A 57,671-nucleotide genomic window follows, 5' to 3' on the forward strand; every position below is an offset into this window, starting at 1 on the left:
TAGATGATCCATTGTTTTCTTTTTTCTTTTGTTTTCGAGGGCAGTTAAGCCGCAATTGCTAAGTACAAAGCGTGGTGTTAGCTAGAGCTTTTTCAGGGCCTCTGCGCCATGGAAGGCGCGGGGCAGCTCCAGGGATGGATTTACGCGTCCAGAAAAAGCTCTAGCTAACAGCGCGCGTATCGAAGCTGCCGCCCGATGTTATGGCTCAAAGTCATCGCTCGAAGTTACAGCTCAAAGCTACAGCTTTGTATTCGATACATAGTTTTAATAATGCAAACAAAAACGGCCCAATTAAGGGCCGCTTTACTTTAAGTGTTCAGATTGAGGCTGGCAATTAAGTCAGTTCAATTTTCTGAATGGTGCCGTCTTCGAGAACCTCAGTCATATGGCCTTCTGGCTCATCGAGGAACTGAACAATAGCAAAGACTGCCAGAGCACAGCCGCCAATAATCATAAAGAAGGTCGAGGCGTCTACAAAGCTGTAGATGGTCAGGAAGGTTACCGCACCAACGTTGCCGTAAGCACCGGCCATACCGGCGATCTGGCCAGTCATACGACGCTTAACCAGGGGAACAATCGCAAATACCGCACCTTCACCAGCCTGTACAAAGAAAGAACAGAACATAACAGCAACAACAGCCAAAGCGATGGGCCAGCTACCGTCAACCTGTGACAGAGTGAAATAACCGATGGTCAGGCCGATGATAAACACAGACATAGACTTGCGACGGCCGAACTTGTCAGACAGGTAACCACCGCCAGGGCGGGCGATCAGGTTCATAAAGGCGTAAGCCGAACCGAGCATGGCAGCGGTGGCCATGGTCAGGCCATCAAAGGTATCGAGGAAGAAACCAGGCAGCATAGATACAACCGCCAGCTCAGAACCGAAGGTGACAAAGTAGGCCCAGTCGAGAACCGCAACTTGCTTAAACTTGTATTTATCGTGCTCGGGTACTTCGGCACCTTTAAGCATCTCTTTGTTTACTTTGTAAATCTGGCTGAACTGGAAAGCACACAGCGCAACAAGGCCAACGTAGATAAAGTTAACAGCTGTATCGCTGAGCAGGCCAACACCTGCTGGGCTCAGTTTCCAGGCCAGTACCGCAAGAATGAGGTACATAGGCAGGTTCATAGCCAGGTAGAAAAAGAAGTCTTTCTTAGAGCTTACTTCCAGGCCGCCGCTTTTCTTAGGCTTGAAGTAAGTAGAACCTTTAGGTGTGTTGCGTGCGCGCCAGTAAAAGATGATGCCGTAGATAAAAGCAACCACACCAACAGAGGCAATCGCATAACGCCAGCCGTCTTCACCGCCGAATACCAACGATGCGATTGAAGGCAGAGTAAATGCTGCAGCGGCGGAACCGAAGTTGCCCCAACCGCCGTAAACACCTTCAGCAAGGCCTACCTGGCGAGCGGGGAACCACTCACCGACCATGCGGATACCAATAACAAAACCGGCGCCGACAAAACCCATCGCAAAGCGGATGGCGGCCAGTTGCTCGTAACTTTGCGCCGAGGCAAACGCGACACAGAGCACGCCGGCGGTAAGTAAGAGTATGGAATAGGTAATACGAGGGCCAAATTTATCAACGGCGATACCAATGGCAATACGCGCCGGAATCGTCAGTGCAACGTTCAAAATCAACAGTGCTTTCCACTGTGGCATGGTTAAGTCAAACGCTTCCATGATCACAGGGCGCAAAGGCGCGTGGGAGAACCAGACTACAAAAGTCAGGAAAAACGCAAACCACGTCAGGTGCAGCAGGCGAATATTCGCCTGCGAGAAGTCGAGCAAATTAAGCTTAGGGGAGCTCATTGGTTTTCCTCAGTAAGTTTTAAATTTAATAATTAGTAATGTTATGGCCTGAGCTAGAGCAATGACCGTGCCAGCACTGCTTGAGTGCGTAAATCTGGGCCTCGCAGCGCTTTTTTTATTGTTGAGGTTAAAATTTAATCGCTTATTTTGCTTCCGTGTGGCGCATTGGCACCACTTTGGTGCCTTTGTGGGGCGGTTGATACTGCTTTGTGCCAGTGGCTCACTTTGAGAAGGGGATTTGAGCGCTTGGTGGCGGAGCACGTATCATAGCGGCTTTGCCCAAAAAGTACGCTTGCCCAGAGGGAGGGCACGAAATGGCTTTATTTGTGGTCCTTCGGCCGATGTTATTTAAACTGCTTTATTCCTTGAGCATATTGCTTTTGAGCTTGAGTCTTGCGTGGTTGTTACTTGCGCCGCTGAATTTTCTCTACCCGCTGTGGCACGACTACGGTGTGATTGAGCAGGGCATCGAGCGTTACGCCCCTGAGAATCGCTACAAAGCCGGTTTTGCCGATACCTCGGCTGAGCAGCGCTATGAGCTCTTTGCCCAAATTAACCGCGCCATCCACCAGCACGGCGAGGGTTTGGCCCAGATTAGCTATGAAAGCGCAACAAGTGGCGGGCCGCAGCTGTTGCTTAGGGAGCCCGAAGTGGTGCACTTACAAGATGTTGCCAACTTAATGGATGTGCTGGCCTGGGTTGTCGCTGCAAATATTGCCTTATTTGTGCTGTTGCTGTTTTGGGGGCGGCGCACAAAAGGCCTGTTACCGGGCGTGAAGCAAGTACTCGCTTTTAACCTTGCTTTGATTGTGCTGTTAACTGCACTGGTGTTGATGATCGGGCCGACAGCGGTGTTTAACCAGCTGCATATATGGGTGTTCCCCGCGGAACACCAGTGGTTTTTTTATTATCAGGAAAGCCTGATGTCAACAATGATGCTGGCACCGGTGCTGTTTGCCTACATTGCCGGCCTTTTATTGCTGGTAAGTGTGTTGATCTTGCTGATGCTGGTGTTTGGCCTGCGCCGCCTATCTGAAAGCCGCCGCTGAGCGCGTGTTCAAGGTAAACTGTGGAGCTGGATCAAAGCTGCTCGCTTTTGATTGGCTACACTGGCCGCAGGCTATTAAGCCTGGTTGAGGAATTGAAGGCTAACTAAAGCTTCTTTATTTTGTATGCTGCAAGGGCTTTTGTGTGTCGCTAAGGGCGTTTGGCCCGGCTAAAGGCTTTTATATGTCGCTAAAGGCTTCTAGGCTCAGCTAAAGGCTTTAAAAGCTTGCTGGGCTTGGACTATTACAAAAGCTTGAGCTATTACATATAACAATGTGAGTGCCAAAGTTAGTACCAAAGTTGGAATGGACTAAACAATGTGTGCGCCAGTATGGCACAATATACCGTATTGGTGTGGTTATTAGCGCCATGCCATCCGGGCTTATTCTAAAAATGTATATCGGAGATTCCCTATGACTGCTCAGACCCTCAGAGCATTTTGCTTCGGCTTTGTTGCTTTGCTGGCTTCATCCGCTGTGCTAGCACAGCAGCCGGACCCCAATACCCAATACCTTCTTGACGGCAAAGCTGTATACCCTTGGGAGTTTTCCCTGCAGTTTGGTCAGGAAAAAATCATAAGCGGTAACGGAAAAACCACCAAAGGTGCTTTGGTTGCGTCGCCTGCAGGGAAAGAAAGCGACAACGATGCGGTGAACCTGAAGTGGACACCTAAAGATGTGCGCAATGAGTGGGGCACACAGAACGAGAATATTTATTATGTGACCTTGACCAATACCATGACGGCAATTGACCTTAGCGGTATTAAAGATCAGGCCGCCTTGGTATTTGACGTTAAGATTATTAAACCACCTAAAAAGCATGTAAACCTGTGGATGGAAGCGGGCTGGGATTGGAAACAGCGCACCAGCATCCCGCTGAAGGCGCCGCTTAAAAAGCTGCCTAAAAACAAGTGGATTTCTTTCCCTGTTCCCCTGCAGTGTTTTGACGATGGTGAGTTTGACTTCAGTAAAGTGACCTCGGTCTTTATGTTAAATACCATGGGTAAGATGGAAATCGAAATCGGCGACATCTACCTTTCAGCGTACCCGGCAGACAAAGTTAAGTGCGCTAACCGCTAATTTGTTTTTTTAAAAGAGCGAGAAATTTTCTCGCTCTTTTTTTGTTTCCGCTTCTTTTTCCCCTCTTTTTTGTCTCGGCCGCTTTTTAGTTGCGCCTGATCAAGCTTAATTCAAACTCTGTATTTGTCTTTCCGGCTGTGTGAAGCCGCTCTTCGACGCTCTTTTCTAAATTCTTAGAATCTGACTTTCTCAATTTGAGCCATATATTGGCAACTAGGGAAAGAAAGTGATGACGAAGCTATATCGAGTTTATGTGCTTGTTTGCCAATTAATTCTTGCGGCAACGTTGACGGCCTGTGGCGGGGCCGAGCCCGCTAGCGAAGGCTCGCCAACACCTTTACCGTCAAGCAGTGCTCAGTCTGACAGCCCTGAGCCGGTAAACAGCCCTGAGCCGGAAAACAGCCCTGAGCCCTTTAGCAGCCCTGAGCCAATTAACAGCCCCGAGCCCAGCCACCTTCCTCAGGCGTCGCCCAGTGCACAACCCAGCTCGAGCCCGCTCGTCAGTATTCCACCTTTGCCCATTGTTTCGCCTGCCGTCTCGCCACAGCCCATAGTCGATGAATGTGATGTAACCTCGCAGTGTAAAAAACGATGGGGTGAGCAAGCGAACGACTGTAAAAACAGTGCATCGGAGAGCAGCGTTTGCATGTGCGGCACTGAAAGCTGTAAAGATGTTTTTACATCTGGAGAAAACGGCGATGACGACTCAGGTGGCCAGGACCCTGGTTCAGATGAGGGTGTGTGTACGGTCGAAGGCGAGTTAAAACAGTGGCATCGCGTAAGTATTTTATGTGAGGGCTACCAGGCTAGTGAAAACAGCGACTTAAGTTTTACCAACCTTCGTTTTGATCTGCGCTTTAGTCAGGGGGAGCAGGTCATTTGGGTGCCTGGGCATTTTGCCGCCGATGCCGATGCGGCAAACAGCTCGGCGCAAAGCGGTGATGTATGGCGAGCGTATTTTATGCCACCGACAACGGGCCTTTGGCACTACCAAGTGAGTTTCCGCAAGGGCCAAAATATCGCCGTTAGCCTCGACCGTGAAGAGGGCGTCGCACTCGATGTTTTTGACGGTAAACACGGTTATTTTAATGTGGCTGCTTCAACGGCGACAGGGCGGGATATGCGCAAGCGCGGTTTATTGCGGCATGTGCCCGGTGAGCGTTATTTACGTTTTGCCGGGGATCATAGTGTTTTTATTCAGGCCGGCATGGATAGCCCAGAGAACATCTTTGGTTACGACGAATTTGATAATACAAAAAAGCACAACAATGTTGGCTCCTGCAAAGGCATCTTGCACAAATTTGATGCTCACAGACAAGATTGGCGCGCCGGGGATCCGACCTGGGCGAATGGCAAAGGTAAAAACCTCATCGGTTTGCTGAATTATATCAGTTCAACGGGCGTTAACTCCGCCTACGTAATGGCGATGACGGTCAATGGTGACGGTTGTGATGCGCATCCCTGGCAACAATATAGCGGCACACGCAAGCGTTTTGACATCAGTAAACTAGATCAGTGGGAGCTTGCCTTTAGCCATATGAACAAGCTGGGTTTAATGATTCATATGATGACTCAGGAAACCGAAAATGATCAGCTGCTAAATAACGGTAATTTAGCTTTGGAGCGCAAACTTTACTATCGCGAACTTGTTAGCCGCTTTGCCCACCACCCCGCCTTACAGTGGAACCTGGGGGAAGAAAATACGAACAGCGCAGCTCAGCAGAAAGCCTTTGCCGATTATATTCGCGCTATTGACCCGTATGATCATGCGATTTTGATGCACACCTTTCCGGGGGAGCACGATAAATACGAAGCTTTGCGCGCGCATAAAAACTTTGATGGGCCTACATTTCAATTTGGTGCTATTGCTGAAAGCCCGGAAGCGGGGGTGTATGGAAAGGTGATTGAGTGGTCAGAAAAAAGCGCAAATGATGGCCACCCATGGGTGATTACCATGACCGAAGCTTCTGGTGGCGATGCGCCCAAACCGAATACCGCTGTTAGCAAGCGCCAGCGCGTGTTTTGGATGTGGGCCAATATTATGGCCGGGGGAGCTGGTTTTGAATGGTATTTAAAAAATGACGGGGCTGGCCATGCCTATGATTTAGCGGTTGAAAATTTGCGTGAATTTGACGAGCACTGGCGCCAAAGTGGTTATGTCAGCGAGTTTTTTCGCGATATTTTTCAAGCGGAGCTTAAGCTCAACTTGCAGGCAATGCAGCCAAGCAATGAGCTGGTTTCAGGTTCACATGCTTGGGTTTTGGCACAAGAGGGGCAGGCCTATTTATTGTATTTGCGCGATGGCGGCGCAGTGAGCTTGAACGTGCGTCAAGGCGGTGAATACAATCAGCTTTGGTTTAACCCGCGCACCGGTGAGCGTTTTAATAAGGGCCCTGTTCAAGGCGGTGCGCAGGTGGATTTGGGGCTGGCGCCAGTCGAAGCAGATAAAGATTGGTTGGTATTGCTTTATAAAACGCCAACAAACCCGAGTTTGTATGTTGAGCGCGACGGCCTGGTGGTAATTGAAGCAGAAACCACCGAAAGTGCACTTGGCAGCTGGCTAAGGAAAACAAGCATTGACGGTTATAGTGGCTCGGCTTATTTGGAGTTTAACGGCAATAATGCTCAAAGCGGGCCCGCCGACTCACCACTGACTTATCGTTTCAAAGTTAATAAGGCAGGTTTGTATTATTTAGATATGCATGTAGCGAAAGTGGATATGGAACTAAATGGCCAGTGGCGCACAGATATTGCCAACGACGCTTACGTTCGGCTCGACGGTGATTTTGCTGCCGGGCCCAATGCGGGCAATGCGCACGGCAATGATGCCCCGTTAAGCAGTTTAAAAAAAGACACTAAATTTTACGGCGGCCAGAATAACAAGTTTGTCTGGGCCTTTGGCAATCGCCTGGATTTAGGCGGGCACAATAATAAGCGTGTGGCGATTTACGCTTTAAAAGCGGGTGAAACCTATGTTTTTACGCTTTCGGGGCGCTCCAGGTTTTTTAAAGTCAACCGCATTGTCTTTCGCCATCAAGACCTTAATCGCGATGATGCACATAACTTAGAATAAGTGTCGGCAGACCCTGGTTGATCCGCTTCGCTAAAGCTGGTTTTGCTTGCTGCAATAAAAAACGGGAGCCGAAGCTCCCGTTTTTTTGTCTAAGTACTTTGAATACAACTGTACTTAGAACTGGGTAGTTGCTTGCAACCAGATTTTCTGGGTATCAACATTCTTTTCTTCGTTAAGAGCGTGGTACTCGTCTGAGACTGAGTAGTCGGCATATTTCAGCATTAGGCCAACAGGGCCCGCCTTGCCTTTAATAACAAAGTCGATTTCAGAACCGAGGTCACCAACGCCTACATCGCTGTCATCGGACTCGAAGTCATGGTAAATGATGCCGCCGCTAACTGGGCCAAATTTACCCATAACACTGGCGTACAGGTCAGCCAAACCGCCAGCAGGAGTACCTAAGAACATATCAGCCCAACCGTTAAACTTGTGGTTGGTACCGTATTTGAAGCTAACGGCGCCATCTGCGCCGTCAGCGCCAAGTACTTCGTAACCGAGGCCGAGTTTAACTGGGCCGGTTTTCACACTACCTTTAAGGTGGGTGTAAAGTGCGCTGTAGGCATCGGTGTCTTGCTGAGCGACTTCAGCGCGGTAGTCAAACAAACCTGCTTTACCGGTGAAGCTTACACCCATGGTGTCGTTGTCACTGTTATCAACGCCGTCGTCGCTTAAGAAATAACCGTAACCGGTCAGTACAGCATATGGAGCAAATTTGTACTGAAGGTTAATCATGTCATCTTTAACATCGTTGATACCGCCAAAAATATTCAGACGGTTCATAACGTGGGCGTAAGTAACAGTGAAGTTGTCATTTTTGTAATCGGCTACAAACGCATCAAAGGTTTGCTCGTTTTGACGCCAGCCAACACCACCTACAAAACGCTGGTTGTCAAATAAAATACGTGTACGGCCGTATTTTGCTGAGGCGACATCGCTGCCGTATTTTACATAACCTTGGTTGAAGTCGGTGCCTTCAGGATCAGCAATAACACTGTAAGCTGGGTCGCCGCTGACAACTGCGTTGTAGTCAACGTCGGCCAGTTCGCTTACTTGATCAAACTCAAGGAATGCGCTCAGTCCGTTGTAAACACCAGTTTTATAGTTAACGCGAGTTTTAAGAGTGTTTGCCATTGCGTCTTTCAGGCTGTTGTCCTGCTCGACGCTCTCCATGCGGTAGCGAAAGCTAACGCTGGCTTCGCCATCGGCCATGGTTTCCATAAAGCCTTTCTCTTCTGCGGTCGCAGCCATCGATACGGCTGACGCTGCAACAGCAGTGGCGAGGAGAGATTTTTTCAAGTTAAGCATTAGGTACCCCTTAATGGTAAGTAAGTGCTGATAAAAATTTGTACAAATAATTAAGCTATTTCAGCTGTTTGCTCTTTTTCCACTTCCGTGTCCTGAGCTGGCTCTTCCGTGGATGTTGACATGGACGCGGCGACTTTTTTGTTATCGGCGGGTCCGTGTTCGTACTCTTCGAGGAAACTTAATAATTCCTCGCGCAGACGGTAATAATCTGGGTGTTCGAGTAATTGCTTGCGCGTGCGAGGACGCGGAAGATCGACTTCCAGAATCTTTCCGACTTTTGCATGTGGTCCGTTGGTCATCATAACTACTCGATCGGCGAGTAGAATAGCTTCATCGACGTCGTGCGTTACACAGATGGCGGTCACCTGAGTACGCTTCCACACTTCCATCAATACTTCCTGAAGCTCCCAACGAGTTAAGGAATCAAGCATACCAAAAGGTTCGTCGAGTAAAAGCAATTTAGGCGACAATGCAAAAGCACGGGCGATACCCACGCGCTGCTTCATACCATTGCTTAGCTCGCTGGCCTTTTTGTCCATGGAATCTGCCAAGCCTACACGACTTAGGTAATATTCCACGATTTCTTTTCGCTCTTTTCTTGATCCATGTGGATAAACGCGCTCGACACCCAGCTCTACGTTCTGGCGTGCAGTTAACCACGGGAACAAAGAGGGAGCCTGAAACACCACGCCGCGATCGGGGCCGGCGGTGGTTACTTCTTTACCGTCGAGAATGATGCCGCCATTACTGATATCGTTCAGGCCGGCCACCATGCTTAAGACCGTCGATTTTCCACAGCCACTGTGACCAATTAGTGAAATAAATTCACCTTTTCGCATTTTTAAGTCAAAACCGTCGACAACGGTCAGTGGCCCTTTAGGAGTTGGATAAACTTTATCCACCTGCGAGAACTCTACGTAGCGATCAAGTGCAATCGATTGCGGTTTTGCTGCTTCGGCTGCCGTTTTATTTGGAAAACCACTGGCGGTGTTTGGCAGAATATCCGGCAGTGTCATAGAGTCATCGGTATTCGCTGCCTCCATGCCGACTTTAAGCAGGTATTCAGTAATTTCTTTGCGCAGCTTAATAAATTTTTCATCGTGGTTCATCGCTGTGCGCTCGCGTGGCCTGGCGATATCGATGACAAATTCCGGGCCGAGGCTGGCTTTGGGGCCGGGCTTTAACGGGATAACCCGATCGGCAAGTAAGATGGCTTCGTCAACATCATTGGTAATCAGCAGAATGGTTTTTTTCTCAACCTGACTGATTTCTTCAATTTCATCTTGCAGCTTGGAGCGGGTCAGGGCATCGAGCGCCGACAGCGGCTCGTCGAGTAACAGCATGTCCGGTTGCATAGACAGGGCGCGGGCAACGGCAACGCGCTGGCGCATACCGCCGCTGAGCTCAGCGGGGCGGCGATCGACCGCGTGGCTAAGGCCCACCATGTCGATGTATTTATGTACATGGGCTTTGCGCTTGGCTTTGGGCCAGTCTTTGAAGGTTTCGTCTACGGCGAGGCTAATATTGCCAAAAACGGTTAACCAGGGCATCAGTGAGTAGCTCTGGAAACAAATAGCGCGCTCGGCGCTGGCGCCGACAACGGGTTTGTCTTTAAAAATTACTTCGCCTTTGTCGGGCTGGATCAATCCGGCGATGGCGCTGACCAGGGTGGTTTTGCCCGAGCCGGAAAAACCGACAATGGCAACAAATTCACCTTCTTTAATATCGAGGTTAATGTCGTGCAGTACTTCGGTAACATTTTTACCAGAACCGTAGTTCTTGCTGACATTTTTAAGTTGGCAGAAAGTCATAGTTAACTCACTTGCTGTAATTCAGTGCTTGGCTCGGCGCCGGTTTAAAAGCCCGGCGCCTTTTTAAGTGTGTATATCGGTCGGTTTAGCGTTTGTCGCTAAAGGTAAACAGGCCTTGCAGGGTGTACATGATTCGATCAAGCAAGAAGCCGATAATGCCGATGGTCAGTACCGCTACCATGATTTTTGCAAGTGATTGTGAGCTGCCGTTTTGGAATTCATCCCAAACAAATTTTCCAAGGCCCGGGTTTTGCGCAAGCATTTCTGCAGCGATCAGTACCATCCAGCCAACACCGAGGCTTAAGCGCAAGCCGGTAAAAATAAGTGGCAGTGACGAGGGCAGTACCAGTTTGGTGACTTTAGTAAACCAACCAAGTTGCAATACTTTACCGACGTTCATCAGGTCTTTATCGATGCTGCTAACACCCAAAGCGGTGTTAATCAGAGTGGGCCACAGTGAACACAGGGTTACAGTGATGGCTGAGTTTAAAAAGCTTTTACTGAACCAGGCTTCACCTTCTGAGGTGACATAGGTTGCAGAAACCACCATGGTGACAATCGGCAGCCACGCCAGTGGCGAGACCGGTTTAAAAATTTGAATAATGGGGTTAAATGCGCTGTTGACGATGGGGCTCAGGCCACAGAATATACCCAGCGGTACGGCGATGATTGTCGCAATTAAAAAACCCATAAATACGGTTTTAATACTGGTCCAGATTTGATCAAGGTAGGTTGGTGAACCGGTATATTCACGCCATTTGATCTTGTCGGTTTTACCCTGGGCTTCGTATTTGGCGTTGCGCTTTTCTTGGCGCTCGTAGAATTTATCTGCCTTTGCGCGCTGGGCTTTGTGATCTTCCCACAGGGCAACGGCTTGCTCTTTAACTTGTACAGGGCCCGGTATCGCACCGAGGCTGGTTTTTACTTGCGAGGCACCTGCGCCCCACAAAAATAAGAAAAACATGAAGGCCACGATGGGTATGCCCATGACCATCCAGAGTTGTTTGAGTTGCTCTTTCGGATCTTCCCCTGCAGCCAGACGCGCAAGCGGGACAAACCATGTCAGGCCCGAAAGCTGGAGAAAGTTAATAATCTTGTTGATCATGAATCTACCTATAAATCTCGTGTGCTAAGCGAATAATTCAATCAATTTGTTTGTTCAATTTTGTTGATTTGGGGCCTCAGTGAGGCCCCGTGTTTCCGTGTTAAGTCACTAAAGCCTTACTTGGAAACTACACCAGTTGCGCTGACGGTTTGACCTTGTTGAAGACCAATGGAGAACTTGGCCAGGTAGTCATTTGGTTTTTTGCCGTCGTAAACGATGTTGTCGATAAAGTGAGTCTGTGGATCGCGGTAACCATCGCTGCCGAAAGGAAAGTCTTCTTTCTTCACGTGGCCTTCTTTGATCAGCAACTCAGCGGCCTGCATGTAGATTTCAGGCTTGTACACTTTTTTGGCTACTTCGTGGTACCAACTGTCTGGCTTGTCGGTTTCGATTTGGCCCCAGCGACGCATCTGAGTCAGGTACCAGATGGCATCTGAATAGAATGGGTAGGTAGCGTAGTAGCGGTAGAATACGTTGAAGTCAGGTACTTCGCGCTTGTCGCCTTTTTCGTACTCGAAGGTGCCGGTCATTGAGTTGGCGATTACTTCGTAGTCGGCGCCAACGTAGTTAGGCTGGCTGAGAATCTTCACTGCAGCCGGGCGGTTGGCGTTGTCATTTTCGTCTAGCCATTTCGCTGCGCGAATAAGTGCTTTGACTACAGCAAGGTGGGTGTTGGGGTTTTCTTCAGCCCACTTAGAGTTCACGCCAAATACTTTTTCTGGGTTGTTTTTCCAGATTTCGTAGTCGGTTACAACTGGTACACCAATGCCTTTAAATACAGCTTGCTGGTTCCACGGCTCGCCTACGCAGTAACCGTAGATGGTGCCGGCTTCCATGGTGGCTGGCATTTGCGGAGGAGGGGTAACGCTGAGCAGGGTGTCGCCGTTAATTTGGCCAACCTGACCGGCAGCACCTGGGCCGTAATAACCCGGCTCAATACCACCGGCTGCAAGCCAGTAACGCAGCTCGTAGTTGTGAGTTGATACAGGGAAAACCATGCCCATGTTAAAAGGCTTGCCTTTCTCTTTATAACTGTCGACAACAGGCTTCAGTGCACTTGCCGAGATCGGGTGAACCGGCTTGCCGTCTTTGTCTTTGGGGATATTGGGTTTCATCTGTTTCCAGATGTCGTTGCTGACGGTGATGCCGTTGCCGTTTAAGTCCATCGAAAAGGCGGTGATGATGTGGGCTTCAGTACCGTAGCCGATGGTGGCGCCGAGTGGCTGGCCGGCGAGCATGTGAGCGCCGTCGAGTTTGCCATCAATCACACCGTCAAGCAGCACCTTCCAGTTTGCCTGGGCTTCAAGTTTTACAAACAGGCCTTCGTCTTCAAAATAGCCTTGCTCGTAAGCGACGGCCAGTGGTGCCATATCTGTGAGCTTAATAAAACCGAAGGTCAATTCGTCTTTTTCTACGTCGAGTTCTTCAGCGTAAGCAGTCGAGTTCAGGCTTAGCATTGAAAAAGCAGCGGCGCTTATTGCGGCGAGTTTTTTCAATGAAAAATTACCCTTAATCATTGTTGTCCCCTAATTGTTAGCAGTGGTGCTTAGAAAAAATGAAAATCTTTTGCATGCCTTAGGGGTATCGCAAAAGCCTTGCCAAATAAATTTTTCGTGTAAATACTTTTTTAAAAAGCCATATAAAACAGTAGCTTATGGCCGATGTGTGCCTGCTGCTGGAGGCTGTTTTTGATCTTGGGCAAAAAATGTTTACGCACCAGCGTGGGGAAAAGTGCACCTTTTTAGATGCAAAAAATAATTTTCGCGCAATTTTCGGAACAAAAAACATACAGCTGTTTTAGGCTGTGAACGCTTCTTTTGTGTGCCTTTGGTGCGAAGCTATAGGGCGTCTGCAAAAAATTGTCTTATATTGGGGCGCTTGCGATGCTGCTGGATTTTTACGGTGTTCAGCTTTAGCTCTTTTCACGCTGAGCAGCGCAGTCTGAAAATGCAGTGCACCAAGCTGGACGCGCTTCGCTGAGCTTATTCTGAGCTGCTTAAGTTATGCTCGGCGTGCACAAACGCCGTGGTTAAAAACAGGGGCACTATGCATTGGGCAGGCTGTTCTTGTCTGCTTTTCTTACCCTGAAGAGAATCTACTCAAGGCCTTAGCTGCGAGCAGGGTGAAAGAAGGCTGCTCAGAGTGAGGCGCGGTGTTTCGGGGGCTTGTGTAGCACGAACGTGTGTAGCAGCAACTTGTGTCGTGAGGGCTTGTGTAGCAGGGGTGTGTATAGCAAAGAGCGCACGCGGTACACGAAAGGGGTAGGCGTTGCAGTTAAATGCATTCAACTGCAACGCTGTAATAAATCTGTAGGCTGGGGCTTATTTATTTAACACGTCATCTTTTACACTTAATGCGATGGTGACGACTTCATCGATTTCACTTTGGCCGACTTTGAGCTCCGTTAAGGTTGCAACTAAGTTTTCAGCAACGGCGTTAAAGTGGGTTTCGTTTAAGTCCAGGTGTTTGTGTGCTTCGCGCATGCCTTTGCCGCTGAATTTTACCGGCCCGCCAAAGACATTGGTTAAAAAGGCTTTTTGTTTGCTGCTTTGCTGCTCCATATCGACACTGTCAAAAAAGTGTTTGATACGGGTATCGGCAATGATTTTTTCATAAAACAGGTCTACAGCTGCATTGACTGCGGCGCCGCCGCCGATACGTTCAAATAAACTGCTTGTTTCGTTTGTCTGGCTGTCGGTGTTGCTCATTTTTATTCCACAATAACTAAAAAGAAAAAATACAGGCCGGCTGTCCATAGCAATTTGCTGTAGACGAGCCATTAAGCCTTCACAGAATTAAGGCCTTCAATATAAGGTAAGCAAGAGCTTGGCCAGTATTAGTGTTAACAGGCCCTAGCAAGGCCCGGGTGGGCCCGGGCGCGCTTTTACCGGTGAGCTAGGGTTTAGCTTGGTTTTCGTCTGGTTTTGTTGTGTTTGTCTTTGGTGCAGTATCTTGTTCGGCTTGCGCCGTTCTGCGCCCCAGCTCGTAGCTTGGATCATAGAGATTGGGTGGGTAGTCGTCTCTGAGCAAGCGCACACTTGAGCTATTAAAGTCTCGATTGTAAAGCACGCGGGTAATCCACAAGGTGGCGGCGAGAAACAACCAGGGGTTTACAAACCAAGCCAGGGCGGCAATGCCGTAATAATAAGCGCGAATACCGCGGTTAAATTCATTGCCGGCTTGCGCATTAATTCTGGCCATGCGTTTGGCGCTGTTGCGCCAATAGGCTTCACTGGGCATGTATTTTTCACTCGGTGTGCCGCCTATTAATATGGTTAAGAAGTTAAACTGCCTAAGTGCCCAGGTGAATTTAAAATACGCAACAACAAAAACAACAATCAGCAGCATCAGCTTGAGCTCAAGCAAGGCGCGTGAACCGGTTGGTGCAAAGGGTAGGTCGGAAGTAAATACTTGCAGCTTGTCGACGGTGCCTATCAGGGCAAACAGGCCGGCAATAATGTAGATAGTGGTAGAGGCGTAAAACGATACGCTGCTCATCAAATTCGAGGCCAGCGACGCGCAGGCAACCGGTATTTCTCTGGTGGGGGTCAGCACTGCCCACTGCAGGCGGTATTCCTGGGTGATGCCGACAAGGCCGCGGCGGCCGCGGCTACCTGTTTCAGCAAAATAATAATATCCGGCCCAGCAGCTGATAAACACCAGCAGTGCGACAATATCAATCAGTGTTAGTGAGTTGTAGGCTTGAACTAAGTTTTTATCCATGTGACTTCCATCTTGATTGACTTCAGTCTAGACCGCGAAAGCACTGTGTGGTGATTTTCAAGCGCGGGGCGCTGCTCTATACTGGGCGCAATATGTAGGAAGAAAGTACTGAGTAGGGGATGAGGCTGAAGTTTTCGAGAATGCGAATTGCCACCAAGATTATGTTGGTGGTAGTGATGGGTATGAGCCTTGCTGTGCTGCTTACCATCGTCGCATTGAACTATTACGAACGCCGCGCCCAGGAAGAGCAGTTCTATAAACAGAGCCGCCTGCTGGCTGAGGTTGTTGCCCAGGGTGCGACGGCCTCGGTTGCCTTTCTCGATAAGCGCCGCGCGCGCGAAGAGCTCGACCCGCTGCGCCCGATTAATTCCATACGCTATGCCTGCCTTTACAGCACACAAATGCAAACGGTGCTTGCCGAGCTAAGCCGAGGCGGCGCAGATTTTCACTGTGATGTTCGCCACACTGATTTTAGCCTGGCAGAGACGCCGACCCAGCTGCAAATTTTACAGCCTATTCGCCGCAATGGGCTCACTGTCGGCGCCTTGTTTCTTGTTACCAGCAATGAAGAGCTGCAGCGTCGGCGACAGCAATTAATTTATATGTTGTTGCTCGCAGCGTTGAGCTCGTGTTTGGTGTCACTCATGTTGGTGAATTATTTTCAGCGCCGTATCTCCATGCCTATTGTGCGCTTGAACGCCGTCACCCGAGCAATTGCCAGCGATAAAGACTGGAGTCAGCGCGTTGAACGCTACAGTGAAGACGAGCTCGGTGAGCTGGTTGACAGTTTTAATGGCATGGTTGATCAGATCGAGCAGGATCAGCGCAAACTTGAGCAAATGGCTTATTACGACGCTCTGACCAAGCTGCCGAATCGGCGCTTGCTTGAAGAGCGTTTGAGCCGTGCAATTGCTCGGGCCAGGCGCAATGACAGCCAATACGCTGTGTGTTTTATCGACCTTGACGACTTTAAGTGGGTCAATGACACGCTCGGCCACGATGCCGGTGATTTGCTGCTGAAGCATCTGGCCGAGCGCGTATCGGCGGTTTTGCGCAAAGAAGATACCTTGGCGCGTTTTGGTGGCGATGAGTTTGTTATTGTCTCTGAGAATGTCCAGGATAAATCGCATATTGGCGCCCTGTGCAGCAAAGTACTCGAGGCGATATCGCAGCCGATGACCCTGGTGGACAGGCAGTATCAGTGTCGTGCAACAATCGGTGTTGCTTTAGGTGGGGCTAAAAATAACAGCATGATTACCCTGATGAAGCAGGCCGATATCGCCCTGTACGAAGCCAAAAAGACCGGCAAAAATAAATACGGTATCTTTGATGAAAAAACACATCAGGCGACCGAGCAGCCCGGCTAGTGGCAGCAGGTGTTAGCTGTTCTCTATTGCTTAATTTTGCGCGCTAAATGCAGCAGGTCAGCTTCTAAGAACAGCCCGGCTTCAAGGGCATTGCCGACATTAATATCAAAAGTGAGCTGATCGGTGGTGCGCATGATATTGATAATGCCGCCCCGGTCGGTAAACGCCTCTTGCTCGCCAACACTGAGCACATAATAATAATTAATATCGAGCCAAAACTCCGGCAGTTCGGCGTGTCTGTCCTGGCTGACAAACAGCATATGGCAACCACTGCGGATATCGTCGAGCTTTTGTGTCTGTTTAATGTTGAGTTTGCGCGAACCAATTAAGGTGCCGTCGACGGCATTGAGGTAGCTGCTAAATGGAATGCTGCCGTACAGGCACATCTGTATTGGTGCGTCGGCACTGGCAAAAGCTTCTTTGGGCCATTCAGCAAAATTGACAAAATTAAATAAAAACAGGGCCGTTAGCTGGTCATCGGCCTGCTGTTTGTTTTGCGCAAGCGCAGGCAGAGCACTTGCATAGATAATCGCCGCAGCGATCAATAGTTTGATTAACGCCTGCCTCACTGGTTGGCCTCCGGTAGTTCACCACCTATCCACAGCAGGCTTAGAAATTCTTTAATGGCTGATTTTTTATTGCAGCGTTTTATTTCTTCTTTGCTGTTCGCTTTGTCACATTCGCCCTGGTTCAAGCTCAATAGTTGATTGAGTTTGTCTGTGCTTTTAGCGGAGCTTTCGTTGTTTTCCGGCGCTATTTCGCTGTCGTTTTCATCGCGAGATAGCTCCTCGTTGACAATATCTTCGATATCCCTATCAGGGCTAGTCTCTGGTTCGGGGGTGGGCTCCGGTGTGGGCTCTGGTGTTGGTTCTGGAGTGGGCTCGGGTGTCGGTTCTGGTGTTGGCAGTGGCCCGGGAGGCACCTGCTGATCGAGGCGCACAATGCGGCCAGTCTCTGCGCTGATATTGGCACCGGTGGAGCTGGTGCTGTTGTCGATAACACTGCCGCCAGTGGTGCCCGCGCTGCTATTGTAAGTGGCAACTTCGGCAAAACTAAGCAGGTTTAGCTCGCCGACACTTTCAAGCAAAATATCGCCGCCCTGGGCGTGAATTTGGGTGCTGTCAGTGCCGTCGCCAACCGTAAAGTCAAAACCGCTGGCTGAGCTTGTTCGGTTGCTGATGCGAATACCGACTTGATTGCTTGGGCTCGAACCGAGACCGCCGTCGGCACCGGCGTCGGGGCTGCTGCTGAGTAGGCGTGTGCTGCGGTTGCTGGCCGGGTCGCCAATCTGGATATTGCCGTCGCTGACTTGAATGTCGATCAGGCCTTTGCGAATGCCGTCCGCGTTAAGGTCGTTCGCGCGCACGAGGTCTTGAATCGTCAGATTGCCATCGACGTTCAAACTGAAGTTGCCGTTGCTGACGTTGACAGACTGGTTGTTGCTAATGTGGTCAATCAGCAGCAAGTCGCCGCTGTTGTTGAGAGTTAAATCCCCGGGGCCGGTGAACTCAAAGCGCGCGCTATTAAAGCTTGCGTTGATGGTGGCGCTCTCGGTTGGGTTGGTAAACTTAACACTGGCAATATCGGCGGCAAGCTGAAGGTTGCGCGCTTCGGCGCCGCTGTCGCTGTCGTAGAGGTCGTCGACATTGATAATCAGTCGGCCCGGCACACTGATTCCCGACGCGGGAATAATGGCATCGGCCCCGCTTAAGACAATGCGAAGGTCCTCGGCGGCGCTTAACTGCTCAATGCTAATGTCACTGCTGCCGGTTATCAGTATGTCGTTACCCGCGGCGTTGATGTCGCTAAAACGCAGAGTTCGCCCGGCGGCGACGGTAATGATTTGGTTGGAGCCGGCGCCGATATGCAAGTCGAGGCGGGCGATGTTGTCGCCGAGATTCAGATCGACCGGGCCGGTCGGATTGCGGGCATTAAACAGTAAGCTGGCATCGTTTAAGGCAGAGTTGATATCGACGTTGAGGCTGCTCAGCGAGCGTATTTGCTCGGCCTGAAGTTGAATATTGCCGGCGCTGCTGAAGCCGCCGTCAACGAGCCGGATAAGCCCGGTGGCCGCGTTCATGCCAAGGCTGCTAACGCCGATATCGATATCTGAGCCGGCATCCATCAAAATACTGCGCCCGGCATTGACGGCAACATTGTTGTTTTCAACGCTGCTAAGGTCGCTGTCGATAATGGCGCCGGTGCTGGTAAAAATAATGTCGCGCTCGGCGTTAAGGTTGAGGCTGTTGCCGTTGGCATTGTTGATATCAATTGCCGCTTCGATGCTGATGTCGCCCGCGCCGGCACCACTGGCATTGGTGGTGTCGATTTGCACACTGCCAAGGGCGAGCTGTGTGTTAATGGTGGCGACATCAATAATTGAGCTGTCGCCGCTGGGGACCCAACTAATTGGGTTGCTGCCGCTAAAACTGCCACCGCTGTCGGGGCCGTTGCTGATAACGATATCGGTCGGGTCGATGTAGTAGAGGCCGTGCTCTGCCGCAAGTGCATGGGCGCGCACATCGACAAGGCCGTGGGCACTGACATGCTGATAACCCGAAACTTCGACAAAACCGCCGTCGCCGGCGACAAGACCTCCGCGCGCATGGATGTTCGCGCCTTTTTCAAACAGGGTATTTGTCTCTGAGATCAAGGTAACCTTGCCGCCATCTCCGCGCTCGCCGGCGCTGGCGCTGATATGGCTGTCGCCGGTGACAACCAGCGTTTCACCGGTGCGCACGCTGATATCGCCGCCGCCAGCGGTGTTGCCATCGGCGATGATACTGCCACTTAGCACACTGCGTTCGGCGTCGATACTGATATTGGCGGAGGTCGAGCCGTCAGCCGCTTCGCTGGCTCTCAGCTCGCCGCTGTTGATAACATCGCCGCCACTGGCGACCAGGCGCAACTCACCGTTTACGTTTTTTAAGCCGCTGGCGAGTACAACACCGTCGTTGTTGATAACGGAGCTGGTCAGTGCGTGTTTGGCTGCGGCGCTTAACACAATGCGGCCCGCTTTTAATTCGCCGCTATTGTCTATGCGCAGCTGTGCATTCTGTGCGGGGCTCAGCCCAATGCTGTCGCCAGCGAAATGCAGAACACGCTCGCTGTCGGCGAGAAACTCGATATGGCCGTCGCTGTGAATTTGGCCGCTATTGTCTATGTCGTGGCTGATAAAACTGACATAGGCCAGTTCGCCAGAGCTTTGAATATGGCCCTGGTTGACTATGCCTGCAGAACTTTGGCCGGCAAAGCTAAGCTGGCCTGAATCGATATCAAATGCCTCGAGTGGCAGGGTGCTGACGCCGAGCGAGCCAACTTGAATATTGGCACTTGGTGCAAATAAAACGCCGTTCTGGTTGATCAGAAAGACCTGGCCGTTGGCGTCTAAGCTGCCGAAGATTTCCGAGGCCTGGTTGCCGGTCACCCGGTTGACTGCAATGGCATTGGCGTTGGGCTGCTCAAACTGTACACGCTCGCCCTTGGCGATATTAAAACTGTCGTAGTCGATCAGCACGTTTTGGCTGTGTTGATGGATGTGCGTATCTTTGCCCTGTTGCTGAATATCAGCAGAGCCTGAGACAACGCGGCCGTTTTGCGGCGCGGCCACCGCCGCCGAGCTTAGACTCAAGGCAATTAGCAAGCTCAGTGTGCGGCGTTTGAGGCGCAGTTTTTGGGCTGGCTTTTGGCCTTGCTTTTGATACGGCTTTGTCATGGCCAGCGATACTCCAGTTCGGCAAGCAGGCCCGCACCTTCAACGAGCTGGCCGGAATCCAGGCGCTGCTGTTGATTGTGGCCGGCCTGCAGTTTGAGATTGAGCTTGTTGCCAAGCGCTGTAATTAAACCCAGGCCGAGTGAGTTCAAGCTTGCGCTGTCAATCGTGTTGCCGTCGAGATCGAGCTTGTCGCCGGAGGCGTAGTCAAAAAACACAAAGGGGCTGAGCCGCCACCAGTGTGCATTGGCGCCGTCTACACCGCTAATCATATAGGGCAAGTGCCACTCGAGGCTGTTAACTAAGCCGCGATCTGCGGCAAAGGAGCCCGCCTGCACCGAGCGCGCGCCCCAGGCACCGCCGAGTGCAATCTGGTCAAAAGAGCTGACACGCTTTTGGCTGTACTGACCGCGCAGCGACCAGCGAAAGCTCGAATACAGCCTGTGGCGGGCTTCATTTGGCCACGACCACCCCAGATAATACGCAAAACCGGTTTTGTCGTAAGCTTGATCGTCGATGTAGCCGTCGATACTGAACTGGCCCCGGGAATGCCCGATGAAAATAAAGTGCTGGGCGCGATCGCCCTGGCGCTGCAGTTGCCAGCGAAGCCCGAAACTTTGTGCGCGTTCGTCCTGCTCTATGCTCGGGTCGTCGACGATGGATTCGAAGTCGGTTTCTTTTTGCTGCAGGTTTAAGCTCCACTGCTGGCCACCGCGCCAGGTTTTGGCAAAGTCCTGGCTGAAACTTACCGAGTAGACGCTGGCGTCGCCGTTTAGCTCGAGCGATGCAAACTCATTGCCGACCCCAAAGACGTTGTTGCTGGCGCTGAGGTTGATGCGCAAAGCTGGATTCGACAGCGGGCTTGAATACTGCAGGTAGCCGTAGCTATTGGTTTTATCGTCGCCTTTGGAGGCGAGCACGGCGGCGCTGAGCCGGTCGAGCCGCCCGGTCGGGCTCAGCCAGCGCCCTTCGAGGGTCAAGCGCTCTTTACCTGTTTCGGGCGAGCCGTAGTTGTCGAGCTTGGCTGAAGCGCGAAGGCCGGACACTTCTGAGAGTTTGATGTTCAGGCGCACACTGTCGCGCTGGCTGCCGCGGCTGTAATAAGCAAAGGCTTTGATTTCTTCGGCGTTGCGAAGCTGGGTTAAGACTTTGTCGATATCGGGCTGATAGACGGGCTCGCCGATAAAACGCTTAAATTTGTTTAACACCAGCTTGTCGCTGACCGGGCTCTGGTTGTCCAGTTGCACATCGGAGAGATTAATGGTGCGGATGTTGATACTCACAGCGCCGTCGCTAACACCCTGCTCGGCGAGGTGGGCGTAGTGAAACTTGTAGCCGCGCTGGCGCATAAACGCGGTCAGTTGATCGCTGATATTGAGCAGGTCATTGTAGTTGACCGAGCGCGGCAGTGGGCCTTGAATCTTATCCAGGTAGCTCTTGAGCTCGGCCAGCGGCATCGGCTCGCGAAAGTTGTCAAAACGGCCGACAAGCGCGAGTTCGCGCAGCTCAAAGCTCAGTTCTTGCTGGGCGGCACTTAGCGGTGCTAAAACAAATGACAGGCATGCGGCCACGAAAGAGCACGCCAGCAGGAAAGGTTTGCGGCGCAAAGGGCGTTTAAGCCGGAGCGGGTGGTAGAATACACAAGTGAAAAAAACGGTGTTCACGAAATGCGCTGAACCTGTTTATTATTCTGATTTATTGTTGTTATTTTGCTCAATTTGAGCTTTGTGTGCATTCTCTCACAGTTTTTACTTAATTGTGTAATATTTCTTAGCTCTCTACTTGCTGCTGTGTTAGGCGGTTTGTTTGGCTGTATTAAGGAAATCAAATGGATAAATGTGTGCTTATTACCGGGGCCAACCGCGGCTTGGGTTTAGGTTTCTGTCAGCACTATCTGGCGCTCGGCTGGCGGGTATACGCCTGTTGCCGAGAGCCGCAGCTGCTCGAAGAGCGTTTGCAAAATCACAGTAAACTCTTAGCTGTGAGCCTGGATTTAAGCTGCAATAGCAGTATAGAGCAGTGCGTCAATCTCATACTGTCGTCGAGTTCTCAGTTTGACCTGCTAATAAATAATGCTGGCATTAGCTGCAATGCAGATTTTGGTCAGTGGTGTGCCGAGGACTTCGAACAGAGCTTTCGCATCAATGCCATCGCTCCGGCGCTGCTTGTTCAAGGTTTGCGTGAGACCTTAAAGCCGGCGGCCAAAATAGTGCAGTTAAGTTCAGGCCTGGCGTCGGCTTCAAATGCATTGTCACAAAAAGCGAGCGATGCCTTTGCGAGCTATGCGATGAGTAAAGCCGCGCTCAATATGCTAAGCGCCAAGCTTGCAGCGAACCTGCCTGAGCAGGTTGTGCTGAGTATGAGCCCAGGTTGGGTTCGAACGCAGATGGGCGGGGCGGACGCACCGGAATCGGTGCAAGAGCTTGTGCCTAAGTTTTGTTCAAGCATAGAGCGGCTAAGCGCTGAGCACAGCGGTGGTTTTTTTGACGAAAACGGCGAAGTTATCGCTTTTTAGTCTAGTTCTGCGATGCTTGTCGCGCTTGTTTGATGCATCTGCTTGTTTGGTGGCAGCGTATTCCGGTAAAACACAGCCGTGGTGAATGACCGTGCCATCAAACAATGCAAATTTGCTTCTAAGCTTATTTTTAATACTTTTTTTAGTGTGCGCCAGCGCCTGTTCAGGTGCTGGTGACAGCGGTGGTGACGTTCAAGTTAAAGCTGTCAGCGTTCCGTCGCCGGAGGCTGAGCTTGTCGGCGAAAGTGAGCGCTCAGCTAATACCGAACCCAGCCCAATACCGGATACAGTTATGCAGTCTGAACCAGTTAACGAGGCCGAAGATCAAGCTTCAAGCGATGCCGCCTTGCCCCCGGCGCCGGAACGTTTTTATTGGGGCAGTGGTGAACAGCAGTTCGCCGATCTCTACCTGCCAAAAGGCAGCGGGCCGTGGCCGGTAATCGTTATGATTCACGGCGGCTGCTGGACAGCGGCCTGGGGCCTGGGTTTGCAAGAGCCGTTGGCGGCAGCGTTACAGGCAGAAGGTTATGCCGTGTGGAATATCGAGTATCGCCGCCTCGGCAACGGCGGAGAGTGGCCGGCGATGTTTTTAGATGTTGCGGCGGCCAGTGATTTTCTTGCTGATTTGCGCCACGCCCAGCTTGATTTAAATCGTATGGCAGTGATGGGGCACAGCGCTGGTGGGCAGCTGGCGCTGTGGCTGGCCAGTCGCAAGCAGTTGCATCCCAGTTCTGAGCTCGGCTCGGTGTCGGCTTTGGCCCACCACGCAGCGGTGGATTTTCGTTTGGCGGTATCGCTAGCCGGTATTCCCGATATGACAACCGTTGCCTGTGGCAATGAACTGCGCGTAATCGGAGCTGATAGTTTGGCCGACGGAGAGTTAGAGCGCCGTCTGAGCGAGAGCTCGCCTTTGCATATGCTGCCTGCAGATTGTCCGACCCTGTTGATTGCCGGTGGCCGGGATGGGCTCTCTCCGCCAGATTTATCCCGCGCGTATGTCGATGCGGCCAATGCGGCCCAGTCTGTATCCCAGCTGCTAGTGTTAGACGACGCCGATCATATGTTTGTCAGCAGCGCTAAAATGCTCGGCCAGAGTAATCTGTTGGCGCATTTGCGCGAGGCACTTATGGGCGCTGCTAACGGCGCCGGGCAAGAATGATTTAAAGCCACCACCTGTACGCAACACAGTTCATTTAATGATGTAACGAGATGCTAGGAGCGAAGCTTGCACTTAAATGAACAACATTGACCATCTATTGGTATCTGTATGTTTTTCTGTGCACTGTTCTGCACGAATGCTGCTGGGTTGCCGGCTGTGAAAGTGTAAAAATACAGTGCCGGGCTTATGCATGCCCAGAGCAATAAATTGGTCCTACCTGCTTATTGCAGCAATTAAATAGCCGGGACAGGCATTTCTTAACAGGGTTTGGAAGACAAATAAAAGGAGCTAAAAATGGGGCAGCAGTTTGACCAGTTGCAGCAGCAACATATCGAGTTTATTGGCCAGCAGCAGATGTTTTTTGTTGCCACCGCCGCAAGTGACGGACGGGTAAATATGAGCCCCAAGGGGGCGGATAGTTTGCGTGTAATCGATGCAAATAAAATTGCCTGGATGAATTTAACCGGCAGCGGCAATGAGAGTGCTGCGCACGTATTAAAGCAAAGCCGCATGACCATAATGTGGTGTGCCTTTGACGGCGCGCCGCTTATTTTGCGCAGCTACGGACAGGCGCAGGTCTTACATCGCGCCGATAGTCTGTGGCCCGATTACATCAAGTTATTTCCAGCCAGCGCCGGGGCGCGGCAAATATTTATACTCGACATCGACTTGGTGCAGGCAAGTTGTGGTATGTCGGTGCCTTTATACGACTATGTCGAACAGCGCGCAGCGTTAAATAACTGGGCTGAAAAGATTGGTGACGAGGGTATTCAGCGCTACTGGTTAAAGAAAAACCAGCGCAGTCTTGATGGTTTTGATAGCGAAATAAAACAACGAGCTGCTATTTCTTACAGCGAATAACAAGTAAAGTGCTGCCTGAATTAGCCCGGTTGCGGGCGTGTACCAAGGGGAAATGGAAATGACGATTAAAAGCCGTGCTGCAGTGGCCTTTGCTGCGGGAAAACCACTGGAAATTGTAGAGGTGGATGTAGCGCCACCTAAAGCCGGGGAAGTGCTGGTGCGCCTGGTGGCGACCGGTGTTTGCCACACTGATGCGTTTACCTTAAGCGGAGACGATCCCGAGGGCATTTTCCCGTCTATTCTCGGCCATGAGGGTGCCGGTGTGGTTGAGGCAGTCGGTGAAGGGGTTAGCTCGCTTGCCGTTGGTGATCACGTTATTCCTTTGTACACGCCGGAGTGTGGCGAGTGTAAATTCTGTAAGTCGGGCAAGACCAATTTGTGTCAGGCGATACGCAGCACTCAGGGGCAGGGTTTGATGCCCGATGGTTCCAGCCGTTTTAGCTATAAAGGCGAAACAATTTTTCACTACATGGGCACCTCAACCTTTAGTGAATATACGGTTGTGCCCGAGATCGCTCTGGCAAAAATTAATAAGGCTGCGCCGCTCGATAAAGTCTGTCTGCTTGGCTGTGGTGTCACCACCGGTATTGGTGCGGTATTAAATACGGCAAAAGTTGAGCCCGGTTCAAGTGTTGCCGTATTTGGTTTAGGTGGCATTGGCTTGAGTGTGATTCAGGGTGCAGTGATGGCCAAAGCTGAACGCATACTGGCGGTTGATATCAATGAAGATAAATTTGAAATGGCCAAGGCGCTCGGCGCGACGGACTGCGTCAACCCCAAAAACTACGATGCGGCTATTCAAGATGTCATTGTTGAGCTGACCGATGGCGGTGTCGACTACAGCTTTGAGTGCATTGGCAATGTAAACACTATGCGCTCCGCGCTTGAGTGCTGCCACAAAGGTTGGGGTGAGAGTGTCATTATCGGCGTTGCCGGTTCCGGCCAGGAAATTAGCACGCGCCCATTTCAGTTGGTGACCGGGCGAGTCTGGAAGGGCACAGCCTTTGGCGGGGTCAAAGGGCGCAGCCAGTTGCCGGATTATGTAGAGCAATACATGAGCGGTGAAATTAAAATCGACCCGATGGTAACTTATACAATGGGGCTGGAAGATATCAATAAAGCCTTTGATTTAATGCACGATGGTAAAGCTATCCGTTCGGTCATCGAGTTTTAAGATGAAACAAATTGCTGAAAATTTGTGTTTTGGCGGCCGCCAACTGCGCTTTGAGCACGAAGCGCAGTCGACGTCTTGCACCATGACGTTTTCTGTGTTTTTGCCACCACAGGCACAGAGTGAAGCTTGCCCGGTACTTTACTGGCTGAGCGGTTTGACCTGTAGTGACGAAAACTTTGTGCAAAAAAGCGGCTTCCAGCGCAAGGCCGCCGAGCTCGGTTTGATTGTGGTCGCGCCGGATACCAGCCCGCGCGGTGAAGGTGTTGCCGATGATGCCGATGGCGCCTGGGATTTTGGCCTTGGTGCAGGCTTCTACCTCAATGCGACTAAAGAGCCTTGGTCTCAACACTATCGCATGTATGACTATATCGTCACTGAGTTGCCGGCTTTAATTGAAAAGAGCTTTGCAACAAACGGCCAGAAATCCATCAGTGGCCACAGCATGGGTGGTCACGGCGCACTGACAATTGCCTTTAAAAATGCTTCGGCCTATCAATCGGTCAGTGCTTTTGCGCCAATTGTCGCACCTATACAAGTGCCGTGGGGGCAAAAAGCTTTTGCCGGCTACTTGGGCGAAGATCAAACAAGCTGGCAAGATTACGACAGTTGTGAATTACTGCGTGCGCATGCTGCGCAATTAAAGGCGATGCCAATTAAAATTGATCAGGGCGCGAGCGATAGTTTTCTTGAGCAGCAGTTAAAACCTGATTTATTGCTGGCCGCTGCTAAAGAGCAGGGTATCGAGCTGAACTATCAGCTTCGAGACGGGTACGATCACAGCTATTTTTATATTGCTAGTTTTATTGACGAGCACTTGGCGTTTCACGCCGCTCAGCTGCGTAAATAAGGGCGTTGTGCTCACCGTATTGGTAAAAAGCCGAGCTTATGCTCGGCTTTTTTATTGCCGCCTTTAACGGCGGTGCTCACTGATTTAACTGGGCATTGTTTTTACAGTAAGTGATTCGCTTAGCGAATATTGTAGCCTTTGGTTTCCATGCAGGCTTGCATGGCGCGGTTAAAATCACTGTGTTGCTTGTCGAGTTGAGCTTGAGCCTGTTGGCGGATTTTTTGTTCGTGCGCACCGGCGCTGGCCTGTTTGTGTTGGTCTGCGGCTTTGGCCGTTGCTGCGGCACCGGCAACGGCGCCGGCAGCGCCGGCTTGGGTGCGATCATTGTTGTTCCAGCGGCCGACGGTCGAGCCGATAATGGCTCCGCGGGCAGCGCCGCGAGCGACAGCGCGATTTTCGCCCTGCATTTCTGGGGCTGGATTTTCTGCCAGCATCTTTTGAGCTAATTCATCGCTGCTCGGTGCTTTGTTTGGATCAAACTTGCTTTGTTCTGCCGCCCAGCTGTGGCATTGCCCTTTTTCTTCTTCAACCTGTTCAGGGCTTTGGTTGTTGGTTGGGAAATAAAAGACTTCACTGGCGTATGCGCAACTAAAAAAAGCCAGTGCGCCGTAAACAAGTGAGCTGTTGCTAAAAATTTTTTGAAAGATCTTCATTGCTGATTCCGCGGGTATTGTGCTGATCTGGCGTATTTGCCGATGCTTGTACCGGGAAATTTTAGGTAAAGCCGGGTTGAAGGTCTAGTATCAAGGCTTTTAGTTTTTAATCGTCACAGTCAAAGCCGATGCGCCTGTCTATTTCGCGCGCGGTTGCAACAACATCCTTTATCAGTTGTTGTTCCTGTTGTTTATCGATGCTGGCGCTAAGGCTGGCAACATTAACGGCGGCGACCAAACCGATACCGGCCTGGCCAACAAATGCCGAGCAGTTGCTGATGCCCGAAGTCAGTTCACTTTCGGCAAGTAAATAGCCGTGCTCTTTTATGTTTTCTAATTCAGCCAGTGTTTGTTGCTGCTGTTTTTTCCCCAGTTTATTCCAGTCTTCGCTGCCATCGAGCAATACCTTGCGCGCTTCTTTGGGGTAGTTGGCGAGAATGACTTTACCTGAGGTGGTGTTAAGCAAGGGGAACAGTGTGCCTTCGGCGATGCTAAGGCTAACTGGATGGGGGCTTTTTACCTGGCTGGCAATCATTAATTTGCCTTCGTGCGGCACACTTAAATAGCAGGCCAGACCGTGTTTTTCTGCAAGCGCCAGCATCGGCTGGTGGGCTGCGCGACGCATTTGTTCAACTGGGCTGTGGGCGTGACTCAAGGTGTAGAGTTTTAAGCTCAAACGATATTTGCCCGAGTTTTCGTCGCGGTGGATGTAGCCACGAGCTTCCAGTACAACAAGTACGCGATAGAGCTCGTTGGGGGTGCGCTCCAGGCCCTGAGCGATTTCCGCTTGGGAGCGAGCTTTGGTTTCGCTGGCCAGAAACTCGAGAATTTCAAGCCCTTTGTCGAGGGCGGGGGCGCTGTATTTGGCGGCTTTACTCATTGTTTTGTTTGTTTGGCTCATATCTTTTTTACCCCCCTATCTTAACCCGAAGCTCAGTGAGCTTGTGTGAGTTGGCGTCTGATTTGGGCTGTTTTTATCTATGCTGGTCCAATGAACAGCTTTAGCACTTAAAAACCTTGGACTTAGCGCAAAAAAATTGAGTCTTTTGTGGCTTTGGCTATTGTGCCATAGAAACTTTGCTATTTATAATTGAATCATTCATTCAAATATGAATTTTCTTGTTTGGCCTTACTTAGACAGGCAGTGCGCAGCAGGCGCTGAGTGCTAAGGGCAACAGGGCATTCATTTATCTAATAAAAGGTAGCGATGAGCGATGAGCAATAAGACGATAGAACTAAAGGGCATTACCTGGAGTCACACCCGCGGTTATGTGCCAATGACTGCAACGGCCCAGCGCTTTGAAGAGCTGAACCCCGGCGTGCGTATCAGCTGGAACAAGCGTTCTTTGCAGGCCTTTGCCGATGAGCCCATCGATCAGCTTGCTGAAAAATACGACTTGCTGGTTATCGACCACCCTTGGGCGGGTTTTGCCGCGCACACCGGTGTGATTGTTGCGCTGAATGACCACCTGCCAGCTGAGTTCCTGCAAGACCAGGCCGATAACACCGTTGGTCACAGCCACGAGAGTTATAACTACAACGGCAAACAAGTGGCTCTGGCCATTGATGCCGCGACTCCGGTTGCCTCTGCGCGCATGGACCTGCTTGAAGCTGAAGGTGTCGGCATGCCGCAAACCTGGGATGACCTGATGGCTCTGGCCAAAAAAGGCAAGGTTGCCGTTCCGTCCATCCCTCAGGACACCCTGATGAACTTCTACATGCTTTGCTCGACCATGGGTGAAGACGTGTGTCAGAGCGACGACAAAGTCGTCAGTGATGAGATCGGTATCAAAGCTCTGCAGATGCTGCGTGAGCTCAGTGTGAACCTCGACCGCCGCTGCTTCGACTGGAATCCAATTCAGGTATATGAAGCGATGACTCAGAGCGACGATTTTGCATACTGCCCATTTGCCTACGGTTATTCGAACTACGCCAAGCCGGGTTACGCGCGCAAGCTTTTGAAATTTGCCGATACCGTTAGTCTGCCGGGCACTGACCGTCTGTGTACGACGCTTGGTGGCACCGGTCTTGCGATCTCTGCGAAAAGTGCAAACAAAGACATCGCCGCTAAGTACGCTGAGTTTGTAGCGAACGAAGCTATGCAGAGCGGTTTTTATATCGAGTTTGGCGGTCAGCCGGGTCACCGCAAAGCCTGGACTTGTGACTACGCAAACGAGACCACCGACAACTACTTTAAAGATACTTTGCCAACTTTGGACCGCGCTTACCTGCGCCCTCGTTACCACGGTCACATGTTCTTCCAGGACAACAGCGGTGCACCGATTCGCGAGTACTTGATGAACGGTGGTGATGAACAAGAATTGCTGAATAAGCTGAATGAACTCTACGTAAAATCTAAAGGTATCACCCTGTGAGTTTACCCCTCGAAGGTTTAACCGTACTCGAGTTTAGTCAGTACCTGGCCGGCCCTTATGCCGGCCTGCGTCTGGCCGACCTCGGCGCGCGTGTTATCAAAGTGGAGCGCCCTAAATACGGCGACGCTTGCCGCTCTCTGGCCACTAAAAATATGTGGGCCGATGGCGACAGTGTTTTGTTCCACACAATTAATCGCAACAAAGAAAGTTACGCCGCGAACTTAAAAGATCCGGCCGATGTTGAGAAAGTTAAAAAACTCATTGCTCAAGCCGATGTTGTGACCCACAACTTCCGCCCGGGCATCATGGCTCGCTTGGGGCTCGACTATGACACTGTTAAAGGATTAAACCCCGGCATCGTTTACGGCGAAGTCAGTGGTTACGGTGAAGAGGGCCCGTGGAAAGACAAACCCGGCCAGGACTTATTGGGCCAGAGTGTCAGTGGCCTGACTTGGTTGACCGGCAAAGGTGACGCAGCTCCTACGCCTATGGGTATTGCTGTGGCCGATATGTTGACGGGCACCCACTTTGCTCAAGGTTTATTGGCTGCTCTGGTGCAGAAAAAGCGCACAGGCAAAGGCGCCAAAGTGACCGTCAGCTTGCTCGAAAGCATACTCGACTTCCAGTTCGAAGGTTTGACCGCGTTTTTAAATAACGGTCAGCAACTGCCTGAGCGCAGCGCGGTAAATCATGCCCACGCCTATCTCGGCGCACCTTACGGTATTTACGATACCAAAGACGGCCAGATTGCGATCAGCATGGGTGATTTAAAACTGCTGTGTGAAAGCATAGCCTGTGAAGGCCTTGAAGCTTATTACGATGTCGACAAACAATTTGTTGAACGCGATCTGATTAAAGCCAAACTTGCCGAGCACTTTGTAACTGCCGATAGCAGTACTTGGTTAAACAAGCTTGAAGACGTTGGCTATTGGTCTTCGCCTGTACTCGATTACAAACAGTTGAGTCAGCAAGAGGCTTACAAGGTTCTGGAAATGGAACAAAAAGTTAGCCGTGCCAATGGCGTCAGCGTGACAACCACTCGCTGCCCAATTCGTTTAAACGGCCAAAAACTGAGCTCAAGTAAAGCCGCGCCGGTCATTGGCTCTGCTAACGAAAGCTTAACAGAGGAGTTCGGACTATGAGTAAGTTATTAGATGGTCTGACGATACTCGATTTTACTCAGTTTTTGTCGGGTCCTGCGGCGACCTTACGTCTGGCTGATCTCGGTGCTCGCGTTATTAAAGTTGAGCACTTTGAAAATGGTGATCTTAGCCGGAGCATTTATGTCTCTCACTTTAATGTGGCTTCCGAGAGTGCGTTTTTTCAGGCGATTAATCGCGGTAAAGAAAGCCTTAAAGCTAATTTAAAAGATGTGGAAGACCTAGCTCTGGTTAAGCGTATTGCCGCTAAAGCTGACGTTGTTGTTCACAACTTCCGTCCGGGTGTGATGCAGCGTTTAGGTTTGAGTTTTGACGAGCTTAAACAAGTTAATGACAAATTAATTTACGCTGAAATCAGTGGTTACGGCGCCGAAGGCCCCTGGGCTGAAAAACCGGGGCAAGATTTGCTGCTGCAAGCCGTTAGTGGTTTGACGAGTTTGAGTGGCTCGGACAGCGATGGTGCTGTGCCGATGGGTTTAGCGATTGCCGATTATCTCGCTGGCAACCAGCTGGTGCAGGGCATATTGGCGTCACTGCTTGGTGATGAGGCGACTCTGGTTCAGGTTTCTATGTTGGAAGCGATACTCGATTTCCAATTTGAGCCTCTGACTTTGTTTTATCAAGACGGTGAGTTACCCGTACGCGGTGAGCAAAACTCTGCCCACTCTTTGGTCGGTGCACCCTATGGTTTGTATCAGTGTGCCAATGGTTATATCGCTTTGGCGATGGGTGCTGTGCCTAAGTTGGGCGAGCTGCTTGGCTGTGATCCGTTGTTGGAATACACCGATTCGAGCCGCTGGTTTGCTGAGCGTGATCAGATTAAGAAAATTTTGGCGGATCACTTGGTTTCAAATACCTGTGAGCACTGGCTTGGCATTCTTGAGCCTGCCGATATTTGGTGTGCTCAGGTAATGAATTGGCAACAGTTGTTGGCGCACGATGGTTTTAAAGTGCTGGATATGTTGCAAGAGGTAGTAGGTTCGGCTGGTTCTTATCAGACTACAAGATGCCCGATTCGTTTTGATGATCAGCTGATTAAGAATTCTGTTGCAGCGCCTGTATTGGGTGAACATAGCGATCAGATTCGATCAGAGTTTTCGTGAATACCGGCTAAGTGCCAAATTAGAGTTCGTATATGAGCGACATATTATTAGAAAAACAAGGTGGCGTTGCGACGCTGACCTTTAACCGACCTAAAGCCAATGCATATAACCTGGCTTTTTATCAGGCTTTTTATGATGCCGTTGTAGAGGCTGATAAAGACGAAGAGGTTGGTGCGGTCATTATTAAAAGCAGTTCGCCAAAGTTCTTTTGTGCGGGTGCGGATATTAAAGAGTTTCAGGAGAACTCGACTGAAGATAACCAGAAAATGGTTGTTAAGGCGCGTGAGACTCTGGCGGCGATTGAAAAAAGTGGCAAGATTTTTATTGCTCAGTTGAGCGGCCACGCCCTCGGTGGTGGTTTAGAGATTTTGATGGCCTGTGACCTGCGTTTTGCGGCTGAAGGGCAATACTTGCTAGGCCTTCCGGAAATTAAACTCGGTTTAATCCCCGGCAACGGTGGCACCCAGCGTCTTGTGCGTTTGGTTGGTTTGAGCAAGGCACTGGAACTACTGGCAACTGGTGATACTTTTAATGTGGTCGAGGCTGATAAGTGGGGTTTGATTAACCGCCTGCTGCCCGCAGATGAATTAGAAGGCTACGCTCAAGCTTACGCTGAGCGCGTTGCTTCTGGCCCTGCTTTAGCTGTTGCGGCGACTAAAAAAGCATTGCGTCAGGGTATTGAAGTGAGCCTGGCCGATGGCCTTGCTTTAGAAAAAGAACTCTGTGATCCGCTTTACGATACTCATGATGCGGATGAAGGTTTTAAAGCATTTTTAGAAAAGCGTGAGCCGGTATTTAAAGGCTGCTAACTGTTATTGAATTTGGCACTAAGGGTGGGGCCGTGAGCTGTGTTATCAGACCGTCGGCAGCAGGGTCGCTACACGGATGTAGTTTATTAGGACAATGCAGGAGCAATTGTCGAATGCTGTCGTCGAGCCCCCACGGAAGGGCCCCTCCTTGAGCGTAGCGAAAGCTACTAGGAGGGCGTGTCTGAGAATACAGCTCACGGCTTCACCCGAACCAACTACGAAGCAACAATTAAACAAATAAGATATTTGCTAAGAGGACTTAACTAATGGCAACTGATATCAAGCACTACCCTTGTTACATTGACGGCGAATGGGTTGAGTCCTCGTCGGGTGCAAAGTTTGACGTTGAGAACCCCGCGAACGAAGAAGTGTGGGCAACGGTTCCAGACTGTACTGTCGACGATGTTCAAAAAGCGCTGGCAAGTTCGCAAGCGGCTCAACTTGCCTGGCAAAACACGCCGGCAATTGAGCGCGGTCGCTGGCTGATGAAAATCGTTGAGGCTTTAAAGCCCAAGCGCGATCACTTTGCCAAATTGTTAGTTCAGGAGCAGGGTAAAACTTTGCCTGAAGCCTACGGCGAATTTGACGATACCCTGAATTATTTGACGTATTCTGCCGAAGCTGCACGGCGCATTGAAGGTAATATTTTCCCAAGCGATCAAGCAAATGAGCAGTTGTGGATTCAAAAAGTTCCCTATGGTGTAACACTGGGCCTTTGTGCTTACAACTATCCGCTGGCACTGATCGGTCGCAAAATTGGCCCCGCGTTGGTTACCGGCAATACCATGATTTTAAAAGCTCATGAGGCAACTCCGGTAACTGCTTCTGAGTTCTGTAAAGTCGTTGAAGAAGTTGGTTTACCAAAAGGGGTTATTAATTTAATTAGTGGCAAAGGCATAGAAACCAGCGCCGCGTTGGTGAAAAGCCCGACAACACGCCTGATCAGCCTGACTGGTTCAACACCTGCTGGTAAAGCTATTTTTAAAGCGGCCGCCGATAACGTTGCCGGCCTGGTACTTGAACTCGGTGGTAAGGCGAACTTCATCGTACTTAACGATGCGGATCTCGATAAAGCCGTCGAAGCTGCAGTTATCAGCCGCTATGCCAATTCTGGCCAAGTGTGTATTTGTAATGAGTTGGTACTGGTTGAAGAGGGTATTGCCGAAGAATTTACCCGCCGTGTAGTCGAGCGTACCAAGCAAATCACCTACGGCGATCCAATGGCTGATTTCAATATGGGCCCAAGCGTAACCGGCGCTTCTATTTCTCGCATTCACAAGTTGCTTGAAGACAGTGTTGCGATGGGAGCAAAAGTTGAAGTTGGCGGCGGCCGCCCAGAAGGCGCTGAATTTGAAAAAGGCCACTGGTACAAACCAACGGTTGTCAGCGGTGTTAAGCGCGACATGCCTCTGGCTGCTCAGGAAATCTTTGGCCCAATTATGCCGATTATTACGGTGAAGAATTACGAAGAAGCGCTCGATATTTGTAATGATCGTGAAGATGCGCTGTCGTCGTATATTTTTACTCAAAATGTAAAAACTATTTTCCATGCCATCAACCATATGCAGGTTGGTACGGTGTTTGTGAACAAGATGATTTGCGGTTACATCCAGGGTTACCACAGTGGCCATAAAACCAGTGGTACAGGTGGTGAAGATGGCGTTTACGGTATCGAAAACTACCTGCAAAAACGCGCAATTTATTTTAGTTACGACTAATTAGATATAGATCGTGCTGGGGCAGGGCTTGGTCAAGCCTGCTGGGACACGCCGTGAATACGTCCGTGTAGGCTTCGCCGCCGCATCCATGCGACAGAGAGTTCCCATCAGACTTGCCCAAGCCCAGCCTTTGTACATCATGCCAAGTCTAAATGGGCTCAGTTTGAATTTTATTAATTCTATATTGGTTTGACTTGGCACTGCGTACAGAAGGTGTTTCGGCACAAGCTTTATGGACCATCTGCCGCATGGATGCGGCGGCTGAGCGTACAGGGAAGTATTCACAGCGTGTCCAGAAAGCTTGTGCCGAAACGCCCCGAAGCACGATATAAAAGACTTTTAAAAGAATTTAATTTGGTTTTAAGCCCGCCATGTTCAGGGCTTAGTATTGAGGTGAAAAACATATGTCTCGCATCACACATAGTTTAAGTGGTACTCGTTGGCAAATGGAGCGCATGCGCCCTGGTCAAGGTGAAATTGAAGGTTTGCACCTGCTGCCTTCCGAATACCAAGGTACGCATTTTAGTTGGAACTTTGCCAAAGTCCCCGGTGATGTTTATACCGATCTGACTATGGCCAATGAAATTTCCGACCCTCTGTTTGGCCGCAATATGCACCGTGCAAAATGGGTGGCTGAATACGAGTGGTGGTACAGCTTGCGTTTTGCTGTGCCTGAAGAAATGAAAGGCAAAAAAATTCGCCTGATTTTTGAAGGTGTCGACTACAGCTGTGACGTTTGGTTAAACGGCACCAAGCTCGGCAGCCACGAAGGTATGTTCAGCGCATTTGAATTTGATATTACCGACGTTGCAAGCTGGGAAGACTGGCGCGACGGTTCCAACATGCTGATGGTTAAACTGAACCCTCCACCGAAAAACTATCGCAACTGCGGCGGTAAAAAGGTGAACTTCAGTGGTGACTACTTCTCTGGGCTTGTGCCGTTTGGTATCTGGCGGCCAGTGCGCCTTGAAGCTACCGAGCTGGTGCGCATCGACAGCATCCGTTCAGATGTGACTGTACAGGCTGAAGATAAAGCCACTGTTGAGGTGACTTACGATATTTTCAACCATACCAACGATAGCCAAAAAGTGCAGTTGAGTACTTTGCTCAAAGGCCACAACTGTGAGACTCACGAATTTAACCAGAGCCAGGAAGTTGTGGTTGAGCCGGGCCTGAATCAGGTGAGTACAACCGTGGTTGTCGCCGACGCCAAACTCTGGTGGCCGTGGGATATGGGGGATCAGAACCTGTATGAACTCAGCGGTAAGCTTGAAAAAGAGGGCGCTGAACTCGATTCCGCTTCTGAGGTGATTGGCCTGCGTGAAGTAAGCATGGCTTTCAACGAAGAATTTACCCGCGAAGAAGCGGAATTCCCGTGGACCTTTATGATCAACGGCAAGCGCCACTTCCTGCGCTCGGCGTGCTGGGGGGGGCAGCCTAGTTTCTTCTACGGTCGCAACAACTTGAAGAAGTACGAAGATCGTTTGGCGATGGTCAAAGAAGCCAATATCAACAACCTGCGTATCTTCGGCTGGCATCCACCTGAGATCCCTGACTTCTATCGCATTTGTGATGAGCTCGGTATCACCGTGTGGACCAACTTCACTCTGGCGACCCAAGCTTACCCTGAAGACCAGGAGTTTATCGATGGCGTACTGCACGAGTGTGTGGCGACTGTAAAAGAGCGTCGCAACCACCCGTCGAACATTTTCTGGATGGGCGGTGAGGAAGTGTTTTTCTCCGGTGCGCACGAGCGCAGTGGTAACAAGAAGCTGATGGAAGTGATTGGTGACACCGTTGCCGAGTACACCAATGTGCCTTATGGCCTGGCGTCACCGCTGAGCTCTCAGAGTGCGCAGAATATCGGCTTTAAAGCGCACGAGAGTGTGCACGCAAACGAGCACTATTATCAGGGCGGTCTCGAATTTATGGAGGAGTACTATCCTTCACTCGACGTCTGCATCATCCCTGAACTGACTGCTGCGTCTGCGCCGAGCATTCCGAGCCTGAAGAAGTTCATCCCGGAAGACGAGTTGTGGCCAATGGGTCCAAGCTGGGCTTACCATTGGGCGGATATCGACATTCTGATCAACCTGAACTACGAAGTCTTTGGCGACTACAAAATGGGTTCACTGGAAGAGTTTGTTGAAGCGACCCAGATGGCTCAGGCGACAGTTATTCAGTTTGCTCTGGAAACCTATCGCCGCCGCAAAGGCCGCATGAGTGGTGTCAGTCTCTGTCACTTCATCACCCACGTGCCTGACATCAAGTGGGGTGTGGTTGATTATTACGGTGAGAAGAAGATTGCCTTTGACTGGCTGAAGCGCACCTACGAGCCGCTGTTGCCTAGTTTGCATTTCGCCAAGCGTCGCTGGAATGCCGGTTCTGAATTCACTGCAGATCTGTGGATTCTCAATGACCGTCAGTACGGCTTCGACGGCTTGACTCTCGACTGGCAAGTGCTGAAAGACGGCGCGGTTCAGAAAGAGGGCAGTGTTGCCGCCGACGTTGAAACCGACAGTGCGAAGAAGTTCAGCGACCTGAGCTGGACCTTGCCTGCCGATGCTGAAGGCACTTTCGAAGTCGCTCTGAGTCTGAAAGACAAAGACGGCAACGAGCTGAGCAACAACCACTACACCCTGTTGGTTGGCGATCAGGATGAAGCCAAAGCGAAGAGCATTGAGTACTTAAATGGCGCACTGGAGAAGTTCTACAAGTGCGGCCACAGTATCTATCGCTTCTTCCCGGAAATGTGGGATATGGACTAAGTGGTAATTGTAGTGCTGGGGGAGGGTACTCCCCGGTTCTGCGCGGGGTGGGTTGCGGTGAAGCCTTTCAGGACTCGCCGTAAACCCTTCCCTGGGGGCTCCGCCGCGCCTTCCTTGGCGCAGAGGGTCCTGAAAGGCTTCACCGCAACCCACCTGTTGAGCGATGTGCTAATCCTCTTTAGCGCTTAATTGAATAGGTTGAGAAATAGAAGAATAAGGAGGCCAAGATGGCTAAGCATATTGTTATGAGTGAAAACGCCGGGGCGAGTGTTCTGGCTCAGCAGAATGCCCCTGAATTTAGTTCAGCAGACTTCCCGGAAGGATGGAGTGGTGCGGGGCTTGAGGCGTCGGGCGTGTTTATGTTTGTGCTCAAGCTCGAAGAGGGCGCAGCAGAATTCGACATCCATGCCTCAGAAGATCAGTGGTTGGCCTATGTTGTCAGTGGAGCCGGTACTTTATTTGCTGGCACGGCTGAGAATGTTAAAACTGAAGGCATGGCTTACGAGGCTGGTGACTTTATTACTTTTGAAGCCAACACCCCGCACGGTTGGCTTGGCGATGGCAATGAGAGCCGCCTGTTGTTTGTTAAGCAGGCTTAGGGTTGGCTTACTTAAGCTAGGAAACTAAGTCGCCAAGCATAATTTCTATGCTTTTAAGGCCTCGGGAACCTTGTTGCCCGGGGCCTGTCTGAGGTCTTGGCAGCAAGGCTTCAGACGTTCCCTCCATCTTTACTAAGTAGCTGATAACCTGTACCGTGACTGCCCATTTAAGTGGCGCTTCTAGGCTTTGCCCCAATTCAAAGCGCATAAGTATAAAACAGCGGATAGTCAGCGATGTATAAACGCCTCCCGGCCCTTGGTTTTCTTATTTTTAGCACTCTGTTCCTGCTTGCCTGTGAAGGTACCAAAGACCTCGAAGGCAAATCTTCGGTAACGGAAGATCTGCGCCTGAAAAGCATAGCTGTTACTGGCTATGAGCTAAGCCCTGCTTATGACCCCGACAATGTAGGGCCCTATAATTTAAGTGAAGTGCTGCCAGCGGACACTGACTCGGTTGAGCTTGTTATCGGAGAAGCTTTTGGTGAGGGGCTCGAGATAGTCGCCTACCGCTCGGTCTCCGGAGGGCTTGGCCAGCAGTTGCAAAGCGTAACACCCGGAACACCTCTTTCGTTCGATATTGATAAGGGCGATAACCTGCTGAACATTAAAGTGCTTGGCGACGATGGTAAGCAGTTTATTGAGTATCGAGTGAATGTTCATTTGTTAAGTGACGTTGCCGATTTGGGCGCGGTCACCTTTGACGACTTTAATACGAGCTCGAATGTTCTTGGTTGGGACACCAATAGTGATTTTGATCCCGATACAACTGAATATGAGTTGGATGCACCTTTTTCTTTGTGCTCGCTGGGTATTATTCCTTTTAAATTGGATCGTTATGCTTCTATCACGGTTGACGGTGTGCTTGCAGCCAGTGGTTCGCCGGTTTATTACAACCTTGAGGTTGGCGTAAACACATTTACCATTAGCGTAGAGTCTGAAGACGAGAGTGAGATAAAAGATTATCGTTTTACCGTTACTCGCGCCGAAGCTGGTGATGATCTTTCAGGTAATAATTTTTTATCTGACTTGGGTTTTTTAGATGTGCTGACCGGTGACAATATTCCTGATATTGATATTTCTGCATACCGCAGTTTGACATCTCGTTTATCCGGTGAACCGGCTTTCTCTAGCGGTTTTTATTGCATGGGGAGCACTTATGCTGTTCGAGTCAACGAAGGGCAAACTGAGCTTGATTTAAGGGCGGCGGCGATAGATCCTAGCCGCGTTCTCATGGTTAGTCAGGAGCTCGCAAGTAAAACTGTTGGAAGTACCAACTTTGTAACGTTAGTGGACCCTCAAGAGTGGAATCAAGCAGAGTTATATCGGCTGGATGATATAGAGGTCGGTTCAAATGATGTTCTTGGTATTAGTTTGGCCGCTGATTCTGACGGTGACTATATTGTCCATTATTTTGTTCAGGTAGTTCGTACCCCGAACACATGGGTTTATGCTGAGAGCGCGGCTGAGCTAAATAACGCATTAGAAAATGCAATGCCCAACCAAGAGATTATTGCTATCGGTGCTATTTCTGGTGAAGGAATTGAGACAGATGGTAATAAAACTGTATTTAGTTCTGCGGCTTCTGGTACGGAAGAGCAGCCAATCGTATTACGGGGGGTTGCTGCGACGTTGAGCCAGGCTAATGGTAGCGATGCTACGGTATTGAAATTAAGTGGAGATCACTGGGCTGTTAGCGGTTTGAGATTAACAGGTGGTGGGGTTGGCTTAGTTGCAGATGGGTTGAACAATAGCCAGCTATCCAATTTAACCATTGACACTATGGCAACTCGTGGAATGGTGTTTCAGAACGGGTCATCGAACAACAGCATCAACCGTATTAATTTGAGCAATATTGGCCTCGATGCTATTGCGGGGCAGGATCAAGGTGAGGCGATTGTTGTTGGCTCAAATCCGGATACATGGGGAGAATTAAATGCCTCTAACGACAATAATTTCTTTGGTGAAATAATAATAAACCCACCTGTTTATGGCGAGCTGATAGATATTAAAGAGGGCGTCAGTGGTAATCGCTTGATAAACCTTGTGGCCGATGCAAGTGCCGATGCCCAAGCAGCCGAGCAGGCCGGGATCGTGCTTATCAAAGGTAATGATAACAGTTTGCACAACAGCGCTGTTTTTAGCTCCGATACGAATGAGTTAACCGCGGCGGTGATTGTTGATAGTGCTGATCCTGCTTGGGGTAAGGGGAATAGTATTTTTAGTAGCTATTTTAATCTTAGTGGTGCTGAAACTGATATTGTGCACGCAACAGAAAATGCTGAGCGGGTTATTGTCGCCGATAATACTCGGGAAGATGAGGCTTCGGTTACATATAGCGGTGCTGCCATTGTAGAGCAGGAAGCTGCGCCTTATTTTCAATTGAAATGGACTTACTTTTACACTGATGATCAAGAGGAGCTTCAAAACAAGGAGTTATGTCTTGCTTACAGTGTTGTGAATACACTTGATAAAAATGGTAGCGTTACCGGCACAGCTCCGATAGTTAGTTCTGTGGAGTGTGATGAGCAGAGCAGTGTTCAAACATCTCAGAAGTGGCTTTTAGATTCTCAAGCTGACGGCTCTATTTTGATTCGCAATGCCTCAGAGTTGGAGCGCAAAGTGGGGCCCATCGGTGGAGGCTTTTTTACAAGTAGTGTTTCGGGCACCGATCCTTTAGGTTATTTCCCGGACAGCAGGACTGACCTTGAGCGTGCCAGCTTCTTGTTTTGGAGTATGCGATCAGTTTCCTCAACTGAGGTCGTGTTTGCTAATAAATTTAGTAGTGACTATGTGTTCAGTATGGTTGACCCGGTACTCAATTCTACCGGTAATGAAGATGACGCTTATAGGGCTTATGATACGGAATACCCAATGGGTTTTATCTCGCGTGACATTAATGGCACCCAGCAGGTTTTTGAACTTATCCAGTTAGACGACTAAAGATGAACTCAGGGCATAGAACACATTCTGCACCTTGTACCTGTGGTGCGAGGTGTTATGGTGCGAGAAGTTAAGAGGGATAATGGTGCTTAGTTGTTTCTCAATGAGCTTTGTTATAGCTGTTTATACACCCAATTTTGCTTAACATCGTCACATACAACCAGCTTTTCACCGAGCATCATGCACTGCGCTATAGATTGAGGGTGATTATTTCTATAGCGCGCTTTCACGCCGTTTTGACTTTTTTCGATTTTTAACTTGTTGTACATGTATTGAAATCGTTCGACAAAGTCCTGTTTGTCTTGTTTGCTTTGCCCATAAACCATTGCAAACTTGGTAAAAGACATGGTCGAATCCGCCAGGCCAATCATCAGCATCTTGTCAATATAGTGCGGATAGATATCGCTTAGGTACTGATGGTCCGTAGCCTGTTGATAGCTGGATGAGTGGCGCGCGGGGAAAATCAGCTGGTTGCCGGCTGAAAAAGCGTCGGCTTTTAATTGTTTATTTTTTTGGTTGCTTAGTAACTGAAAGCGAGCGTCTGGGCATCGGATTTGCGCTTCGTTAAGTTTGCAGTGTTCGAGCGTTGATGTTTGTTGGCGGTACTTTTTGTTGTGCTCTTGCTTGTCTTGTAATTTGTTATTCCGGTGCCGGTTAACAATAAGCTGTTCTGGGGCTGGTTGGCCCGAACGCGCTGAGGAAGGTGTAGTTAAAGGCGCTGCAGAGCTAGATGCAGAGGAAAAGCTTGAGCTTGCAGCGGTGCGCTTTGTGTTGTTCTTATACTGGCCTGTGCTCGATGTTTTTGTTAACGCCGGTTTCACTAACTCGATACCAAGGCGCCTGGCGTCACGTTTTAACAGCAGATACTGAACCTGCTCAGAGTTTTTCTTAAAGTCCTGAAGGCTCGGTAAACTGCTATTTGTGTTTTGAGCTTGAACTTGGCAATAGGCGTGTTCAAGCTGACTTTTTGCTTGTTGTTCACAGCTGGCAGCGCTTGTGGTTTGGCTTTGCAAAGCAAGCAGTGTGGTCAGCAGCTTGCTTGTCTTCACAAGTTTTGATTTGGCAACGCGTTTGATTTTAACGCTCATATACTATCTTTGCTGTCCGTTTGGCGCAGTTGCGCTTCGGCTTGATTGAGGTCTTCAGGGCTGTTGATATTTGTGAAAGCGCCTGCGTCTTGGCTGTTAAACTCAACGCCGCTACCGCCATATGTGCGGATAAATTTTCCAACAGCTAGTTGCCCGGATTTTAAGCTAAGTTCCAGTTTGTCGCACAGCTCGACGGACCAAAGTGCGCAGAGATAGTGATCTCTGCCGTGAAAACTTGCGTAGCTTACAGGGCTTTGGTGCTCGTTGGCGTGTTTGCCCAGCTGTTCTGCTAAGTCGAGCGGAACAAACGGGCAATCGACAGGGCAGCTTAATATATGGTGAAGCTGAGGGTGGTATTCGCGAACATGGCACATTGCACTGTAGATACCCGCGAGTGGGCCGAGGCGCTTTTGCCACGGGTCGAGAATATTTGGCAGGCCTGTTTCCGGATAGCTCTGGCGCTGGTTGTGCACACTAAGGAAAACTGAGTCCAGCTGGGCGCTTAATCGTTTTTGGGTTCTGTGCAGCAGGCTGGAGCCTGCGAGCTGGCACAGGGCTTTATCGGCACCGCGCATGCGCCGCGCTTCACCGCCGGCGAGAATGACCGCAGCGGTTGCGGTGTTAGAATAGCGAGTAGTCATGCCCCAAGAGTAAAGCGGCTTTAGTTTTGGCTCAAGACTGTTGCCTAAAGTTTTGGTTCAAGACTGCTCCCTAAAGTTGTGGTTCAAGACTGTTCCCTAAATTAAGTGAGTGTTATGGAATTAGAGAATATCAGGCGCGATTATATGGCCGAGGGCTTAAATCGTGAACAGCTCAGCGACGAGCCCATCGCCCAATTTGAACTGTGGATGAAGCAGGCCATCGATGCGGGTTTGAAAGACCCAACAGCGATGACCCTGGCGACGGTCGACGAGCACGGTTGGCCGAGTCAACGTATTGTTTTGCTTAAGCACTTCGATCAACAAGGTTTTGTGTTTTTCACTAATTACTCCAGTACCAAAGCTCGGGATCTCGAGCAAAACCCGCAGGTATGTATGCACTTTCCGTGGCACAGTATGGAAAGGCAGGTGAAAATTCAGGGGAGGGCTGAAAAAATTAGCCATGCTGAATCGCTGCGTTATTTTTTGAGTCGGCCGAGAGAAAGTCAGTTGGCGGCCTGGGCTTCTCAGCAGAGCCACCGTATTAATTCCCGGCAATTTTTGCTCTCCCAGTTTGATGCGATGAAACGCAAGTTCGCCTCTGGCGAGGTGCCGCTGCCTGACTTCTGGGGCGGCTATCGGGTAACGGCGAGCTTGCTTGAGTTTTGGCAGGGGCGAGAGAACCGACTTCACGACCGTTTTGAATATCGCCTGCGTAACGATGTTTGGCAGATTGAGCGCCTGGCGCCGTAATGAAAGCGGTTGTTGTTGATGCGCCCGGCAACGCGGAACAACTGAGCTTGGCCGAGCTCGCTGTGCCGAACCCCGGCCCTGGGCATGTGTTGATCAAAGTAGCCTATGCGGGCATCAACCGCCCGGATATTTTGCAGCGCCAAGGTGGCTACCCACCGCCCAAACATCACGAGCCGCGGCTTGGGCTCGAGGTTTCCGGCGAGGTTGTTGCCATTGCTTCAGATGTTGCTGAGCACTGGTTGGGGCAGCAGGTCTGTGCGCTGTGTAATGGCGGCGCTTACGCAGAATACGTCTGTGTACCGGCAGGTCAGATACTGCCGCGGCCGGCTCATATGACCATGGCTGAGGCAGCGGCGCTGCCGGAGGCGCTCTATACGTCTTGGCTGAACCTGATACAGATGGTTGGGCTTAAAGCTAACGAGCGCATCTTGATTCACGGCGGCGCAGGAGGGCTCGGTCATATTGCCGCGCAGCTTGCCCGCTGGCGGGGCGCGCGCCTGGCGCTTAGCGCAGGTGATGAGCAGAAAATCGCTTTTTGTTTTGAGCTGGGCGCCGAGTGGGTGATGAACTACCGTGAACAAGGCCCGGAGCAGTTTTGCAAAACACATTTGCCGGGCGCGCGTTTTGATGTTGTGCTCGATCACTGTGGTGGCAACTATTTGCAGCAGCATATAAATTGCGCTGACGATAAGGCGCGCATAGTTCAAATCGCTTTTCAGCACGGCGCGTTTGTCGAGCTCAACTTGATGCGTTTGATGCTAAAGCGTATTTGTCTAACCGGATCGACACTGCGAATTCGCAGTAATGCCGAAAAAGCGCAGATCACTGAGCAGCTAAAAACTCAGCTCTGGCCCGACATTAATCAAATTAATGTGCACATTGATTCTGTGTACGAGCTTGAGCAGGTGGCCCAAGCGCACCGCCGAATAGAAAGTGGCCAGCACTGCGGCAAAATTGTGTTGCGCGTTAACAGGGCTTAAAAGGCTGCCTAACTAGATGGGCAAACAAGCGATGCCCATTCACGGTATTTGTTGGCAATATTAGAAAAGCCAATGTGTGGCGCTTTTTATATTCCAAAGGCTTTCAAACGCCTTAGTATTACTGGTCTATAACTACATTAAGTTTGCAGATAGTTGTGCTGCCGCAGCGGTGACAGTCGTTGCTGAACACAGTGAGCTACATTTCCACTTGATGTTGTTATTCCATGTGCTGAAAGTTGACCCGCATTTATTGCGGGTTTTTTTTGCCTGCAGATAAGTTGGCTTCGAAGCTCAGGGCTATCTCGCTTAAATTGGCAGTTCGGTGGTGTATTTAACCTGCTTTAAGGCAAATACGGAATTGACTGATGCGACGTTGGGTAAGTGCACCAAGGTCTTTTTAAGTAAACTTTCATATGCTTCAACACTGCTGACAACAATGCGCAACAAATAATCTTTATCGCCAGTGATGGAGTAGCACTCGACAATTTCCGCTACGCTGTTGACGGAATTTTCAAAGCTCAACAGGCTTTGCTCATCGTGTTTTAAAATGCTGATATAGGCGTGCACACTGACATTGAGCTTGAGCTTTTTTGCGTCGAGTACGCTGATTTTTTGTTTGATATAACCCTCTTCTTCGAGCCGCTTTACCCGGCGCCAGCAAGGGGTGTGACTCAGGCCTATCTTATCGCCGAGCTCGTTCATGGAATAATCGGCATTGTGTTGCAAAGTGCGCAGAATTTTCAGGTCGTAATCGTCAAGTTGCTCAGACATATTTGCTTTTTGTGCCCCTGTCGTCATCTTGGCTTGGCTATCGGTATAATGCTGCGCTCTATGTTACTGAAGCCGCCGAGACTTACAAAGATGTTTGAGCAACTTACAACCCTAAGCCCCGACCCGTTACTTGGTTTGATCAAGCGTTTTGCTCAAGACCCGCGCCCGGAAAAAATTGATTTGGGGGTTGGTGTCTATCGCGACGACAGCGGGCAGACGCCGGTACTGGCGGCCGTTAAAGCTGCAGAGAGCCAGTTGCTGCAGAGCGAGAGCAGCAAGTCTTACGTCGGCCCGGCCGGCAACCTTGAGTTTTGCTCGGCGATGGCCGAGCTGCTTTTTGGCCGCGATTTGTCTGCAAAGCTGCAGGCGCGTGTGGCGAGCCTGCAAACACCCGGTGGCTGTGGTGCCCTGCGTGTGCTTGGCGAGACCATTGTCCGCGCCAATCAGAAAGCGCGCCTGTGGGCCAGTGACCCGACTTGGGCAAACCACTTGCCGCTGCTTGGCAGCGCGGGCCTGCAGATTAACAATTATCGCTACTACGACTTTGCCGGCCACGGTCTTGACTTTGATGGCATGATGAGTGACCTGCAGCAGGCGCAGGCAGGCGATGTTCTGCTGTTGCACGCCTGTTGCCACAATCCGTCGGGCGCTGATCTAAATCAGCAGCAGTGGCAGCAGGTTATTGAGCTGTGTCAGCAACAAAACTTAGTTCCACTTATTGATGTCGCTTATCTCGGTTTTGGTGACGGTCTTGATGAGGATGCCTATGGCCTTCGCCTCGCGGTTGAGCGCCTGCCGGAGGTGCTGATTGCCGTTTCGTGTTCAAAAAACTTTGGCCTGTATCGCGAGCGTGTCGGCGCAGCTTTTGTTATCAGCGAAAACGCCGCATCGGCGCAGGCCTGTTTTAGTCATATGGCAAGTATTACCCGGGCCATGTATTCAATGCCGCCTTCTCACGGCGCTAGTGTGGTCGCCGCGATTCTCGATGATGAAACCTTAGCGCAGCAATGGTTGTCAGAGTTAACGCAAATGCGCGAGCGTATTCAATCGTTGCGTTCGCAGCTGCGCCAAAGCTTGGCTGATGAACTTGGGCACGACCGGTTTGCCTTTATTGAGGCGGAAAAGGGCATGTTCAGCTTCTTAGGTTTAGATGCGGATCAGGTTCAGCGCCTGGCTGAGGACTTTGGCATTTATATGGCCGACAGCAGCCGCATTAATCTGGCAGGTCTAAATTCTGGCAACTTGGCGCACCTGGTGAGCTCGCTAAAACTCATGCTGTAGTTGAACGTGGCGCTATACTGGAGCTAAAGGAAGCTGGTCGGCGTCGGCGGCAACATACAGCAGGGTAATGAACGCTATGCGAGAGAGTACAAAAATACATGTGCACGATTTAAGGCTGGGCATGTATGTCACTAAGTTGGACAGGGACTGGCTCGATACACCGTTTATTATGCAGGGTTTTTTAATTGAAGAGCCTGAGGATATCGACATTGTCGCCGAGTACTGTGAGTACGTCTGGGTCGATGCTGAAGTCTATAAACGCAAGGGCGATAGCCACTCTTCCGATGTCGGCACGGCAAGCCAGGGGCGAAGTCAGCCTTATCAGTATCAGAGCGACTTACAAGAAGAGCACAAAAAGGCCTATAAGACCTTTCGTCACGCGCGCACTATTACCTTTGATCTGTTGAACGATATACGCCTTGGCGGCTCGATTAATACTGAGCTTGCCAAAGATACGGTCAATGATGTGGTGCAATCAATTATTCGCCATCCCGACGCGATGCTGTGGCTGTCGAAGATCCGCGAAGAGAGTACTTACACATCGGACCACTGTTTAAATGTGTGTGTATTGGCGGTTGCGTTTGGTCGCCAGCTCGGCCTTGATGAACAGGAGTTGGAGAAAGTTGGTTTGTGTGGCCTGCTGCACGACGTCGGTAAAATGCGAGTGCCGGAAGAAATACTTAACAAACCCACCTCGCTAACTCACAAAGAGATGGCCCTAATGAAGGCACACACGGTGCACGGGCGCAATTTGTTGTTGGCGGCAAAAAACGTGTATACGGGGTCGATTGATGTTGCCTACAGCCACCACGAGCGCATGGATGGCACAGGTTATCCGCGCAAGCTAAAAGGCGCGGGCATCGCGCGTTTTGCGCGCATCATTTCCATTGTTGACGCCTACGATGCGATGACTGCGAAGCGCTGTTATTCGCCGGCCATGACCAGTACCGACGCCTTAAAAGAAATTTACGCCGGGCGCGGCTCTCAGTTTGATGCGGATTTGGCGCTGGAGTTTATCAAGACCATTGGCTTGTATCCGCCGGGCTCTCTGGTTGAGCTTTATACCGGCGAGATTGGTTTTGTGTTTGAGGCCAACCCGGATCGGCGCCACCTGCCCAAAGTTTTGTTGTTGCTCGATCAAAACCGCCGCGAGCGCGACAGGCAAAAAGTACTCGATCTGGCGTTTATAGAGAGCGGCGAGCTGAGCCGTCAAAACTTGATTAAACAGGTCTGGCCCGATGGCAGTTTTGGTTTGTTTATCAAAGACTTCCAGGACAAAGGCCTGAGCTTAAAATACTGAGTCCAACGGGCCTTAAACGACACCTGTTTTGCGCACAATATATGTGCCGCGTCTTGTCTGCGGCACATAGCCGGCCGTTTACATCTTATCCATGACTTTAATGCCGAGCAGGTCCAAACCGCAGGCCAGGGTGCGCGCGGTGGCCTTGCTCAGCATGAGCCTCGAGTCGCGAAGCTCGCTGCTAATGCCTTCTTTCAAGATTGGGCAGGCTTCATAAAAACTCATAAACAAACTGGCGAGCTCGTACAGGTAGTTGCAAAGTACATGTGGGTAGGCGTCTTCGACAACTTGCTCGGCGACTTCAGAGAAACGCAGCAGTTTTAAAGCCAGCGCTTGTTCCTTATCGGCATCGAGTTCAATGGCGGCGTCAAAGCTGTCGAGCTCGACCCCGGCCTTGCGAAAGATGCTGGCAATGCGGGTATAGGCGTACTGCAGATAGGGGCCGGTATTGCCTTCAAAGCTGAGCATGCTCTCCCAGTCAAAGACGTAGTCGTTTGTGCGTGTCTTGCTTAGATCTGCGTATTTAACCGCACCGATGCCGACTTTTTGGCTGACCTGGGCCATTTCGGCATCACTTAGCTCGGGGTTTTTGCTTTTGACTACCTCGGCGGCTTTGTCGATGGCTTCATCGAGTAATTCCGCGAGCTTGACGGTGCCACCGCTGCGGGTTTTAAAAGGTTTGCCGTCTTTGCCGAGCATTTTGCCAAAGGCGCGGTGCTCGAGCTTAACCTCGTCGCTGACAAAAGCGGCTTTGCGGCCGAGGGTGAAAACCTGTTTGATATGCAGGCTCTGGCGATCGTCGGTAAAAATCTGGATACGCTTGGCGCCGAGTTTGCCGCAGCGGTAGCGAAGCGCGGCCAAATCGGTGGTGGCGTAAAGGTAGCCGCCGTCTTTCTTTTGCACAATAACCGGGCTCGGATTGCCTTCTTTATCGGCCAGTTCATCGAGAAAACAAACTTGAGCGCCGTCGTCTTCAACGGCCAGGCCTTTGTCTTGAAGCTCTTTTACCAGCACCGCCAGATCGTCGTTGTAGGCACTTTCACCGTGAATGTCTTTTGCTGTGAGGCTGACATTGAGTTTGTCGTAGATCGCTTCACTGTGGCTCAGGCTGACATCTCGAAACAGCTGCCAGAGTTTTAACACGTGCTCTTGCTCCGCTTGCAGCTTCACAACATAGTCGCGCGCGCGGTCGGCAAATTCGGATTCGGCGTCAAAACGTTTTTTGGCCGCTTGATAAAATAACTCAAGATCTTGCAGGGCGAGGCTGGCTTGCTCGCCTTCATCCATTTTGTCTTCGAGCTCGGCTATCAGCATGCCAAACTGCGTACCCCAGTCACCGACGTGGTTTTGGCGGATGACATCGGCACCGACAAACTCGAGGATGCGCGCGGTTGCATCGCCAATAATGGTCGAACGCAGGTGGCCAACATGCATTTCTTTTGCGAGGTTGGGGCCGCTGTAATCGAGCACCACCCGCTCGTCAGTTGAGGCTTCGACACCGAGTTTGTTGTGCGTTGCCGCTTGCTGGACTGCGCTGGCCAGCCATGCGGGCTGTAAATAGATATTGATAAAACCGGGGCCGGCAATCTCGACTTTGCTGGCGATCTCGCTAAGATCAAGTTGCTCGCAGATGCTTTGTGCAAGATCGCGAGGTTTCTGCTGCATGGCTTTGGCTGCGGCCATTGCGCCGTTGGCTTGGTAGTCGCCAAATTTAGCGTTTTTACTCGGCGCGACGTGGGCAGAAAACTCAGCCGGAACACCGGCCTTGGTCATTGCGTCGCGCACACGTTCTTGCAGCAGGGAACGAATATTCATGAACTATCCTCAGTCTATCGAGCGGTGGATTTTAACGGTCATCGTTGATGATGCAAGCGTGTTTGTTACGATGGCAGCCTTTGTTTTCACACTGCACTGCTGAGCTCAAAATTTATTAACGGATTAAGGACAGCACAATGTGGGATTTTTCCGGCCAAGTTGTGGTCGTGATAGGGGGCAGCAGCGGTATTAACCGGGCAATTGCCGAGGCCTTTGCCAGCGCCGGAGCCAAGCTCGCTGTTGCCAGTCGCAACCGCAATAAAGTCGATGCAACGGTCAAGGCTTTGCGCGAGCTTGGCGCGGATGCCACAGGCTTCTGCGCGGATGTGCGAGACCCGGAAGCGCTTGAGCGTGGCCTGGCAGAGGCAGCTGAGCGTTTTGGCAAGTTTGACGTTGTTGTCAGCGGCGCTGCGGGTAACTTCCCGGCGCTGGCCAGTGCCATGTCGAGCAACGCTTTTAAGTCGGTTGTCGACATCGACCTGCTCGGAACGTTTCACGTAATGCGCGCTGTTGAGCCGTATCTAACCCAGCCCGGTGCCAGCCTTATCAATATCAGTGCGCCGCAGGCTCAGTTGGCGATGGCCGGCCAGGCCCATGTTTGCGCAGCCAAAGCCGGCGTAGATATGTTGACGCGCTGCCTTGCGCTCGAGTGGGGCGGGCGGGGGCTGCGCGTCAACTCGGTGATGCCGGGGCCTGTTGATGGCACCGAAGGCATGCGCCGCCTGGCGCCGAGCGCCGAGTTAAGTGAGCAGGTGCGCCAGAGTGTGCCGCTTAAACGCCTCGGTCAAACAAGTGATATCGCTCACGCTTGTCTGTTTTTAAGCTCGCCTTGGGCCAGTTTTATCAATGGTGTGGTTTTGCCCGTCGATGGTGGCTGGTCCCTCGGTGGGGTCTCGAGCCTGGGGCCTGTGCTTGAGCAGGCGCTTGCATCTGGCAAGCGCTGAATACGCGCGCTTTTTTCCGTAAGGGGGCTTCTCACAATTTGCCGCATTGATGCGTTACAATGCGGCGCTTTATTGGCCTGCAAGAGAGAAAAGCAAGTGAGTGAGCGCGTCGAAGAGTTAATTTTAAAATTCAGCTGCAAAGATCAGCCAGGCATCGTTGCATCGGTGGCGAATCTTTTTAGCTTGCAGGGTTTTAATATTCGCGAGGCGTCTCAGTTTGAAGATGTGACCAGCAAGTGCTTTTTTATGCGCACGGTGCTTGAGTCCGTTGAGGGGCCAAAAGATCTCGATTCGATTAAAGCGGCGTTTGCACCGCTGGTTGAGCGCTACAACATGTGCTGGGAAATGCACAACGGCAAGCAGAAAATGAAGGTGATGCTTGCGGTAAGCCAGTGGGGGCACTGTTTAAATAACCTGTTAAACAGCTGGAAAAATGGCACATTGCCGGTTGATATTGTCGGCGTGCTCAGCAATCACAATAGCTTGCGTGATATTACCGAGTGGTACGGCTTGCCGTTTCACTATTTGCCAGTAACGCCGCAGAACAAGGCGGAACAAGAGGCGCAAATGTTGAAGCTTATGCAAGACGGCGAAGCTGAATTGTTGGTGCTCGCGCGCTATATGCAGATTTTATCTGACGATTTGTGCCGCAAGCTCGAAGGCCGCGCGATCAATATCCACCACAGCTTTTTACCCGGCTTTAAAGGCGCCAAACCCTATCATCAAGCCTATGATCGCGGTGTGAAGCTGATTGGTGCTACCGCTCACTACGTGACAGCTGAACTCGATGAGGGGCCGATTATTGAGCAGAGTGTTGAGCGAGTGAATCACGCTCAGACACCCGAAGAGCTGGTTGAAATTGGTCGCGACATTGAAGCGGTTACCCTGCAGCGGGCTGTGCGCTGGCACGCCGAGCAGCGCATTTTGTTAAATGGCCACAAGACTGTGGTATTTGGTAAATAAGCGCTCAGCACAAACCAGGCTGAAACCTTGCGTTTATTTTTCTAAATAAGCCTTTTTTCCCGTTGTTTTTGCGGTTTGACGTGCGCTTAGTTGCTGCGCTCAATCGGGCTAGGTATCTGCGCTGCTGCTATCGCTGAGCTTGAACTACACTTAGCTCAAGCTCGATGTAGCCGAAGGCGGGTGCCCGATGGAAACCATCTTAATTATCGATGACGATACACTGGTGCAAAAGCTGCTTGCGCGCCTGCTGCAAGAGCATTATCAGGTAAGCCTCGCCGGTTCTGGTGAGCAGGGGCTGGAACTTGTCGAGCAAATAAAGCCGAATATTATCCTGCTCGATATTGAGATGCCCGGCATGAACGGGTACGAAGTTTGTGCCGCTTTGCGGCGCATTCCCTGCTGTGCGACGGTGCCGGTAATTTTTCTCTCTTCTCGCTCTTCCGTCAAAGAGCGCCTTAAAGGTTATGAGGTCGGCGGTGACGACTACTTGCCGAAGCCTTTCGAAGAAAAAGAGCTGCTGGCAAAGGTAAAGTTGCTGGTTGAGTACAGTGTTGAACGCCAGCAATTAAAAGCGTGTGCGGACTCGGCTCAAGCCACGGCCGTCGAGGCGATGGCGACCAGTTTTGAACTCGGTAAATCGGTTCGTTTTGTTGAGCAAAGTTATTTCTCCAAAGGCTGTGATCAGCTCGCCGCACAACTGTTGAATTTTTGCAGTGATTTAGAGTTAAGTGCGGCATTAATGATAAAGACCCGGCGTGGGCCACACTTTTATTCGTCGACTCAGGGCAGTGCCGCGCCGCTTGAGCAAGAGATACTGGCGCTTTTACACAGCAATCAACGTTTTGTCGATTTTGGCCAGCGCACACAGGTGAATTTTAAGCAGGTAGCGCTGCTGGTTAAAAATATGCCGAAGCTTAATAGCAGTCGCTACGGGCGCATCAAAGACGTCTTGCCTTTTGTGCTCGGCGCCGCAGACGCCAAAACGCGTGTGCTTGACGCTGAGCGTGCGCTGGGGGTTCAGCGTGCGGAACTGGGTGCTTCAATTGCGACGGTAAATATGAGCCTTGAAACCTTGAGCGAGGCGTTTAACCGCAGTCTCGAGGCCGTTTCATCAACAATGTCTGCATTGATTGCACAGCTTAGTTTTGAGTTGCGCAATATGGGCATGGATGCCGATCAGGAGGAGTGGGTGCTCGATAAAGTCGAGGCGGCTGCAAGTCAAATCTCCGAGTGTATAGAAGGCAATGTCAATGCTGAACGAGTGCTTGCCGATGTGCTTAGTTTACTGAAAAAAATCACCTCAGAGCAGGATAGAATTTTACGCGAGAGTTTAAAAAGCGATTCGCTGCTTGAGCACAATAGCGCGCAGGATATTGAGCTGTTTTAATAGCTGCAGTTTAATTTTTTATATCGCTTTCGTGTTTGCCAAGTTCGCTCTGATGTTTTTTTAGTAGGGCTCGAAACTGGTGGTAACTGAGAGCCAGGCTTTCGGCGGCGCGACTTTGGTGGTGCTGGTTGTGTTCTAGGGCAGCTTTAAGTCGCTGTAATTCAAGTTGTCTGATTTCTTCTTTTAGATTGTGTTTAAAAATTTGGCTCGGGCTTCTTGTGCTGCCGTTTTTGACAGCGCTTTTTGTTTTGTTAATTGAGTTGTGAGCAGGTTTTTCCGCCGCCACCTCGCTTGCGATGGTGCTTGCAGGCAATACCTCAATAATTAGCTGCTCTAGTTTCTCATCTTTTTTGTCACTGCGAACGATGCTGCGCTCGATAACGTTGCGCAGTTCGCGAATATTGCCGGGCCAGTGGTATTGGTAAAGTTGTTCTTTGGCGTGTTCGCCGAGGCCTGCAAATACTTGCAGGCCGAGTTCGGCACAAAAACGTTTGGCAAAGTGCTCGGCAAGCAGTTCTATATCTTCACCGCGATCTCGAAGTGCGGGCACCTGAATAACATCAAAGCTCAGCCTGTCGAGTAAATCAGCGCGAAATTCGCCGCTGTTTACTTTATCGACGATGTCGTCGTGGCTTGCTGCAATCAGCCTGACGTCGACCTCAAGCAGCGTTTCCCCGCCCAAGCGCTGGAGTTCACCGTATTCCGTCACCCTCAATAACTTTTCCTGGCTGCGAAGTGGCAAAGTGGTGATTTCGTCAAGAAACAAGCTGCCTTTGTGGCTGCGCTCAAACAGGCCTTTGCGGCGCTTTTGGGCACCGGTAAAGGCCCCACTTTCGTGGCCAAAGAGCTCACTGTCGATCAGGCTGTCGCTCAGGGTTGCGCAGTTGAGTTTATTAAATTGTTCCTGCCAGTGAGCAGACAAAAAGTGCAGGCGTTCGGCGATTAGCTCCTTGCCGCTGCCGCGCTCGCCAATGATAAGCACGGGGCGTTTGATGTTGGCGAGTTTACCCACCTGATCAAGGCAGCTAAGTAGGGCATTGCTCTGACCGATAATGGTTTGCATGGTTAAAAAGAGTGGTTAATTTGATCGTAGTTTGGTGTATTTGGCCATCTATGTCTCCTCTTTTTTATAAATATTTAAGGGTTTTATAAAAAGTCGTTACTTTTCAATGGTTTGTAAAGTTGGCCTGACTTTTGTAATAACTTGCATAGAAAGACAACAAGATCGCTCAAGCTGCATGCAGACGACAGGCGGCTCGATATGCCGAGCGCAGTACTTGAGCTTCAGTAAAACCAGATAGAGGAATAGGTAATGGGAATATTTTCAAGGTTTGCCGATATTGTTAACGCCAATATCAACGCGATGCTCGATGGTGCAGAAGACCCTGCAAAAATGATTCGTTTGATTATTCAAGAGATGGAAGAGACGCTGGTGGAACTCAGATCGAGCTGCGCGCGCCTGCTGGCCGATAAAAAAACCTTGCAGCGTCGCAGTAAGCTGGTGCAAGACGAAGCGCTTCAGTGGCAGGACAAGGCGCGCCTGGCCCTGAGTAAAGACAGGGAAGATTTGGCGCGCGCAGCGCTTGCAGAAAAAGCCGAGGCGGAGCAGGCTGTTGCTGCTTTTGAATTGGAATTGCAAAGCATAGACGAGCAGTTAGCTGGCCTTGAAGACGAAGTTTCGCAACTGCAGGCTCGTCTCGATGAAGCAAAAGCGCGCCAGCAGGAATTAACGCGTCGCAGCGCGACAGCGGAGCAGCGCTTACGAGCCAAAAAGCAGTTGCACGAGCGCAAAGTTGATAACACTCTAAATAAGTTTGAATTGTTTCAGCGCCGCCTGGATGAGCTTGAAGGCAAAGTTGAAAGTTATGAGCTCGGCAAGCGCGATCTCGCCCAGGAAATCGAAGAGCTGGGCAAAGATGATGAGCTCAGTCGCGAGCTCGAGCGTTTAAAAAAGGAAATGCAGGATCAATAAGGAAAGACGATGCAGCAACTATTTGTCCCTTCAATACTGTTTTTAACCATCGTTGCACCGCTGTGGTTAATTTTGCACTACCGCTACAAAAGTAGAGCCTTAAAAGGCATCAGCGACGATGACCGCGGTGAGCTCGAGCAGATGCTTGTGGCGCTCGATACCTTGAGCGAGCGAGTGGAAAGCCTTGAGTCCATCCTCGACAACGATCACCCCGAATGGCGTAAGGAGCACAGTTATGAGCGTTAATGGCGGGCCGAGAGCCAACGGTTATGGAATGAATTTGTATCGCAATACACAAAAAAATTGGCTCGGGGGTGTCTGTGCGGGTGTCGCCGATCATTTTGATATCGATGCCAACATTGTGCGTGTGATTTTTATCGCCGCGCTTGTTTTAACCGGGTCTGCGGCCTTCTGGCTCTATATTATTGCCTGGGTGGTGCTGGCGCCTCGCCCGAGAAAAGCGCCGCAGGTCGAGATGGAGTACGATGAGAATGAGCGCTGCTACCGCAAAAAAAATATGTTTCGCTACCAGGCCAGTGCCCCGGATCGCTTGCACAAAGCCCAGCAGCGCCTCGATCGGCTTGCCCAGCGCATCGCCAATGTCGAGGCCTATGTGACCTCAAATAAATACAAATTAAACAAAGAGTTTAAGGATCTTGGTGCTTAAACAAGCTTGTTTTTAAGTTGGAAATAAAGCGAGTAAAGCCAGTCAAAAAAATCTAATGAGGAATTATGAACAGTTATAAAAGTACAGCCTACGATGTTGATTCGCGTTCACAGCCGAGCTCGGGCAGTCACAGCATCGTTGTTGGTTATCTTGCGTGGATCTTTGGTTTTATCGGCGCCCATCGTTTTTATTACGGTAAGCAACTCACTGGCACGCTGTGGTTTTTTACTTTGGGTTTATTTTTTATTGGTTGGATTATTGACCTTTTTTTAATTCCATCAATGGATAGAGAGGCCGATTGGCGCTATGAAGAGGGGCCTTTAGATTACAGCCTTGCCTGGGTGCTGCTGTTTTTTCTCGGTATTTTTGGAGCGCACCGCTTTTATCAAGGAAAGTGGCTGACGGCGTTGTTGTATCTATTTACGCTGGGGCTCTTTGGTGTTGGCCTACTGTGGGATCTTTGGACATTAAATAGTCAGATTGATGAGCAAAATCGCCTGCGAAAATATCGCAGTGCGTGAGTTTGAGCATTGAGCCTTAGCCTGTGAGTGCGTATGCTACTTGGCTTATTCTCAGGGGTGAGCACTCATGTTTGGTAAAAAAAAATTCGCGATACTTAGTTTTGTCAGTGTGGCTGTGTGTTTGTTGGCCGCTTGTTCTAAATCGTCTCAAGACAGCACTGACCAAGCCGCTAGCAGCGCAGCTGTCGTGCATGCGAGCGGTGCTGAGTTAAAACAGCAAGAACAGCTAAAACTAAAAGCTGAAACCGATAGCCAGCGCCTGGCTCGTATTCTCGAGCAAAATAAAGCAAGTCTCGGTGATCGCTATGGCGCGCGCCACCCGCAACAGACCATTGAGTTTTTTAATATCAAGCCCGGCATGACCGTTGTTGAAGCGCTTCCCGGTGCTGGCTGGTACAGCCAAATTTTGGCTCCGTACCTGGGTTCGAAGGGCAAGTTGATCGGCGCAGACTACAGCGCTGATATTTGGCAGCATTTTTCGTGGGCCAGCGAAAACTTTATCGAAAAACGCAAAAGCTGGCCGCAAACGTGGTCTGCTGATGTTCGCAGTTGGTCTGAAGGCGATGCACCGCAAGTGGTTGGTACCAACCTCGGTGCCATGGGGCCGTATTACGATGGCCAAGTGGACGTGGTGCTGTTTATTCGCGCGCTGCACAATATGTATCGCCTGCAAGCGCAGCAGCCGTTTTACAGTGATGCTTTGGCGCTGAGTTTTCGTGTATTAAAGCCCGGCGGTGTGGTCGGTGTTGTGCAGCATCAGGCGCCCGATAACTACAGCCTGGAATGGGCCGACGGCTCGCGCGGTTATTTAAATAAAGCGGCGCTGATAGAAAGCTTTGAAAAAGCAGGTTTTGCCCTGGTGGCTCAATCGGATGTCAATGAAAACCCCAAAGACCAGCCTTCTATGGATGACTTTGTTTGGCGTTTGCCACCGAGCTTGCGCGGTGATGAAGCAAATAAAGCTGCCTATCAAGCCATCGGCGAGAGCAATCGCATGACCTTGTTGTTTAAGAAACCCGAGCGTTAATAGACGATGGTTACCATCAAAGATGTTGCCCGTGTTGCCGGTGTTAGCACGGCAACGGTTTCGCGTGTTGTTCACGACGGCGGCAAAGTCGGCGATGCGTGTCGCGCGCGGGTAAAAAAAGTCATCGAAGAGCTCGGCTATCGGCCCAATACCAATGCCCGTGCCTTAGTCAGCAAAAAAAGCAATACTGTTGGTTTGGTGATGCCGCATATGAGCCCGGCGTTTTTTGGTCGCCTGACCTCGGGTGCGGAGCGCGCGGCGCGCGCGCAGAAATTTCGCCTGCTGGTTAGCAACAGCATGGGTCTGACCGCTGAAGAGAGCGAGGCCATTGCCTCGTTTGAAGAGCATGCCTGCAGGGCCATGGTACTGCACAGTAAAGAGAGCGACGAAAAATCGCTGTGTGACTTGGCTGCTTGTCACCCGGGTTTGGTATTGATCAACCGTTTTGTGGCCGATATTGCCGAGCGCTGTGTGTGGTTGGACTCGCTTGCTGGCGCTCGCCAAATTACTGAATTTTTACTTGAAAAAGGCCATCGGCGCTTTGCTATTGCAAGCTCGTCGGCACCGGAAGAAGACGCCGTTGCGAGGGTGGCCGGTGCGACGCAAATCCTCGAAGAAGCCGGCATTGTGGTTGAAGAAAAAGACATCGTGCGCACTGCAACCGATCTCGACGGCGGCGCCGAAGTCGGGCGTCGCTTGCTCGAGCGCGGGGTCGATTTCAGCGCGCTTATTTGCCACAACGATATGCAGGCGGTCGGCGCGATGAATGTGCTTCAGGATGCCGGTATTGCGGTGCCAGAGCAGCTTAGCATCGTCGGTTTTGACAACCTCTATGTCAGCAGTGCCTG

Annotated in this window: 48 protein-coding genes (2 of these 48 running past the window's edge); 30 read left to right on the top strand and 18 right to left on the bottom strand. The window is 50.7% G+C overall.

Annotated features, from left to right (window positions below):
• Both CFK45_RS09970 and CFK45_RS09975 read right to left on the bottom strand, forming a co-directional pair.
• Positions 1-12, bottom strand: partial view of a bifunctional protein-serine/threonine kinase/phosphatase gene (locus CFK45_RS09970; RefSeq protein ID WP_096086299.1) — the beginning only. It extends 1,704 nt beyond the left edge of the window; the window shows 12 of its 1,716 coding nt (coding positions 1-12); its start codon is at positions 10-12; the stop codon falls past the left edge of the window.
• A 322-nt stretch (positions 13-334) separates the two neighbouring features.
• Positions 335-1,813, bottom strand: coding sequence for a NarK family nitrate/nitrite MFS transporter (locus tag CFK45_RS09975; protein WP_096086300.1), 1,479 nt, complete (start codon positions 1,811-1,813; stop codon positions 335-337).
• 314 nt (positions 1,814-2,127) lie between these two features.
• Here CFK45_RS09975 and CFK45_RS09980 point away from each other — a divergent pair, with 314 nt between their 5' ends.
• The 3 genes from CFK45_RS09980 (at position 2,128) to CFK45_RS09990 (ending at position 7,012) form a co-directional block, all read left to right on the top strand.
• On the top strand, positions 2,128-2,862 hold the full coding sequence (locus tag CFK45_RS09980) for a lipoprotein intramolecular transacylase Lit (protein WP_096086301.1): 735 nt from the start codon (positions 2,128-2,130) through the stop codon (positions 2,860-2,862).
• A gap of 411 nt (positions 2,863-3,273) precedes the next feature.
• Positions 3,274-3,939 carry a putative glycoside hydrolase gene (locus CFK45_RS09985; RefSeq protein WP_096086302.1) on the top strand — a complete coding sequence of 222 codons (666 nt, stop codon included), beginning with the start codon at positions 3,274-3,276 and terminating at the stop codon, positions 3,937-3,939.
• A gap of 229 nt (positions 3,940-4,168) precedes the next feature.
• Positions 4,169-7,012 (top strand): DUF5060 domain-containing protein, encoded by a 2,844-nt coding sequence (locus CFK45_RS09990; protein ID WP_096086303.1) that lies wholly within the window; start codon positions 4,169-4,171, stop codon positions 7,010-7,012.
• Positions 7,013-7,126: 114 nt separating this feature from the next.
• Here the strand turns inward: CFK45_RS09990 and CFK45_RS09995 are convergent, their stop codons facing one another.
• The 6 genes from CFK45_RS09995 to CFK45_RS10020 form a co-directional block, all read right to left on the bottom strand.
• Positions 7,127-8,317 (bottom strand): alginate export family protein, encoded by a 1,191-nt coding sequence (locus CFK45_RS09995; RefSeq protein WP_143247550.1) that lies wholly within the window; start codon positions 8,315-8,317, stop codon positions 7,127-7,129.
• A gap of 50 nt (positions 8,318-8,367) precedes the next feature.
• Positions 8,368-10,128, bottom strand: a complete 1,761-nt coding sequence (locus CFK45_RS10000) for an ABC transporter ATP-binding protein (RefSeq protein ID WP_096086305.1) — start codon at positions 10,126-10,128, stop codon at positions 8,368-8,370.
• 85 nt (positions 10,129-10,213) lie between these two features.
• Positions 10,214-11,230, bottom strand: coding sequence for an ABC transporter permease (locus CFK45_RS10005; RefSeq protein WP_192870754.1), 1,017 nt, complete (start codon positions 11,228-11,230; stop codon positions 10,214-10,216).
• Positions 11,231-11,349: 119 nt separating this feature from the next.
• Positions 11,350-12,750 carry a CmpA/NrtA family ABC transporter substrate-binding protein gene (locus CFK45_RS10010; RefSeq protein WP_096086307.1) on the bottom strand — a complete coding sequence of 467 codons (1,401 nt, stop codon included), beginning with the start codon at positions 12,748-12,750 and terminating at the stop codon, positions 11,350-11,352.
• 804 nt (positions 12,751-13,554) lie between these two features.
• Positions 13,555-13,941 carry a group I truncated hemoglobin gene (locus CFK45_RS10015; protein ID WP_096086368.1) on the bottom strand — a complete coding sequence of 129 codons (387 nt, stop codon included), beginning with the start codon at positions 13,939-13,941 and terminating at the stop codon, positions 13,555-13,557.
• A 187-nt stretch (positions 13,942-14,128) separates the two neighbouring features.
• On the bottom strand, positions 14,129-14,956 hold the full coding sequence (locus CFK45_RS10020) for a DUF599 domain-containing protein (protein WP_096086308.1): 828 nt from the start codon (positions 14,954-14,956) through the stop codon (positions 14,129-14,131).
• 140 nt (positions 14,957-15,096) lie between these two features.
• On the opposite strand from CFK45_RS10020, the gene CFK45_RS10025 reads away from it, so the two are divergent.
• Complete coding sequence (locus tag CFK45_RS10025; RefSeq protein ID WP_158224669.1) at positions 15,097-16,323, top strand: sensor domain-containing diguanylate cyclase; 1,227 nt, start codon at positions 15,097-15,099, stop codon at positions 16,321-16,323.
• Positions 16,324-16,346: 23 nt separating this feature from the next.
• On the opposite strand, the gene CFK45_RS10030 is transcribed toward CFK45_RS10025, so the two are convergent.
• From CFK45_RS10030 to CFK45_RS10040, 3 genes are read right to left on the bottom strand one after another with little or no spacing between them, the layout of a single operon-like run.
• Positions 16,347-16,892: a YfiR family protein gene (locus CFK45_RS10030; protein WP_096086310.1), complete on the bottom strand. Its 546-nt coding sequence runs from the start codon at positions 16,890-16,892 to the stop codon at positions 16,347-16,349.
• The gene (locus tag CFK45_RS10035; RefSeq protein ID WP_096086311.1) at positions 16,889-20,038 is read right to left on the bottom strand and encodes a two-partner secretion domain-containing protein; all 3,150 of its coding nucleotides are present in this window, start codon (positions 20,036-20,038) and stop codon (positions 16,889-16,891) included. The genes CFK45_RS10030 and CFK45_RS10035 overlap by 4 nt, the downstream gene beginning before the upstream one ends.
• Positions 20,035-21,606 carry a ShlB/FhaC/HecB family hemolysin secretion/activation protein gene (locus CFK45_RS10040; protein ID WP_096086312.1) on the bottom strand — a complete coding sequence of 524 codons (1,572 nt, stop codon included), beginning with the start codon at positions 21,604-21,606 and terminating at the stop codon, positions 20,035-20,037. The genes CFK45_RS10035 and CFK45_RS10040 overlap by 4 nt, the downstream gene beginning before the upstream one ends.
• Before the next feature lie 257 nt (positions 21,607-21,863).
• On the opposite strand from CFK45_RS10040, the gene CFK45_RS10045 reads away from it, so the two are divergent.
• From CFK45_RS10045 to fghA, 5 genes are all read left to right on the top strand, one after another.
• On the top strand, positions 21,864-22,550 hold the full coding sequence (locus tag CFK45_RS10045; protein ID WP_096086313.1) for an SDR family NAD(P)-dependent oxidoreductase: 687 nt from the start codon (positions 21,864-21,866) through the stop codon (positions 22,548-22,550).
• Between the two features lie 85 nt (positions 22,551-22,635).
• Complete coding sequence (locus CFK45_RS10050) at positions 22,636-23,709, top strand: alpha/beta hydrolase family protein (protein ID WP_096086314.1); 1,074 nt, start codon at positions 22,636-22,638, stop codon at positions 23,707-23,709.
• Positions 23,710-24,003: 294 nt separating this feature from the next.
• On the top strand, positions 24,004-24,570 hold the full coding sequence (locus tag CFK45_RS10055) for a pyridoxamine 5'-phosphate oxidase family protein (RefSeq protein WP_096086315.1): 567 nt from the start codon (positions 24,004-24,006) through the stop codon (positions 24,568-24,570).
• Positions 24,571-24,628: 58 nt separating this feature from the next.
• The gene (locus CFK45_RS10060) at positions 24,629-25,744 is read left to right on the top strand and encodes an S-(hydroxymethyl)glutathione dehydrogenase/class III alcohol dehydrogenase (protein ID WP_204378448.1); all 1,116 of its coding nucleotides are present in this window, start codon (positions 24,629-24,631) and stop codon (positions 25,742-25,744) included.
• A 1-nt stretch (position 25,745) separates the two neighbouring features.
• Positions 25,746-26,591, top strand: coding sequence for an S-formylglutathione hydrolase (gene fghA, locus CFK45_RS10065; protein WP_096086316.1), 846 nt, complete (start codon positions 25,746-25,748; stop codon positions 26,589-26,591).
• A gap of 119 nt (positions 26,592-26,710) precedes the next feature.
• On the opposite strand, the gene CFK45_RS10070 is transcribed toward fghA, so the two are convergent.
• Together CFK45_RS10070 and CFK45_RS10075 are read right to left on the bottom strand one after the other, a co-directional pair.
• Positions 26,711-27,244 (bottom strand): hypothetical protein, encoded by a 534-nt coding sequence (locus CFK45_RS10070; RefSeq protein ID WP_096086317.1) that lies wholly within the window; start codon positions 27,242-27,244, stop codon positions 26,711-26,713.
• Positions 27,245-27,350: 106 nt separating this feature from the next.
• Positions 27,351-28,145: an IclR family transcriptional regulator gene (locus CFK45_RS10075; RefSeq protein ID WP_239923630.1), complete on the bottom strand. Its 795-nt coding sequence runs from the start codon at positions 28,143-28,145 to the stop codon at positions 27,351-27,353.
• 313 nt (positions 28,146-28,458) lie between these two features.
• On the opposite strand from CFK45_RS10075, the gene CFK45_RS10080 reads away from it, so the two are divergent.
• The 8 genes from CFK45_RS10080 (at position 28,459) to CFK45_RS10120 (ending at position 40,716) form a co-directional block, all read left to right on the top strand.
• Positions 28,459-29,619, top strand: coding sequence for an extracellular solute-binding protein (locus CFK45_RS10080; RefSeq protein ID WP_096086318.1), 1,161 nt, complete (start codon positions 28,459-28,461; stop codon positions 29,617-29,619).
• Positions 29,616-30,761 (top strand): CaiB/BaiF CoA transferase family protein, encoded by a 1,146-nt coding sequence (locus CFK45_RS10085; protein ID WP_096086319.1) that lies wholly within the window; start codon positions 29,616-29,618, stop codon positions 30,759-30,761. The genes CFK45_RS10080 and CFK45_RS10085 overlap by 4 nt, the downstream gene beginning before the upstream one ends.
• A complete protein-coding gene (locus CFK45_RS10090; RefSeq protein WP_096086320.1) occupies positions 30,758-31,882 on the top strand; it encodes a CaiB/BaiF CoA transferase family protein in 1,125 nt (374 codons plus the stop codon). The genes CFK45_RS10085 and CFK45_RS10090 overlap by 4 nt, the downstream gene beginning before the upstream one ends.
• 32 nt (positions 31,883-31,914) lie before the next feature.
• Entirely contained in the window at positions 31,915-32,691 is a 777-nt protein-coding gene (locus tag CFK45_RS10095) for an enoyl-CoA hydratase/isomerase family protein (RefSeq protein WP_096086321.1), read from the top strand.
• 266 nt (positions 32,692-32,957) lie between these two features.
• Entirely contained in the window at positions 32,958-34,409 is a 1,452-nt protein-coding gene (locus tag CFK45_RS10100; RefSeq protein ID WP_096086322.1) for an aldehyde dehydrogenase family protein, read from the top strand.
• A gap of 404 nt (positions 34,410-34,813) precedes the next feature.
• Positions 34,814-37,177, top strand: coding sequence for a glycoside hydrolase family 2 protein (locus CFK45_RS10105; protein WP_096086323.1), 2,364 nt, complete (start codon positions 34,814-34,816; stop codon positions 37,175-37,177).
• A gap of 227 nt (positions 37,178-37,404) precedes the next feature.
• On the top strand, positions 37,405-37,776 hold the full coding sequence (locus CFK45_RS10110) for a cupin domain-containing protein (RefSeq protein ID WP_096086324.1): 372 nt from the start codon (positions 37,405-37,407) through the stop codon (positions 37,774-37,776).
• Positions 37,777-38,010: 234 nt separating this feature from the next.
• Positions 38,011-40,716 (top strand): cadherin-like beta sandwich domain-containing protein, encoded by a 2,706-nt coding sequence (locus tag CFK45_RS10120; RefSeq protein ID WP_096086326.1) that lies wholly within the window; start codon positions 38,011-38,013, stop codon positions 40,714-40,716.
• Between the two features lie 113 nt (positions 40,717-40,829).
• Here the strand turns inward: CFK45_RS10120 and CFK45_RS10125 are convergent, their stop codons facing one another.
• Entirely contained in the window at positions 40,830-41,804 is a 975-nt protein-coding gene (locus CFK45_RS10125; protein WP_096086327.1) for a hypothetical protein, read from the bottom strand.
• Positions 41,801-42,445, bottom strand: coding sequence for a molybdenum cofactor guanylyltransferase MobA (gene mobA / locus CFK45_RS10130; RefSeq protein WP_096086328.1), 645 nt, complete (start codon positions 42,443-42,445; stop codon positions 41,801-41,803). The genes CFK45_RS10125 and mobA overlap by 4 nt, the downstream gene beginning before the upstream one ends.
• 114 nt (positions 42,446-42,559) lie before the next feature.
• On the opposite strand from mobA, the gene pdxH reads away from it, so the two are divergent.
• Together pdxH and CFK45_RS10140 are read left to right on the top strand one after the other, a co-directional pair.
• Positions 42,560-43,195 (top strand): pyridoxamine 5'-phosphate oxidase, encoded by a 636-nt coding sequence (gene pdxH, locus CFK45_RS10135; RefSeq protein WP_096086329.1) that lies wholly within the window; start codon positions 42,560-42,562, stop codon positions 43,193-43,195.
• Positions 43,195-44,175, top strand: a complete 981-nt coding sequence (locus tag CFK45_RS10140) for an NAD(P)H-quinone oxidoreductase (RefSeq protein ID WP_096086330.1) — start codon at positions 43,195-43,197, stop codon at positions 44,173-44,175. The genes pdxH and CFK45_RS10140 overlap by 1 nt, the downstream gene beginning before the upstream one ends.
• A gap of 306 nt (positions 44,176-44,481) precedes the next feature.
• Here CFK45_RS10140 and CFK45_RS10145 read toward each other — a convergent pair whose 3' ends face one another.
• A complete protein-coding gene (locus CFK45_RS10145) occupies positions 44,482-44,946 on the bottom strand; it encodes an Lrp/AsnC family transcriptional regulator (RefSeq protein WP_096086371.1) in 465 nt (154 codons plus the stop codon).
• A 90-nt stretch (positions 44,947-45,036) separates the two neighbouring features.
• Here CFK45_RS10145 and CFK45_RS10150 point away from each other — a divergent pair, with 90 nt between their 5' ends.
• On the top strand, positions 45,037-46,227 hold the full coding sequence (locus CFK45_RS10150) for an amino acid aminotransferase (protein ID WP_096086331.1): 1,191 nt from the start codon (positions 45,037-45,039) through the stop codon (positions 46,225-46,227).
• A 76-nt stretch (positions 46,228-46,303) separates the two neighbouring features.
• Positions 46,304-47,527, top strand: a complete 1,224-nt coding sequence (locus CFK45_RS10155) for an HD-GYP domain-containing protein (RefSeq protein WP_096086372.1) — start codon at positions 46,304-46,306, stop codon at positions 47,525-47,527.
• Positions 47,528-47,605: 78 nt separating this feature from the next.
• Here the strand turns inward: CFK45_RS10155 and argS are convergent, their stop codons facing one another.
• The gene (argS, locus tag CFK45_RS10160) at positions 47,606-49,342 is read right to left on the bottom strand and encodes an arginine--tRNA ligase (RefSeq protein WP_096086332.1); all 1,737 of its coding nucleotides are present in this window, start codon (positions 49,340-49,342) and stop codon (positions 47,606-47,608) included.
• A gap of 137 nt (positions 49,343-49,479) precedes the next feature.
• Here argS and CFK45_RS10165 point away from each other — a divergent pair, with 137 nt between their 5' ends.
• The 3 genes from CFK45_RS10165 to CFK45_RS10175 all read left to right on the top strand — a co-directional run bounded on the left by CFK45_RS10165 (position 49,480) and on the right by CFK45_RS10175 (position 52,636).
• Positions 49,480-50,286, top strand: coding sequence for an SDR family oxidoreductase (locus CFK45_RS10165; protein ID WP_096086333.1), 807 nt, complete (start codon positions 49,480-49,482; stop codon positions 50,284-50,286).
• A 96-nt stretch (positions 50,287-50,382) separates the two neighbouring features.
• Positions 50,383-51,249: a formyltetrahydrofolate deformylase gene (gene purU / locus CFK45_RS10170; RefSeq protein WP_096086334.1), complete on the top strand. Its 867-nt coding sequence runs from the start codon at positions 50,383-50,385 to the stop codon at positions 51,247-51,249.
• A gap of 187 nt (positions 51,250-51,436) precedes the next feature.
• On the top strand, positions 51,437-52,636 hold the full coding sequence (locus CFK45_RS10175) for a response regulator (RefSeq protein ID WP_096086335.1): 1,200 nt from the start codon (positions 51,437-51,439) through the stop codon (positions 52,634-52,636).
• 10 nt (positions 52,637-52,646) lie between these two features.
• Here CFK45_RS10175 and pspF read toward each other — a convergent pair whose 3' ends face one another.
• Positions 52,647-53,699, bottom strand: coding sequence for a phage shock protein operon transcriptional activator (pspF, locus tag CFK45_RS10180; RefSeq protein ID WP_096086336.1), 1,053 nt, complete (start codon positions 53,697-53,699; stop codon positions 52,647-52,649).
• Between the two features lie 249 nt (positions 53,700-53,948).
• Here pspF and pspA point away from each other — a divergent pair, with 249 nt between their 5' ends.
• From pspA to CFK45_RS10210, 6 genes are all read left to right on the top strand, one after another.
• A complete protein-coding gene (gene pspA, locus CFK45_RS10185; RefSeq protein WP_096086337.1) occupies positions 53,949-54,608 on the top strand; it encodes a phage shock protein PspA in 660 nt (219 codons plus the stop codon).
• A gap of 9 nt (positions 54,609-54,617) precedes the next feature.
• On the top strand, positions 54,618-54,854 hold the full coding sequence (gene pspB / locus CFK45_RS10190) for an envelope stress response membrane protein PspB (RefSeq protein WP_096086338.1): 237 nt from the start codon (positions 54,618-54,620) through the stop codon (positions 54,852-54,854).
• A complete protein-coding gene (gene pspC / locus CFK45_RS10195; RefSeq protein ID WP_096086339.1) occupies positions 54,844-55,275 on the top strand; it encodes an envelope stress response membrane protein PspC in 432 nt (143 codons plus the stop codon). Before pspB ends, pspC begins: the two co-directional genes overlap by 11 nt.
• A 65-nt stretch (positions 55,276-55,340) precedes the next feature.
• On the top strand, positions 55,341-55,796 hold the full coding sequence (locus CFK45_RS10200) for a TM2 domain-containing protein (protein WP_096086340.1): 456 nt from the start codon (positions 55,341-55,343) through the stop codon (positions 55,794-55,796).
• A 67-nt stretch (positions 55,797-55,863) separates the two neighbouring features.
• Positions 55,864-56,823 carry a class I SAM-dependent methyltransferase gene (locus tag CFK45_RS10205; protein ID WP_096086341.1) on the top strand — a complete coding sequence of 320 codons (960 nt, stop codon included), beginning with the start codon at positions 55,864-55,866 and terminating at the stop codon, positions 56,821-56,823.
• A gap of 6 nt (positions 56,824-56,829) precedes the next feature.
• A protein-coding gene (locus CFK45_RS10210) for a LacI family DNA-binding transcriptional regulator (RefSeq protein ID WP_096086342.1) crosses the window boundary here: on the top strand, positions 56,830-57,671 show its 5' portion. It continues 163 nt past the right edge of the window; the window shows 842 of its 1,005 coding nt (coding positions 1-842); its start codon is at positions 56,830-56,832; its stop codon lies off the right edge, out of view.

The sequence above is a fragment of the Agaribacterium haliotis genome, assembly GCF_002312815.1.
Classification (GTDB): Bacteria; Pseudomonadota; Gammaproteobacteria; order Pseudomonadales; family Cellvibrionaceae; genus Agaribacterium; species Agaribacterium haliotis.

Bases quoted from the DNA above. Each gene is read 5' to 3' on its own strand.
- CFK45_RS10105 (WP_096086323.1), top strand. From the start codon at position 34,814: ATGTCTCGCATCACACATAGTTTAAGTGGTACTCGTTGGCAAATGGAG.
- CFK45_RS10120 (WP_096086326.1), top strand. From the start codon at position 38,011: ATGTATAAACGCCTCCCGGCCCTTGGTTTTCTTATTTTTAGCACTCTG.
- CFK45_RS10045 (WP_096086313.1), top strand. From the start codon at position 21,864: ATGGATAAATGTGTGCTTATTACCGGGGCCAACCGCGGCTTGGGTTTA.
- fghA (WP_096086316.1), top strand. From the start codon at position 25,746: ATGAAACAAATTGCTGAAAATTTGTGTTTTGGCGGCCGCCAACTGCGC.
- CFK45_RS10205 (WP_096086341.1), top strand. From the start codon at position 55,864: ATGTTTGGTAAAAAAAAATTCGCGATACTTAGTTTTGTCAGTGTGGCT.
- CFK45_RS10025 (WP_158224669.1), top strand. From the start codon at position 15,097: ATGCGAATTGCCACCAAGATTATGTTGGTGGTAGTGATGGGTATGAGC.
- pspF (WP_096086336.1), bottom strand. From the start codon at position 53,699: ATGCAAACCATTATCGGTCAGAGCAATGCCCTACTTAGCTGCCTTGAT.
- CFK45_RS10155 (WP_096086372.1), top strand. From the start codon at position 46,304: ATGCGAGAGAGTACAAAAATACATGTGCACGATTTAAGGCTGGGCATG.
- CFK45_RS10150 (WP_096086331.1), top strand. From the start codon at position 45,037: ATGTTTGAGCAACTTACAACCCTAAGCCCCGACCCGTTACTTGGTTTG.
- CFK45_RS10010 (WP_096086307.1), bottom strand. From the start codon at position 12,750: ATGATTAAGGGTAATTTTTCATTGAAAAAACTCGCCGCAATAAGCGCC.
- pspA (WP_096086337.1), top strand. From the start codon at position 53,949: ATGGGAATATTTTCAAGGTTTGCCGATATTGTTAACGCCAATATCAAC.
- CFK45_RS10020 (WP_096086308.1), bottom strand. From the start codon at position 14,956: ATGGATAAAAACTTAGTTCAAGCCTACAACTCACTAACACTGATTGAT.
- CFK45_RS09990 (WP_096086303.1), top strand. From the start codon at position 4,169: ATGACGAAGCTATATCGAGTTTATGTGCTTGTTTGCCAATTAATTCTT.
- CFK45_RS10080 (WP_096086318.1), top strand. From the start codon at position 28,459: ATGAGCAATAAGACGATAGAACTAAAGGGCATTACCTGGAGTCACACC.
- argS (WP_096086332.1), bottom strand. From the start codon at position 49,342: ATGAATATTCGTTCCCTGCTGCAAGAACGTGTGCGCGACGCAATGACC.
- pspC (WP_096086339.1), top strand. From the start codon at position 54,844: ATGAGCGTTAATGGCGGGCCGAGAGCCAACGGTTATGGAATGAATTTG.
- CFK45_RS10000 (WP_096086305.1), bottom strand. From the start codon at position 10,128: ATGACTTTCTGCCAACTTAAAAATGTCAGCAAGAACTACGGTTCTGGT.
- CFK45_RS10100 (WP_096086322.1), top strand. From the start codon at position 32,958: ATGGCAACTGATATCAAGCACTACCCTTGTTACATTGACGGCGAATGG.
- CFK45_RS10165 (WP_096086333.1), top strand. From the start codon at position 49,480: ATGTGGGATTTTTCCGGCCAAGTTGTGGTCGTGATAGGGGGCAGCAGC.
- CFK45_RS10075 (WP_239923630.1), bottom strand. From the start codon at position 28,145: ATGAGCCAAACAAACAAAACAATGAGTAAAGCCGCCAAATACAGCGCC.
- CFK45_RS09980 (WP_096086301.1), top strand. From the start codon at position 2,128: ATGGCTTTATTTGTGGTCCTTCGGCCGATGTTATTTAAACTGCTTTAT.
- CFK45_RS10200 (WP_096086340.1), top strand. From the start codon at position 55,341: ATGAACAGTTATAAAAGTACAGCCTACGATGTTGATTCGCGTTCACAG.
- CFK45_RS10050 (WP_096086314.1), top strand. From the start codon at position 22,636: ATGACCGTGCCATCAAACAATGCAAATTTGCTTCTAAGCTTATTTTTA.
- CFK45_RS10035 (WP_096086311.1), bottom strand. From the start codon at position 20,038: ATGACAAAGCCGTATCAAAAGCAAGGCCAAAAGCCAGCCCAAAAACTG.
- CFK45_RS09985 (WP_096086302.1), top strand. From the start codon at position 3,274: ATGACTGCTCAGACCCTCAGAGCATTTTGCTTCGGCTTTGTTGCTTTG.
- CFK45_RS10125 (WP_096086327.1), bottom strand. From the start codon at position 41,804: ATGAGCGTTAAAATCAAACGCGTTGCCAAATCAAAACTTGTGAAGACA.
- pspB (WP_096086338.1), top strand. From the start codon at position 54,618: ATGCAGCAACTATTTGTCCCTTCAATACTGTTTTTAACCATCGTTGCA.
- CFK45_RS10145 (WP_096086371.1), bottom strand. From the start codon at position 44,946: ATGTCTGAGCAACTTGACGATTACGACCTGAAAATTCTGCGCACTTTG.
- CFK45_RS10140 (WP_096086330.1), top strand. From the start codon at position 43,195: ATGAAAGCGGTTGTTGTTGATGCGCCCGGCAACGCGGAACAACTGAGC.
- CFK45_RS09995 (WP_143247550.1), bottom strand. From the start codon at position 8,317: ATGCTTAACTTGAAAAAATCTCTCCTCGCCACTGCTGTTGCAGCGTCA.
- pdxH (WP_096086329.1), top strand. From the start codon at position 42,560: ATGGAATTAGAGAATATCAGGCGCGATTATATGGCCGAGGGCTTAAAT.
- CFK45_RS10055 (WP_096086315.1), top strand. From the start codon at position 24,004: ATGGGGCAGCAGTTTGACCAGTTGCAGCAGCAACATATCGAGTTTATT.
- CFK45_RS10095 (WP_096086321.1), top strand. From the start codon at position 31,915: ATGAGCGACATATTATTAGAAAAACAAGGTGGCGTTGCGACGCTGACC.
- CFK45_RS09975 (WP_096086300.1), bottom strand. From the start codon at position 1,813: ATGAGCTCCCCTAAGCTTAATTTGCTCGACTTCTCGCAGGCGAATATT.
- CFK45_RS10015 (WP_096086368.1), bottom strand. From the start codon at position 13,941: ATGAGCAACACCGACAGCCAGACAAACGAAACAAGCAGTTTATTTGAA.
- mobA (WP_096086328.1), bottom strand. From the start codon at position 42,445: ATGACTACTCGCTATTCTAACACCGCAACCGCTGCGGTCATTCTCGCC.
- CFK45_RS10110 (WP_096086324.1), top strand. From the start codon at position 37,405: ATGGCTAAGCATATTGTTATGAGTGAAAACGCCGGGGCGAGTGTTCTG.
- CFK45_RS10090 (WP_096086320.1), top strand. From the start codon at position 30,758: ATGAGTAAGTTATTAGATGGTCTGACGATACTCGATTTTACTCAGTTT.
- CFK45_RS10060 (WP_204378448.1), top strand. From the start codon at position 24,629: ATGACGATTAAAAGCCGTGCTGCAGTGGCCTTTGCTGCGGGAAAACCA.
- CFK45_RS10070 (WP_096086317.1), bottom strand. From the start codon at position 27,244: ATGAAGATCTTTCAAAAAATTTTTAGCAACAGCTCACTTGTTTACGGC.
- CFK45_RS10175 (WP_096086335.1), top strand. From the start codon at position 51,437: ATGGAAACCATCTTAATTATCGATGACGATACACTGGTGCAAAAGCTG.